At 50.4% G+C, this 57,671-nt stretch carries 58 protein-coding genes and 2 pseudogenes (2 of these 60 running past the window's edge); 7 read left to right on the top strand and 53 right to left on the bottom strand.

Annotated elements, in window-relative coordinates; all coding sequences use genetic code 11:
• The 3 genes from gltB to NYE54_RS28325 all read right to left on the bottom strand — a co-directional run.
• A protein-coding gene (gltB, locus tag NYE54_RS28315; RefSeq protein WP_339267835.1) for a glutamate synthase large subunit crosses the window boundary here: on the bottom strand, positions 1–3,334 show its 5' portion. Its footprint begins 1,262 nt before the window's first position; only the first 3,334 of its 4,596 coding nucleotides appear in the window; its start codon is at positions 3,332–3,334; the stop codon falls past the left edge of the window.
• Positions 3,335–3,845: 511 nt separating this feature from the next.
• On the bottom strand, positions 3,846–6,113 hold the full coding sequence (locus NYE54_RS28320) for a YhgE/Pip domain-containing protein (protein WP_339267837.1): 2,268 nt from the start codon (positions 6,111–6,113) through the stop codon (positions 3,846–3,848).
• 197 nt (positions 6,114–6,310) lie between these two features.
• Positions 6,311–6,892 (bottom strand): TetR/AcrR family transcriptional regulator, encoded by a 582-nt coding sequence (locus tag NYE54_RS28325; RefSeq protein ID WP_076324739.1) that lies wholly within the window; start codon positions 6,890–6,892, stop codon positions 6,311–6,313.
• A gap of 331 nt (positions 6,893–7,223) precedes the next feature.
• Between NYE54_RS28325 and NYE54_RS28330 the strand changes: the two genes are divergently transcribed.
• Positions 7,224–8,399: a glycosyltransferase gene (locus NYE54_RS28330; RefSeq protein WP_339267839.1), complete on the top strand. Its 1,176-nt coding sequence runs from the start codon at positions 7,224–7,226 to the stop codon at positions 8,397–8,399.
• A gap of 100 nt (positions 8,400–8,499) precedes the next feature.
• Here NYE54_RS28330 and NYE54_RS28335 read toward each other — a convergent pair.
• From NYE54_RS28335 to thpR, 3 genes and pseudogenes are all read right to left on the bottom strand, one after another.
• Positions 8,500–9,182, bottom strand: a pseudogene (locus NYE54_RS28335) (metal-dependent hydrolase).
• A 42-nt stretch (positions 9,183–9,224) separates the two neighbouring features.
• Positions 9,225–10,124 (bottom strand): cell wall hydrolase, encoded by a 900-nt coding sequence (locus tag NYE54_RS28340; RefSeq protein ID WP_339267840.1) that lies wholly within the window; start codon positions 10,122–10,124, stop codon positions 9,225–9,227.
• A 97-nt stretch (positions 10,125–10,221) separates the two neighbouring features.
• Positions 10,222–10,803, bottom strand: coding sequence for an RNA 2',3'-cyclic phosphodiesterase (gene thpR, locus NYE54_RS28345; protein WP_202619008.1), 582 nt, complete (start codon positions 10,801–10,803; stop codon positions 10,222–10,224).
• Between the two features lie 302 nt (positions 10,804–11,105).
• Here thpR and NYE54_RS28350 point away from each other — a divergent pair, with 302 nt between their 5' ends.
• Together NYE54_RS28350 and NYE54_RS28355 are read left to right on the top strand one after the other, a co-directional pair.
• Positions 11,106–12,059, top strand: coding sequence for a D-2-hydroxyacid dehydrogenase (locus tag NYE54_RS28350; RefSeq protein ID WP_339267843.1), 954 nt, complete (start codon positions 11,106–11,108; stop codon positions 12,057–12,059).
• Positions 12,060–12,240: 181 nt separating this feature from the next.
• A complete protein-coding gene (locus tag NYE54_RS28355; RefSeq protein ID WP_076324744.1) occupies positions 12,241–12,552 on the top strand; it encodes an MGMT family protein in 312 nt (103 codons plus the stop codon).
• 13 nt (positions 12,553–12,565) lie between these two features.
• Here NYE54_RS28355 and NYE54_RS28360 read toward each other — a convergent pair whose 3' ends face one another.
• The 3 genes from NYE54_RS28360 to dgt are packed head-to-tail and all read right to left on the bottom strand — an operon-like array spanning position 12,566 to position 15,969.
• Entirely contained in the window at positions 12,566–13,546 is a 981-nt protein-coding gene (locus tag NYE54_RS28360) for a methyltransferase domain-containing protein (protein WP_339267845.1), read from the bottom strand.
• Between the two features lie 41 nt (positions 13,547–13,587).
• Positions 13,588–14,529, bottom strand: coding sequence for an LLM class flavin-dependent oxidoreductase (locus NYE54_RS28365; RefSeq protein ID WP_339267846.1), 942 nt, complete (start codon positions 14,527–14,529; stop codon positions 13,588–13,590).
• A gap of 24 nt (positions 14,530–14,553) precedes the next feature.
• Complete coding sequence (gene dgt, locus NYE54_RS28370; protein ID WP_339267848.1) at positions 14,554–15,969, bottom strand: dGTP triphosphohydrolase; 1,416 nt, start codon at positions 15,967–15,969, stop codon at positions 14,554–14,556.
• A gap of 594 nt (positions 15,970–16,563) precedes the next feature.
• Here dgt and NYE54_RS28375 point away from each other — a divergent pair.
• On the top strand, positions 16,564–21,528 hold the full coding sequence (locus NYE54_RS28375; protein WP_339267849.1) for a right-handed parallel beta-helix repeat-containing protein: 4,965 nt from the start codon (positions 16,564–16,566) through the stop codon (positions 21,526–21,528).
• A gap of 297 nt (positions 21,529–21,825) precedes the next feature.
• Here the strand turns inward: NYE54_RS28375 and NYE54_RS28380 are convergent, their stop codons facing one another.
• The 34 genes from NYE54_RS28380 to NYE54_RS28545 all read right to left on the bottom strand — a co-directional run bounded on the left by NYE54_RS28380 (position 21,826) and on the right by NYE54_RS28545 (position 48,103).
• On the bottom strand, positions 21,826–22,611 hold the full coding sequence (locus NYE54_RS28380; RefSeq protein WP_339267851.1) for a glycoside hydrolase family 73 protein: 786 nt from the start codon (positions 22,609–22,611) through the stop codon (positions 21,826–21,828).
• Positions 22,598–23,050: a phage holin family protein gene (locus tag NYE54_RS28385; RefSeq protein ID WP_339267853.1), complete on the bottom strand. Its 453-nt coding sequence runs from the start codon at positions 23,048–23,050 to the stop codon at positions 22,598–22,600. The genes NYE54_RS28380 and NYE54_RS28385 overlap by 14 nt, the downstream gene beginning before the upstream one ends.
• A 279-nt stretch (positions 23,051–23,329) precedes the next feature.
• Positions 23,330–23,467 (bottom strand): XkdX family protein, encoded by a 138-nt coding sequence (locus tag NYE54_RS28390; protein ID WP_076324751.1) that lies wholly within the window; start codon positions 23,465–23,467, stop codon positions 23,330–23,332.
• A 19-nt stretch (positions 23,468–23,486) separates the two neighbouring features.
• Positions 23,487–24,071 carry a hypothetical protein gene (locus NYE54_RS28395; RefSeq protein WP_339267855.1) on the bottom strand — a complete coding sequence of 195 codons (585 nt, stop codon included), beginning with the start codon at positions 24,069–24,071 and terminating at the stop codon, positions 23,487–23,489.
• Between the two features lie 12 nt (positions 24,072–24,083).
• A complete protein-coding gene (locus NYE54_RS28400) occupies positions 24,084–26,735 on the bottom strand; it encodes a hypothetical protein (RefSeq protein WP_339267856.1) in 2,652 nt (883 codons plus the stop codon).
• Positions 26,736–27,281, bottom strand: a complete 546-nt coding sequence (locus NYE54_RS28405) for a YmfQ family protein (protein WP_339267858.1) — start codon at positions 27,279–27,281, stop codon at positions 26,736–26,738. It lies immediately after the preceding gene.
• Complete coding sequence (locus tag NYE54_RS28410; protein ID WP_339267859.1) at positions 27,274–28,335, bottom strand: baseplate J/gp47 family protein; 1,062 nt, start codon at positions 28,333–28,335, stop codon at positions 27,274–27,276. Before NYE54_RS28410 ends, NYE54_RS28405 begins: the two co-directional genes overlap by 8 nt.
• Positions 28,328–28,741 carry a DUF2634 domain-containing protein gene (locus NYE54_RS28415; RefSeq protein ID WP_339267861.1) on the bottom strand — a complete coding sequence of 138 codons (414 nt, stop codon included), beginning with the start codon at positions 28,739–28,741 and terminating at the stop codon, positions 28,328–28,330. The genes NYE54_RS28410 and NYE54_RS28415 overlap by 8 nt, the downstream gene beginning before the upstream one ends.
• Positions 28,741–29,034, bottom strand: a complete 294-nt coding sequence (locus tag NYE54_RS28420) for a DUF2577 domain-containing protein (protein ID WP_339267863.1) — start codon at positions 29,032–29,034, stop codon at positions 28,741–28,743. The genes NYE54_RS28415 and NYE54_RS28420 overlap by 1 nt, the downstream gene beginning before the upstream one ends.
• 6 nt (positions 29,035–29,040) lie before the next feature.
• On the bottom strand, positions 29,041–30,006 hold the full coding sequence (locus NYE54_RS28425) for a hypothetical protein (protein WP_339267864.1): 966 nt from the start codon (positions 30,004–30,006) through the stop codon (positions 29,041–29,043).
• Between the two features lie 12 nt (positions 30,007–30,018).
• The gene (locus NYE54_RS28430; RefSeq protein WP_339267866.1) at positions 30,019–30,738 is read right to left on the bottom strand and encodes a LysM peptidoglycan-binding domain-containing protein; all 720 of its coding nucleotides are present in this window, start codon (positions 30,736–30,738) and stop codon (positions 30,019–30,021) included.
• A gap of 1 nt (position 30,739) precedes the next feature.
• Positions 30,740–32,437, bottom strand: coding sequence for a hypothetical protein (locus NYE54_RS28435; RefSeq protein ID WP_339267868.1), 1,698 nt, complete (start codon positions 32,435–32,437; stop codon positions 30,740–30,742).
• Between the two features lie 193 nt (positions 32,438–32,630).
• On the bottom strand, positions 32,631–33,053 hold the full coding sequence (locus NYE54_RS28440; protein ID WP_076324761.1) for a phage portal protein: 423 nt from the start codon (positions 33,051–33,053) through the stop codon (positions 32,631–32,633).
• Between the two features lie 29 nt (positions 33,054–33,082).
• Positions 33,083–33,541 carry a phage tail tube protein gene (locus tag NYE54_RS28445; protein ID WP_006212529.1) on the bottom strand — a complete coding sequence of 153 codons (459 nt, stop codon included), beginning with the start codon at positions 33,539–33,541 and terminating at the stop codon, positions 33,083–33,085.
• 1 nt (position 33,542) lies between these two features.
• Positions 33,543–34,862, bottom strand: coding sequence for a phage tail sheath family protein (locus NYE54_RS28450; protein WP_339267870.1), 1,320 nt, complete (start codon positions 34,860–34,862; stop codon positions 33,543–33,545).
• A complete protein-coding gene (locus tag NYE54_RS28455; RefSeq protein WP_339267872.1) occupies positions 34,863–35,036 on the bottom strand; it encodes a hypothetical protein in 174 nt (57 codons plus the stop codon).
• Positions 35,033–35,470 (bottom strand): DUF6838 family protein, encoded by a 438-nt coding sequence (locus tag NYE54_RS28460; protein WP_339267873.1) that lies wholly within the window; start codon positions 35,468–35,470, stop codon positions 35,033–35,035. Before NYE54_RS28460 ends, NYE54_RS28455 begins: the two co-directional genes overlap by 4 nt.
• Positions 35,471–35,562: 92 nt before the next feature.
• The gene (locus NYE54_RS28465; protein WP_339267875.1) at positions 35,563–35,736 is read right to left on the bottom strand and encodes a hypothetical protein; all 174 of its coding nucleotides are present in this window, start codon (positions 35,734–35,736) and stop codon (positions 35,563–35,565) included.
• Positions 35,737–35,752: 16 nt separating this feature from the next.
• A complete protein-coding gene (locus NYE54_RS28470) occupies positions 35,753–36,148 on the bottom strand; it encodes a hypothetical protein (RefSeq protein ID WP_339267877.1) in 396 nt (131 codons plus the stop codon).
• Positions 36,148–37,443, bottom strand: coding sequence for a hypothetical protein (locus tag NYE54_RS28475; protein WP_339267879.1), 1,296 nt, complete (start codon positions 37,441–37,443; stop codon positions 36,148–36,150). The genes NYE54_RS28470 and NYE54_RS28475 overlap by 1 nt, the downstream gene beginning before the upstream one ends.
• A 1-nt stretch (position 37,444) precedes the next feature.
• Entirely contained in the window at positions 37,445–38,011 is a 567-nt protein-coding gene (locus NYE54_RS28480) for a YmfQ family protein (RefSeq protein ID WP_339267881.1), read from the bottom strand.
• Positions 38,004–39,158: a baseplate J/gp47 family protein gene (locus NYE54_RS28485; protein ID WP_339273687.1), complete on the bottom strand. Its 1,155-nt coding sequence runs from the start codon at positions 39,156–39,158 to the stop codon at positions 38,004–38,006. Before NYE54_RS28485 ends, NYE54_RS28480 begins: the two co-directional genes overlap by 8 nt.
• Positions 39,158–39,616, bottom strand: a complete 459-nt coding sequence (locus NYE54_RS28490) for a DUF2634 domain-containing protein (RefSeq protein ID WP_339267883.1) — start codon at positions 39,614–39,616, stop codon at positions 39,158–39,160. The genes NYE54_RS28485 and NYE54_RS28490 overlap by 1 nt, the downstream gene beginning before the upstream one ends.
• On the bottom strand, positions 39,609–39,998 hold the full coding sequence (locus NYE54_RS28495) for a hypothetical protein (RefSeq protein ID WP_194544499.1): 390 nt from the start codon (positions 39,996–39,998) through the stop codon (positions 39,609–39,611). The genes NYE54_RS28490 and NYE54_RS28495 overlap by 8 nt, the downstream gene beginning before the upstream one ends.
• A complete protein-coding gene (locus NYE54_RS28500; RefSeq protein WP_339267885.1) occupies positions 39,991–40,968 on the bottom strand; it encodes a phage portal protein in 978 nt (325 codons plus the stop codon). Before NYE54_RS28500 ends, NYE54_RS28495 begins: the two co-directional genes overlap by 8 nt.
• Complete coding sequence (locus tag NYE54_RS28505) at positions 40,965–41,609, bottom strand: LysM peptidoglycan-binding domain-containing protein (RefSeq protein WP_339267887.1); 645 nt, start codon at positions 41,607–41,609, stop codon at positions 40,965–40,967. Before NYE54_RS28505 ends, NYE54_RS28500 begins: the two co-directional genes overlap by 4 nt.
• Before the next feature lie 66 nt (positions 41,610–41,675).
• Entirely contained in the window at positions 41,676–43,418 is a 1,743-nt protein-coding gene (locus tag NYE54_RS28510; protein WP_339267889.1) for a hypothetical protein, read from the bottom strand.
• Positions 43,419–43,435: 17 nt separating this feature from the next.
• Positions 43,436–43,570 (bottom strand): hypothetical protein, encoded by a 135-nt coding sequence (locus tag NYE54_RS28515; RefSeq protein WP_015737373.1) that lies wholly within the window; start codon positions 43,568–43,570, stop codon positions 43,436–43,438.
• Positions 43,571–43,593: 23 nt separating this feature from the next.
• The gene (locus NYE54_RS28520; RefSeq protein ID WP_076324773.1) at positions 43,594–44,028 is read right to left on the bottom strand and encodes a hypothetical protein; all 435 of its coding nucleotides are present in this window, start codon (positions 44,026–44,028) and stop codon (positions 43,594–43,596) included.
• Positions 44,029–44,173: 145 nt separating this feature from the next.
• Entirely contained in the window at positions 44,174–44,581 is a 408-nt protein-coding gene (locus NYE54_RS28525) for a phage tail tube protein (RefSeq protein ID WP_098748814.1), read from the bottom strand.
• 60 nt (positions 44,582–44,641) lie between these two features.
• Positions 44,642–46,108, bottom strand: coding sequence for a phage tail sheath family protein (locus NYE54_RS28530; protein ID WP_339267891.1), 1,467 nt, complete (start codon positions 46,106–46,108; stop codon positions 44,642–44,644).
• A gap of 2 nt (positions 46,109–46,110) precedes the next feature.
• Positions 46,111–46,320, bottom strand: coding sequence for a hypothetical protein (locus NYE54_RS28535; RefSeq protein ID WP_076324776.1), 210 nt, complete (start codon positions 46,318–46,320; stop codon positions 46,111–46,113).
• 10 nt (positions 46,321–46,330) lie between these two features.
• A complete protein-coding gene (locus NYE54_RS28540; RefSeq protein WP_339267893.1) occupies positions 46,331–47,170 on the bottom strand; it encodes a hypothetical protein in 840 nt (279 codons plus the stop codon).
• A gap of 456 nt (positions 47,171–47,626) precedes the next feature.
• Positions 47,627–48,103, bottom strand: a complete 477-nt coding sequence (locus tag NYE54_RS28545; RefSeq protein WP_339267895.1) for an ArpU family phage packaging/lysis transcriptional regulator — start codon at positions 48,101–48,103, stop codon at positions 47,627–47,629.
• 297 nt (positions 48,104–48,400) lie between these two features.
• Here NYE54_RS28545 and NYE54_RS28550 point away from each other — a divergent pair, with 297 nt between their 5' ends.
• Together NYE54_RS28550 and NYE54_RS28555 are read left to right on the top strand one after the other, a co-directional pair.
• Positions 48,401–48,820: a helix-turn-helix domain-containing protein gene (locus NYE54_RS28550; protein WP_339267897.1), complete on the top strand. Its 420-nt coding sequence runs from the start codon at positions 48,401–48,403 to the stop codon at positions 48,818–48,820.
• A gap of 70 nt (positions 48,821–48,890) precedes the next feature.
• Complete coding sequence (locus NYE54_RS28555; protein ID WP_076324780.1) at positions 48,891–49,316, top strand: ImmA/IrrE family metallo-endopeptidase; 426 nt, start codon at positions 48,891–48,893, stop codon at positions 49,314–49,316.
• 193 nt (positions 49,317–49,509) lie between these two features.
• Here NYE54_RS28555 and NYE54_RS28560 read toward each other — a convergent pair whose 3' ends face one another.
• From NYE54_RS28560 to NYE54_RS28585, 6 genes are all read right to left on the bottom strand, one after another.
• Entirely contained in the window at positions 49,510–50,259 is a 750-nt protein-coding gene (locus tag NYE54_RS28560) for a hypothetical protein (RefSeq protein WP_339267899.1), read from the bottom strand.
• A gap of 100 nt (positions 50,260–50,359) precedes the next feature.
• Positions 50,360–51,139 (bottom strand): AraC family transcriptional regulator, encoded by a 780-nt coding sequence (locus NYE54_RS28565; protein ID WP_339267901.1) that lies wholly within the window; start codon positions 51,137–51,139, stop codon positions 50,360–50,362.
• Between the two features lie 6 nt (positions 51,140–51,145).
• Positions 51,146–51,742 (bottom strand): LysE family transporter, encoded by a 597-nt coding sequence (locus NYE54_RS28570; RefSeq protein ID WP_213643278.1) that lies wholly within the window; start codon positions 51,740–51,742, stop codon positions 51,146–51,148.
• Positions 51,743–52,075: 333 nt separating this feature from the next.
• Entirely contained in the window at positions 52,076–52,219 is a 144-nt protein-coding gene (locus NYE54_RS28575) for a hypothetical protein (protein WP_339267904.1), read from the bottom strand.
• A gap of 219 nt (positions 52,220–52,438) precedes the next feature.
• Positions 52,439–53,188 (bottom strand): polysaccharide deacetylase family protein, encoded by a 750-nt coding sequence (locus tag NYE54_RS28580; RefSeq protein WP_339267905.1) that lies wholly within the window; start codon positions 53,186–53,188, stop codon positions 52,439–52,441.
• Complete coding sequence (locus NYE54_RS28585) at positions 53,185–53,775, bottom strand: polysaccharide deacetylase (protein ID WP_213643276.1); 591 nt, start codon at positions 53,773–53,775, stop codon at positions 53,185–53,187. The genes NYE54_RS28580 and NYE54_RS28585 overlap by 4 nt, the downstream gene beginning before the upstream one ends.
• Before the next feature lie 642 nt (positions 53,776–54,417).
• Here NYE54_RS28585 and NYE54_RS28590 point away from each other — a divergent pair.
• Positions 54,418–54,822 carry a hypothetical protein gene (locus NYE54_RS28590; RefSeq protein WP_339267908.1) on the top strand — a complete coding sequence of 135 codons (405 nt, stop codon included), beginning with the start codon at positions 54,418–54,420 and terminating at the stop codon, positions 54,820–54,822.
• Between the two features lie 81 nt (positions 54,823–54,903).
• On the opposite strand, the gene NYE54_RS28595 is transcribed toward NYE54_RS28590, so the two are convergent.
• The 4 genes and pseudogenes from NYE54_RS28595 to NYE54_RS28610 all read right to left on the bottom strand — a co-directional run.
• A complete protein-coding gene (locus tag NYE54_RS28595; RefSeq protein ID WP_339267909.1) occupies positions 54,904–55,644 on the bottom strand; it encodes an ABC transporter permease in 741 nt (246 codons plus the stop codon).
• Positions 55,637–56,560 (bottom strand): ABC transporter ATP-binding protein, encoded by a 924-nt coding sequence (locus NYE54_RS28600; protein WP_339267911.1) that lies wholly within the window; start codon positions 56,558–56,560, stop codon positions 55,637–55,639. The genes NYE54_RS28595 and NYE54_RS28600 overlap by 8 nt, the downstream gene beginning before the upstream one ends.
• A gap of 486 nt (positions 56,561–57,046) precedes the next feature.
• Positions 57,047–57,328 (bottom strand): annotated as a pseudogene (locus NYE54_RS28605) (hypothetical protein); the annotation flags it as partial.
• Positions 57,329–57,358: 30 nt separating this feature from the next.
• Positions 57,359–57,671, bottom strand: the 3' portion of a protein-coding gene (locus NYE54_RS28610) for a S9 family peptidase (RefSeq protein WP_339267913.1). Its footprint extends 2,027 nt past the window's final position; 313 of the gene's 2,340 nt are visible here — the last part of the coding sequence; the start codon falls outside the window, past its right edge; it ends in the stop codon at positions 57,359–57,361.

Genomic DNA, 57,671 nt, shown 5'->3' on the forward strand with positions numbered 1-57,671 from the left:
CCGCTACCACCAAGTCGCGTCCGTTCAGCATTTTGCCATCCGTCTCAAGCACAACGCGGTCACGCAGATTGTTCATGATGAGTGTCTGATGGGTCTCGGCAAGGCCAAGCTCCCAAGGCATACCCGCATGTCGGATCGAGCCTTGCGGCGAAGCCCCCGTTCCACCATCGTAACCACTGACCAGAATAATGTCCGCGCGGCCCTTCGCAACACCTGCAGCGATCGTCCCCACACCCACCTCGGATACAAGCTTCACGTTGATATCCGCACGCGGGTTGGAGTTCTTCAGGTCGTAAATAAGCTCCGCCAAATCTTCAATGGAGTAGATATCATGATGCGGCGGCGGCGAAATCAGGCCAACACCTGGCGTCGAACCACGAACCTCGGCTACCCAAGGATACACTTTACGGCCCGGCAACTGTCCACCTTCACCCGGCTTCGCGCCCTGCGCCATCTTAATCTGGATTTCGTCCGCATTCACCAGGTAGTTGGAGGTTACGCCGAAACGTCCCGAGGCCACCTGCTTGATGGCGCTGCGGCGGGAGTCGCCATTGGCCTCCGGGATGAAACGTGCCGGATCCTCTCCGCCTTCACCCGTGTTGCTCTTGCCTCCGATGCGGTTCATCCCGATCGCAATACTCTCATGCGCTTCCTTGCTGATCGAGCCGAATGACATCGCGCCCGTTTTGAATCGGCGCATAATGGATTCTACGGATTCAACCTCATCCAGGGGTACCGGTTCGCCGGCTGGCTTGATTTCGAGCAGTGAGCGCAGCGTAAGATGCTGCTCATTCTCCCCTTTCACAAGCTCTGCATATTTTTTATAAGTTGCATAGTCATTGGTTCGGACAGCCTGCTGCAGCAAATGGATGGTTCTCGGGTTGAACAAATGCTCTTCCCCGTCAGCTCTCCATTGATATTCGCCGGCTGAATCCAGCGCTTTATCGTTCCCATCCTTATCGGTAAAGGCACGCTCGTGATGGGCCAGAGTTTCCTTGGCCACTTCTTCCAGCCCAATGCCCCCGATACGGGATGGCGTCCGCGTGAAATAGCTTTCTACGAAATCTTCTTTGAGGCCGACAGCCTCAAAGATTTGGGCCCCGCGATAAGATTGGATCGTGGAGATCCCCATTTTCGACAACACTTTGACAACGCTCTTGTTTGCCGCTTTAATGTAATTCTTCACGGCTTTCTCATGCGAGATCCCGCGAAGCATGCCTTCCGCAATCATGTCATCCAGTGTTTCGAACGCCAGATACGGATTGACCGCGCTAACGCCGTAACCCAGCAGCAGGGCATAATGATGCACTTCACGAGGCTCACCGGATTCAAGCAGGATCGCCACCTTGGTCCGGGTTCCCTGACGGATCAGGTGATGATGGAGAGATGAAACGGCAAGCAGCGATGGAATTGCAGCATTGTCTTTATCCACGCCGCGGTCCGACAAGATCAAGATGTTATGGCCCTTGACAATGACCCGGTCCGCTGCCTCGCAAAGGGTTTCGATTGCTTGGCGAAGCCCTTCTGCACCTTCCGCTGCCGGGAAGAAAATCGGAATGGTCATGGATTTGAAGCCGGGACGACGAATGTGGCGCAGCTTCGCAAAGTCTTCATTTGAGAGCACCGGCGAATCCAGACGGATGTGACGGCAGCTTTCGGGCTCAGGCTTCAGCAGGTTACGCTCCGGACCGATCGTTGTTGCGGTTGAAGTGACGAGTTCTTCACGAATCGCATCAATCGGCGGATTTGTCACCTGGGCGAACATCTGCTTGAAGTAGTTGAACAGCCGTTGCGGACGATCGGACAACACCGCGAGCGGTGCATCATATCCCATGGATGCAACAGCTTCCGCACCCGTGATCGCCATCGGCTCGATTACTTTGCGCAGCTCCTCATACGTATAACCGAAGGCTTGTTGCAGCTGACGTACATTTTCATGCTTTGGATCCGGCAGTTCCGGTGGTTCAGGAAGATCATGAAGCTCTACCAGATGCTCATCCAGCCATTCAGAGTACGGAAGTTCAGCGGCGATACTCGCTTTGACTTCTTCATCGGAGATGATCCGGCCTTCCTGCGTGTCAACGAGCAGCATCCGGCCAGGACGCAAGCGGTCCTTATACAGCACATTTTCCGGCGGAATATCCAGTACGCCCGCTTCGGAGGACAGAATGATCAGATCATCCTTCGTTACATAATAACGGGATGGACGCAGTCCGTTCCGGTCCAGGGTAGCCCCGATCTGAACACCGTCCGTGAACGCCATTGCGGCCGGGCCGTCCCATGGCTCCATCAGGGTGCTGTGGTATTCGTAGAATGCTTTTTTGGTCTTATCCATACTCTCATGGTTGCTCCACGGCTCAGGGACCATCATCATGGCCACATGCGGCAGGGAACGACCACTGAGATACAGGAATTCAAATGTATTATCGAACATACCGGTATCGGATCCGTCCGGATTGATGACAGGTTTAACCTTCTCCAGATCGCTTCCGAACAGTTCATGTTCAAACAGTGATTGACGGGCGTGCATCCAGTTGACATTCCCGCGCAGCGTGTTGATCTCGCCGTTGTGAATCATGAAGCGGTACGGATGCGCACGTTCCCAGCTTGGGAAAGTGTTCGTACTGAAACGGGAGTGAATCAGCGCGATAGCGGATTCCAATCCTTCTTCCTGCAGGTCCAAGTAAAATTCCCCCACCTGCTCCGTCGTTAACATGCCTTTGTATACGATTTTCCGACAGGAAAGGCTGGACACATAGAAGCTATCGCCTTCGGGCTTGCCGCTGTAACGGATAGCCAGCTCGGCCCGACGGCGGATGACATACAGCTTGCGCTCGAACGAGAGATCATCCTGAATGTCGGCGCTTCGTCCTATGAACACTTGGCGAACATACGGCTTTGCCGCTTTTGCTGATTTACCCAGCATTTCATCATGGGTTGGGACATCACGGAATCCAAGCAGGGTCTGACCTTCTTCAGCAATAATCGAAGCCAACTGGTCTTCATGGGCCAAACGGACAGCAGGATCATGGGATAGGAACAGCATGCCGGCACCATAATGCCCGGCTTCGGGAAGCTCAAAGCCCAGTTTCGCTGCTTCGAAGGAGAAGAAAGAGTGAGGAATTTGCAACATAATCCCAGCACCGTCACCGGAGTTCGGCTCGCTGCCCTGACCGCCGCGATGCTCCATATTAGCAAGCATGGTCAGCGCGCTGCTAACGATTTCATGGGATGGCTTACCCTTGATATGGGCAACAAAACCCATACCGCAAGCATCTTTTTCAAACTGCGGATCATAGAGGCCCTGTTTCTGGGGAAAATCAGTATGTTTCATAAGATGCAACCTTTCTTTGTATAGAATAAAATGCTGCTGATCAATAACAGAAAACATAAAGGTTGGACATCAATCCTCTCCTGCAGTGAACACACTGTCACGAGGCGATGCAGTATTGTGCAAAAGCGGCAAGGGGTAACATTTACCTAACACGTAAGATTTATTAGTTCTATATATTTTAGCACCGTCATACAGTGCAGGCAATTCAAAGTTTTTATGAATTTGATAAGAATTGTTTTTATGAGAGTTATCCCAATACACTGTTAAAACTTATGTATAATAGTGCAAAAAAACATGCAAATAAAACATTCCGAACAGGCGGTTTTGTTCACCTTCTCTCATTTCCACACAACCATCCGCTCAGATTTACACTTCACCTTCATATTCGAAAGGGGCCTTTTCTTCTTTTAAAACACCCTCCCGCTCCCAACATCTCTTCAAAAAAAAGACTTCCCCGAGATCTGATCGATCTTCGGGGAAGTCCTCTTCCTTCATATAATAGCTATCTTACTTATGCAGTCAACGCTGTATCGGTGTCTGCTGCTTTCTTGCTGTTTCGAGTAGCCAGGAAGTACACAGCGGTCAGTGCCAGGAATACGAGACCGAATCCGGCCAGTACACCAACATTGGCCCACATGCCGTCGAAGCTTCCTGTGGAAATGACGTCCTTGTATCCTTTTACGCTGTAAGTCATCGGCAGAAGCGGATTCAATGCTTTCATCCAGTTCGGAATCAGCTCTACCGGGAACGTGCCTGCGCTTGTTGTCAATTGGAGGATCAGGATAACGATGACGACGAAGCGTCCAGGCTGATCCAGCCATGTTACGAACATTTGCACCAGGAACATGAACGACAAGCTTGTAATGATAGAGAAGAGATAGAAGAGCGGAACGCTCTGTACCTCAAGCTTCAATCCGTACAGCATGACGACCGCTGCCAGCAGCGCTTGAATCAATCCCATACCGGCAAAGGAGAGCGTACGGCTGACAAACCTGTTCCAGCCCGATGCATTCGGTACCGATGCACTGCGGATTGGCATAATAATTGTACAGAGCAGGGCTCCGACAAACAAACCGAGCGACAGGAAGTATGGTGCGAATCCCGTACCGTAGTTCGGCACTTCGTTCACTTTGTGCTCTTCAACCTGTACCGGACCGGCAAACATGGTGACCGTTTCATCGGTTGTTTTGATATCGCCTGTCTTGTCGGCAGCCTCGTTCAGCTTGCCTGCAAGCTCTCCGCTGCCTTCCTTCAATTCATTCATTCCGTTTACCAGCTCACCAGCTCCGGAATCCAGCTTCTTCGAGCCGTCGGCAAGCGTTGTAACACCACTTCCGAGCTTGCCTGCTCCTCCAGCTAGCTGCTGCGTCCCTTGCGAAAGGGTCGCTGCGCCGCTTGCGAGCTGTTTACCGCCAGCTGCCGCTTCGCTCAGCTTCGTGCCGAACAGCTTCATGCCGTCAGCCAATTGCTTTTGGCCAGCGTTCAGCTGTTTGGCACCAGCCAGCAGCTCTTGACCGCCAGCTGCGAGCTGTTTGCCGCCTTCAGCCAGCTGGTTCGCTCCTGCGCTCAGCTTGCCAGCGCCTTCCTGCAGCTGCAGCGTGCCTTGATTCAGCTCGGATGCGCCTTGTGCCAACTGTTTCTGGCCGGCATTCAACCCGCTTGTGCCAGTGGCAACGGATTGGCTCACAGCCAGCAGCTGCTGAACCTCCGGACTTTGCGCCAGCTCCGGATTGCTCTCAGCCAGCTTCTTCAATCCGTCTGCAACGGCTTTGGCACCTTGCTCCAAGGAAGCCGTAGCCTCCAGCGATTGATTCAGTCCGGCTTTCAGACTGCTGCTGCCATCATGAGCGCTTTTCGCGCCTGCTGCAAGCTGCGAAGCCCCTGCCTGGTTGGCTTGCAAGCCGTTATTCAGAGTGGTACTGCCCGCTGCGGCAGATTCAATCCCCGCTTGCAGCTTCGCACCACCCTTGCTCGCTTCCTCAGCTCCTGCTTGCAGCTTGTTGTGACCCGCTTTGAGCTGATCTAAGCCGGAAGCGAGGGTGCCCGCTCCTGTATTCAACTTGCCTGCACCGTTATTCAGTTCCTGCACGCCTTTGGTCAAAGGTGCGATTCCATCCTGAAGCTCCTGTGTGCCACTGACAAGTTTAGCCAAGTTTTCCTTCAACTTCACGGCGCCATCATCGAGTTTTACGGCACCTTCGGATATCTTGGTCGCGCCGTCTCCCGCTTCGCTCAAGCCATCGGATACTTTGGCTACTTGATCGAACAGGGTTTCCGTATAGGCTTCCGTCACTTTCGCGGACACCTTGGCCTGAATCTGCTTCACCGCAGATCCACCGATCTGAGCTGCCAGGAAGTTGTACCCTTCATTCGGCTCAAACACGATTTGCGCAGGCTGCGGATGTTCATCCATTAAAGTTGTCGCCTGCTGTGAGAAATTCTCGGGAATGCTGATGGTCATGTAGTATTTGTTATCCTTCATGCCCTGCTCAGCTTCTTGCCGATCAACGAATTGCCAATTAAAATCTTTTCCCTTCTTCAGCTCGGCAACCAAATCCTCACCAGCGTGAAGCGTCTTTTCTTCAAAAACAGCGCCCTGGTCATTATTGACGACCGCAACGGGCAAATCCTCCATCTTTCCGTACGGGTCCCAAAAGGCCCCGAGAAACATACCGCTATACATGACCGGTATGAACAGCACCGCGATGATCGGAATCAGTATTTTTTTATTCCGAACGGCAGCGCCAAGATCTTTTCCAAATACAGATAATGACTTCATCCAGTCTCTCTCCTTTTTTTCTCTAGATAACCAGCCGACATGAATCTGCATTCTCGCAGATCACATTCCAGTACATAATGACCAATATCCTCATTTAGTCAATTCGGGCCAAAAAAAACGATCCCTGGCAAGGAAGACGATCCCTCAAGCCTAGAGAGTCCGCCTTCCTCATCACGAAGGAGGTTCTTGCATCCTTCTTATGAAGTGGCCTTCAACCCGTTAGCCAGGAACACCATCATATATTCCTTAATCTGTTCCTTGCTCAGCGGCTTGTGAAGCTGATTAAAGTCCGTCGTGAGCGCAACATACAGCTTCAGCATCACGAAGGATACCACTTGTGCATCCAGGGGCTTGAGCTCACCGATTGAGATGGCCTGCTCCACAATCCCCTCGAGATACCCGACGATTCCGTTCTCCACCTTCGTCAACCCTTCATGTGCCTTCGGCGTGCCGATATCCCGGACTTCTTGCGATAGCTTAATGAACAGCTCATGCTCGCTTCGGAATTCAAGCAGCGCATCCAGCACCCGATACAGATTGTCGAAGAAATCTCTGTCCTTCTGGATCTCGCGCTCGGCAATACGTTTCATCTCCATAATGGCCGACAGCAAAATCTCGTCAAACAGTTCATCCTTATTCGTGAAAAACGTGTAAATCGTACCTTTCCCTACATTCGCAATCTTCGCCACCTGTTCCATCGTCGTCGCTTTATATCCGAACAAAGCAAACGACTTGGAGGCAGCATCTAGCACCTGCTTCCGACGGTCCACAGCTGACATGCTTACCCCTCCTTCTTGATCTTTTAAATTTGGCCTTCATTCCAAAACTGACCAAAATACTTTTTCGGTCATTCGGTCAAAAATCACTTTACCAGATAATCGGATTCATTGCAATATCTTTTCGTTAAATTTTTTAATATTTTATATGCAGGGTTCAAATCTGATCATGACGTCTAAGGTAAGGGTACACTCTGACTCCTAGCCGTAAAATAATTGAAATGCTTTTCCCTTTCGCGCGTATACTTATGATGCATACTCTTTTTTTTCGCGCCGCTCTTCAAAAAATGATTCCTGTTTTGTAAGATAGAGGGAGAAAGAAGTAGGTGAAACCATGCGATATACAAGAGTGCTCCTCTTTTCCGAGGGTTTCGGCACAGGACATACGCAAGCAGCGTATGCGCTGGCTGAAGGTATACAACGGATGAATCCCGGCATCCACTGCCGTGTCATTGAGCTCGGCAATTTTTTAAATCCAACCGTGGGGCCGTTAATTTTATCCGCTTATCGAAAAACCGTCAGCACCCGCCCGCGCCTTGTCGGCATGCTGTACCGTTCGCAATATAAGAAATCGTTAAACCGATTGACGCGGCTCGCGCTGCACCGGATATTCTATGCGCAGGCCCAGCAGGTGATCGAGCAGCTGAAACCGGATCTCATCATATGTACCCACCCCTTTCCTAACGCTGTGGTCTCCCGCCTGAAGCGTCAGGGGCTTGAGGTTCCGCTCTATACGCTGATTACCGACTATGATGCCCATGGCACCTGGGTCAATCCGGAAGTGGATGAATATCTCGTATCAACACCTCATGTGAAACAGCTGCTGCTGCTGCGGGACATTCAGCCCGAATACATTCATGTGACCGGTATTCCGGTGCATCCCAAGTTCTGGGAAAGGGGTAATCGAGAAGCGCTTCAAGCCGAGCTTCAACTGAAGAACATGCCAACCGTGCTGATAATGGGGGGCGGTTGGGGTCTCGTATTCAACAAGGAGCTGCTCAGCAAACTAGCCAGCAGAGCCGACGATATCCAGCTGGTCTTCTGTATGGGACAGAACGAGAAGCTGGTTGCCAGCATGCGCGAAGACCCGATCTTTCAGCATCCCAACATTCATGTTCTCGGTTATCGTGACGATATACATAAACTTATGGAAGTATCCGATTTGCTCATTACGAAGCCAGGTGGGATGACGTGTACAGAGGGAGCTGCCAAGGGAATTCCTATGCTGTTCTATGAGCCTATTCCGGGACAGGAAGAAGTGAATTCCCATTTCTTTGTCAGCGAAGGCTATGCGGAAATTCTGGACTCTCCTGCCGTGATCGACAAATGGCTGAACCTGCTGTCCGATCATTATGATCAGGTAAGTAAGAAACGTAACGGAGCAGGCCGGCGTCGCATACCGCATCTGGAGCCCGACCACTGTGCCAGCCAAGTGATGGGATTGCTGACCGAAGGACATATGCCCGGTAATTGTGAAGATCTCGTCAAACTGTTTGCGGACCAGCCCTAATATCTATAGCATGATTCTATGATTCCCGCTTTTGAACTTTTACCCCAAAAAAAGCTTCCCTGTCTTCGCGACAGGGAAGCTTTTTCCATGAACAATCCATCTATATTTCCAACGTTTCTCCAGCCTTCAATGGATGACCCTGAATGCCTGTTTTGGCTAGTTCGCCGCAAAAGGCCCCAGCGTCCTGTTTAATGCCCGGGAACGTGTCATAATGGACTGGGATGACATGCTTCGCACGAATCCACTGTGCGGCCAACAGGGCGTCCTGTGGCCCCATCGTCAATAAATCCCCAATCGGCAGCGCAGCTGCATCAATTTGGTTCATCTCTCCGATTAAGCGCATATCGCCAAACAAACTCGTATCGCCTGCATGATAGAATGTTTTGCCGCCCATCGTCAGAATGACGCCACCAGGCTGCCCTGCATAGATCCAGGTGTCCCCTACCGAAATGATGAAGAATGAAAGGCTGGGGTAAACTTCACCTTAAAGCCATCGAATTGCGCGCTTCCGCCGATGTTCATCCCATGGGATTTGGCACCCAGGCTGCCGCAATACACGGCGAGTTCATAGACTGCGATAATCGGGCAATCATTCTGCTTCGCAATCTCGATGCAATCGCCAAAATGATCGGAGTGCCCATGCGTCAGGACAACCGCATCCACCTTTACGTCTTTGGGCTCGATCCCGGAGCCTGGATTCCCTGATAGCAGCGGGTCGATGATCACACGAACTCCGCCTTCTTCCACCAAAATGCTAGAATGGCCGTAATACGTAATATTCATGCTTAAACACACCTCCTACATACTAGTTTACCCATACGGGCACTACTTGTAAAAAGAGTGATTCCCTATTTTTTTAACGAACGTTCTTGAATGGTGTACCGTCAGATCCTGAGCCAGCTTCAAAGACAGGAAAAAGTACGTATCGTCCTTTACCTCTTTTTGGCCATGAAGTGCCGCATTCACGGATTTAATCGTCTCTTTGTTCGGCTTGACACGTTTAAGACGCCCGTTCGCTACAGGACTAAATTGGTGTTTTTGATAGATGACATCGGTAATGGTATCGGGAAAATTAGCTGACCGCAGCCGGTTTAAGACAACGTTAGCAACTGCTACTTTGCCTTCGTACGGTTCGCCTTCCGCCTCTGCCATGACAATCTTCTGGAGCAGAAGCAGTTCTTCAGCTGACAAATCATAGGTCCAGGTCGCTTTGGCTTTCTGATCCTGGGTTAACGTATTTGTTCTTGTGAAGAATAAAGTTGTGGGGGGTGATAAGCTTTCAGTCTGAGATTTGACGACATGCGTCCCCTTTTGTTTTGCCGGTTTCCCGTCCGCAGTCTGAGATTTCGATGGTTTCTTTTTCTCATCTGCAGTCTTCAATACTTGTCGCGAGTTCCAGTATCCGTTTTCAGCCAAAACTATGCCTTTTGCGCTTGAAAAAGCATGACTCTTGCTCCCCGGCTTATTCCACTCTTGGAAAACAATTGAAGACAAAATATTGACAGGTTCCCTATCCTGCCTGGTACTCGCGTCTTTTACGAAGAGATCAGGGTCGTTGACAGGAGCCGGGGCAGCCGTCACAAACTTCGGCATATCCAGCTGCTGTTCTTCCCCTTCCGTTGCTTCGGTCTGCATTCCAAGTAAACTTATAAGAGACAAACTCACAAAGAGCGCTCCGATGAGCAGCGCAACCCAGCGATTTTGCCGTATCACTTTCATAACCATATTTTTCCTCCTATGATGTCGGCACATTCCTACACTATGTAACCACATTTTTAGGCGTTGAAAACATGGTAATTTTATGAACATTCTATTTTCAATTTCAGAAAAATGTCGAAAGCCGCGCCACACCTACTGTTTCGTACATCGGACTTGCATGCAAATTGGTTCGAAAAAGAACGAGTTGCTGCACTTCCCACTGGATGGGTTTGGGTCCTGTTCCGATAACATCCAATGAAAATTTTTGATTCCCTTGAAATTTTCGGCCAATCGTAATATGCGGACGAAACGGTCGCTCCTCCGGCACAAATCCGAAAGCCTCCATCCTCGATACCACCGATTGCTGAAGCTGAGACAGAGCATTCAAATCCCCGCCGACTCCCGCCCATAAAATTCTTGGCGAGGCGCTTGCCCCGAACACGCCGGCATCATAAAGGCCAAGCCTGAAGGGCTTATGCTCCTTGGCGACTTCCTGCAGCGCCGCTGTAAGCTCCGCTATGCGATTTGACGGCGTATCGCCTAGAAACTGTAAGGTAATGTGGTAATCCTGCGGATGAACCCATTTTTTGAAATTCACTTGCTCCCTCAATGTTTCCGTCCAATCCTGAATCCGGGAAGACACCTCGGAAGGCAGATGTACGGCAACAAATAAACGATCCATAGCTCCCTCAGCCGAATGGCTCAACTAAGACACTTCCTTCCAATCCTCTTTTATCCTAAGCAGCCAACCGGCTGCTATAAGCACCATGTTTTCACGGTTCGTTTATAGTTTGAGCAATATTACCTGAAAATAGTATGAGGGTACATCAAATTCGCCTAAAAATATGATGAAGCTTCAATTTACCATAAAACGGACAATAATTCATGTACAAATTTACCAATCTCGATAGTTCGTCCATGCGCAAAGTTATGATTTCTGATAATATGTTCCCAAAGAGCGTTACGCTTTTATTCTGGTTTATATCACATTCCTTAGGAGGTAGCACCATGCCGAAAATCGTTGCCATACACGACTTAACCACCGAACAACAGCAAAAAATCAAGGATATCGCCCCCAACTACGAGCTGCTGGTCACAAAAGCGAAAGAGCTTACGCCAAGCATCGTTCAGGATGCCGAAATCATGATCGGCTGGTCACGCTCCATACAGGAGGATATATTGTTTGCCGACAGCAAACTGAAATGGATTCAAGCATGGTCAGCCGGTGTGGATAAAATGCCGCTCAAAGAGCTCGAAGAAAAGGACATTCAGCTTACCAATGCCAGCGGCGTACATAGCGTTCCAATCACGGAGCATGTTTTTGCGATGATGCTGGCCTACACGCGCAACCTTCATCTCGCCATTCGACAGCAATCGAACAACAAATGGGATACGTCCGGCACGTTCACGGAATTGGCAGGCAAAACCATCGTCATCGTCGGCGTCGGCCAGATCGGCAGTCATACGGCGCGCGTGGCCCAAGCGTTCGGTATGCGGACCGTCGGGGTCCGTCATTCCGGCAAGTCCGATCCTTATGTGGAAGCGATGTATAAGGTCGATCAGCTCGATGAAGCGCTGGCTGAAGGCGATTATATCGTGAACATCCTCCCGCTCACCGATGATACCCGTGGACTGTTCAATAAAGTAAGATTCTCGGCGATGAAGGACTCCGCCTTTTTCGTTAACGTAGGCCGGGGTCAAACCGTAGTAACCGAAGACATGATTCAGGCACTTCAATCCGGGTCATTGGCGGGTGCGGGACTGGATGTGTTCGAGGAAGAACCGCTTCCGTCAGACCATCCGCTGTGGACCATGGACAACGTCATCATGACCCCTCATATGGCGGGCGATACGGATCGCTACGGCGAGCGTGCCGTGGATATTTTCCTGGAAAATTTACAGAGCTATGTAAGCGGTAAGCCGCTGTCCCGAAATGTAATAGACTATAGCAAGTCATACTAAGACCAGGTAACAAATTCTTGAATACAGCTTTAATCCTGCTCTCAAAAGGAGCTAAAATCTTGCAACAAAGACCACAAGATCTATACTACAAAAGGAACGTCCCGAGGTTTTCATTTTCACACCTTCCGGGACGCCCCTTTTTATTTTTCACTACTTTTATCGGCAATGGGAGAGAGAATCGATGCAACCGTATACGGAACGTGTAATTGAAGTGATCCGAAGCATTCCGGAAGGATATGTCATGACGTATGGACAAGTGGCCAGACTGGCTGGCAGTCCAAGGGGCGCCCGTCAGGTCGTCAGAATACTTCACACCCTCAGTCACATTCACAAGCTGCCTTGGCACCGCGTCGTCAACGCTAAAGGAGAAATCGCCATCAAGGACGATGAATCCAGGCTCATGCAGGAGTTGTATCTCCAGGACGAAGGCGTTGTCGTCAATCCCAAAGGTATCATTGATTTGGAAAAGTATCGATTTGATCCTGCCGAATAAATCGGGTAGCCGTTTATTCGCACAACCAAATATCTCTTACAAAACTCCCCTTGCGGGTCGTGCAATGACCCAAGACCTTCCAGCCCGTATTCATCAGCTGCTCGCGTAATGGCTCTGTGCTGACGATGACAGCTCGATCTGACAACCGACGTAAGCTTTGCAGCATCTGCAACTTCTCTTCCTCCGGAAAAACGGAACACAGATTATACGGCAGGTCCAGGATCGCGGCATCATAATGCCCTTGCAATGTATTCATATCCTGAATGGCAACTTTGTTATCATCATAACCGTAGTGCCTCAGATTCACCCTCGCTCCCCGAATGGCAAGCGGATTGATGTCACGACCCTCGGCCGCGATGCCCATCGAGAACGCCTCGATCAATACATTCCCCATGCCGCAGCAGGGATCCAGGAGCGTGACTCCGCTTAATCGAGGAACTGCCAGGTTGACCAGTGCCCTCGCGATCCGCGAGCTGAGGCCTGTAGAGTAATTTTGCGGCTTCTGTTTATGATTCAGCCATGCGCGTTCAGGTTCATGAAGGATTCCCAATCTCCAGATGCCGCCTGTGGACACCATACCGAGCGCGACATCCGGAGCTTTCATCTGTGCGGTTCCTGTTATTTGGCGGCCTACCATCCGTTCATACCCGCGGGATTGTTCATAACTGAATCGATCCCCCGCCTTGAGACAGACAACTTTGAAGGTTGCATTATTAAGGTGAATGTTGCCTGCTTGCTCGGCGATTCGTTCGATGGATTCTCCAGTTATCCTGACATCGATGCAGGCCGATAAGAACGGGCTCCGATCCGGATCAACCCATAACTCGCTTTCCAGCCACTCCTCGCCGTCAGGCTCATGACCGAATAGCTCCGTCAGCTCCATCAAGCACAGCTCCCGCTCCGTTTCATGACAGGCATAAGTGTAAAAAAACGATGGCTCACCGCTTGTGGAAGACGGAGCAAAGGTAATGTCATACTCGTTCGTATTTATCATTTTTTTCGTCTCTCTTCTATTATATATGTGCAGCAGTTGAACTACTGCTCCATTAACAGCCGATAGGATTCCAGCCGTGCATTGTAATCACTTACCGGCGTGACGATCAGGAATTCGTCACACCCGTACTGCTCTGCCATATGCTGCAGTCTGTTTCGCACACTTGCTGGCGTACCGATGATAAGCCGCTGGGATGGGCCTGACGAATCGGAACCTGACGGTTCCGTGGGCATGGTGCGCTGCCCTGGTCGGGGAATTTGCATTGCAAGCTTCTTTGCCTGTTCCTCCGTTTCCGCGCAAACCACACTTACCGCCACCATCGTGCACGGTTCTTGCAGATGAGCGCTTGGCTCAAAAGCTTCCCTGTAAGAATGGAGAACTTCCGCCCCGTCCGTATCGCTCATAAACTGTCCGAATACATAACCCGTCCCGAATTCGGCCGCATACCCCGCACTCTTCGTGTTCGTGCCGAGCATCCACATCACGGGCGGAGTTGCGGAGACCGGTTTCGCTGCTACCGGCACGTCTTCATAGCGATACCGATCCTCCAGCAGTTCGGTCAAAGCCCGAATCCGCTGCGGCAAATCCGCCACATGACCCAGGAAATTTCCGCTAAGCGCCAAACTCGTATGAGCTGAACCTCCCGGCGCCCGCCCGATCCCGAGATCGATGCGTCCGGGATACAGCGCTGCCAGCATGCGGAAATTCTCCGCCACCTTTAGCGGGCTGTAGTGGGGCAGCAGCACGGCCCCGGAGCCGAGCCGGATGCGCGTTGTCCTGGCACCGATATGAGACAGCAAAATCTCGGGCGATGCACAGGACAGATGCTCCAGATCATGGTGCTCTGCCGCCCAGTAGCGCCCGTAGCCCCATGCTTCCACTTTTTGTGCCAGTATCACCGCTTGCTGCAACGCTTCTTCGAACGAGCTCTCTCCCAAACGCGGAACCAGGTCAAGCACGCTCAGTTTCAATTGGCTATTCATGCCATCCCCCTTTTTCCGCCGATCCTAATCCAAATCATAGATCGAACCTACCTTGAGTCCATATAACTCGTTATAGATTTTCTCGGCAAAAGCGTCCGTCATCCCTGCGATATAATCAATCACCATATGCTCCCACGTCCAGATCGGCTGGGCCCGCTTCTGATCCGCCTCATAACGCTGAAGCCAGTCGGACGGAATAATCGCCGTTGACGCAACAGGATCCAGAAAAGCATCCCACAAGCGCTTGATGATCCATTCGCTGCGCTTCTGCAGACGCTGAACCCGCAGGTCGCGAATCATAGTCACCCAGGCGAAACTCTTCAGGACGCTGACCGTACGCAGCATATCCTCGTCTTCCACGCCGTCTTTGACAAACGTCACCTTTTTCCAATCTCCGTTCGTAATCACGCCCAAGCTGCCTACAAACAGGCTGACCCAGTAGGCCTTGACCTCCCGCCGGGTACGGGAATAGTCATTCTCGCAGGTCGGCATTTTCTCGTTCCAGATTTTCAGAAACTCATCCAGCACCGTTTCCACCTTCGGATGAATCTGCTCTTTGGTCCATCCCTTCCATACCTCGTCTTCCAGCGTCATGATCTTCTGCACGATCAGTTTGTTCAGGTGACTATCTCGCAAAAAGTGTTCATGCACCTCGATCTTCCCGGCTTTGATGCCATCCTCCAGATCATGCGCGGAGTAGGCGATGTCATCGCAAAGATCCATCAGCTGCGCTTCGAGCGTTCGATGCGTGCCGGGAATTTGCCACTCCTTCCGAATCTGGGAGATGTATTCCCATTCATGCCGGTACATCCCTTTATGATTATCCAACCCGGAGAACGGATATTTATTGATGCCAAGCAGCACCGCATCGGACAGATTGAGTCCGTTGACATTCTCTCTTTTCTCCAAAAACATGATCAGCCGAAAATTGTGCGCATTCCCTTCAAAATGCTCATATTTACGTCGCATCGCCTGCTGTACCTCGGCAGCCTGCTCCGGCGTCGGCGTACCCGGCTGACGCGTCAACTCCTTCTCGGTTCTGCGGTCAATGAGCTTCTCCAGAATGCCCTGCAGCACCTCTTCGCCCTTATGGCCGAATGGAGGATGCCCAAAATCATGGGCGATCGCCGCGCATTCCACCACCTCGGGATCAATCATCAGCCCTGCGTTCTCCGCCTGGTCCGGCATCACTTCGGGATAATGGCGGCTCAAACTCCGTGCCGCTTCGCGCGCAATCTGCGCCACCTCGAGCGAATGCGTTAAGCGCGTCCGATAGTAATCGCCGGTGCCAGCACCGAATACCTGTGATTTTCCTTGCAGCCGGCGGAAAGTCGGCGAATGGATCAGGCGCGAATAATCCCGCTCGTATACCGCGCGTGAAGCATCCGACTTCGTTTGCTCCGGGTATTGGCGATGCTCTCTAAGCTCATTCAGTGTCATTTATCCCACTCCTGTTTTATCTGTATAGGGTCGATTCGGAACCGTTCGTTCTTTAGATTATATGCCATCCGGCAGCTGAAGAAAAATATGATTCCTAAGTAAAACCCGTTCCTCCTTGTATACCCGAATTGTGTCATCCGCTATCTGCTGAGCACGATATTCCCGCCAAGGCGATGGGTGGAGCAAATCATACAAAGATGGACTCCAGTCTCTACGGCCCTATTTTTACACCCTCGGGAGGGTATAAACGTCAATGAATCTTCCATTATGTCCATTATGCAAAAACGCCAAGCGCTTATAGGATTAACACAAGACCTATGCTTGCATTCTTGATACGTTGTTAGGTAAGCGCTGTCATTCACTTCTTGAAGCGCGCCACGGAAAGGAGGGAAATGATATTCCATAAGAGTCATAAAGCAAATCCGATACCACCCCGAATCAGTCCGACCATGTTAAAGCCATCTTCTTCTCCTATACCCACATGCACCTCTAACATTCATTAGGCTTCTTATGCCCGGGGGGCAGTCAAGCGCCTACTCCTCGGGTTTTCTTAAACACGCTTCAATCACAAATTGAAAAGCGAGGGATGGAACGTTGAAGAAGACACTTAACCGAATCTCATGCCTGATCCTCTGCCTGCTAATCACCATAAGCGTCATGGCATCCCCAGGGCAGCTTCCTGTTGTATCTGCACAATCGGTTTCAGAATTCGATCTTACGGATGAATCTGTTGCCTCGGATTCCGATCCCCTGCCGGAACCAGAAGGGCCAGATATTCTCTTCTTCTCCGATAACTTTGATTCGGACCGCTACGGAACCACGGGCGGCATCGTCATCCCGCTGCCTTGGGTTCAGACCGGGGATGGCGAGAGTAAAGCCAAAACCTCCGTATCCAGCAGCGCGCCGTCCACGCCGAACCTCATGAAAATCGACGTGACCGATTCCGTCTATCTGCGCGTCAATACGACGGGTTATGGCAACATTAAGCTGAGTTATTATACGAGAGCCTCATCCTATGTCAGCGGAAGCATTGTTGCCGAGTGGTCGGGCGACGACGGAGCGACCTGGAGCATACTGGAGGATTTCAAACTTGCCCCGGGAACGCCCGAAGCGCCTCGCAGCGAATCCAACACGATGAAAACCTGGACGCTGCCGCCGGAAGCCAGCAGCAATCCGAACGTGCGAATCCAGTTCCGGGTAGGTGATCCGATGAACGCCAATATGTATATCGACAGCGTCTCGCTGTCCGGTCAGGCCATACCGGGCATTCCGCCTGCGATCGATCCTGTGCCTGAACCCCCGCCGACCGAAACGGGCCCATACCCTGCGCCGGAAGGCGTAACCCTCTATGAGGACGTTTTGATCGGCAAAGCCGGCGACCGGGATCTTTTCACATCCATCGCCGTTCCGAGCACTCCGCCAGCCGAGCCTATGCCGGTCATGATCTACATTCACGGCGGAGGCTGGAATAAAGGCGACCGCAAAAACGCTCTCGGCAGCATCTGCAACTATGTCCTTAAACGCGGGTACATCGGCGTTTCCTTAAGCTACCGGCTAACCCCCGAAGCGCCTTACCCGGCCCAGATTCAAGACGTGAAGCTGGCCATTCGGTATCTGCGTGCCCATGCCGAGCAATACCACATCGATCCAAGCCGGATCGGCGTTTGGGGCACTTCGGCGGGAGGGCATCTCGCTTCCCTGCTTGGAACGACCGGAGACCTGACCATGGAGGATACGGTCACGCTAGATACTGGGGATACCGTTCATCTTCCCGATATCGAAGGCGCAGGAGGCTGGCCGGAATACTCCACCAAGGTTCAGGCGGTGGTGGACTGGTACGGACCGGCAGACTTCACGACCGATTTTGCCGACCGCTACAGCTCGGTCACAAAGCTGCTCGGTGGGCATAACGCCCTGTCCGTCCCGATTGAGGCTCGGCTTGCCATGCCGGGGACGTATGCCACTCCCGATGATCCGCCGTTCTGGATCCGGCATGGTGACGCGGACGCCACCATTCCTTACACCGACAGCGTGACATTCGCAGATCAATTGACAAGCGCCGGTGTTCCGGTCGTGGATTTTGAGATCGTGCCCGGCCAGGGTCATGGTTTTACCGGAGAAGCCAAGTCAACCGCAGATGCGGAAGCTTGGGCTTTCATGGATCAGCACGTGAAGAACCTGGAAGTAACAACGCCGATCCTCTACAAAGACGGCTACACGCCCCCTGATCCGACGGACCCCACCGACCCAACCGGTCCCTCTACGGGCATCCCCGTTGAGGTTGGCCGTTTGGTGCCCTCGGACGATGCCCTGATCGACAGTTCCAAACCCGACACCAATATCAATTCCGCTACAGGCACAAGCCTTGGCCTTTTTAGCGTATCGTCCGGTACAACCAACAAAAAGGTTGTCTATTTCAAATTCGATGCTTCCACCCTGAGCGATCCGGACTACCGCTACGAATTCCAGGTCGCCGCGAAAAAAGGCACCAGCAACACGGACCTGGAGCTCTCCCTCTACGGGATCGAGAATATAGCTTGGAACGAAAGCGAGCTGACCTGGAATAATGCGCCCACGAATAGCCTCGATCCGGCCGCTTATGTGGGATCGTTTACGGTAAAAGCCGAGAATAGCGGGCGCCCGGAGGTGTACAGCGTCGATGTGACGGACTATGTCCGCAGCTGTCTTGCGAATGGCAGCGTATCGTTTCTCCTTGCAGATGCGAACCATACCGGTGTCAGCGTCAATATCTATACCAAGGAAGCCAACGGCTCCAGCAATCCAAGACCTGCGCTGGTCGTAAGCGAGTTGGTGGATTCCAGTCAGGATAATACGCCACCGTCCTGGCCGGACGGAAGCCGTCTGTCCATTAGCAGCATTGGCGAAGATTATGTGCATTTGGAATGGCCGAGGGCGGAAGACAACAAGTTAGTCGCAAAGTATAACATTTATCAAAACGACGTCAAAGTAACGGAACTGGGCTCCGACATCACCCGCTATGAAATGGAAGGACTGTCTCCGCACACGGAGTACAGCTATAAGGTCGAGGCCGTGGATGCCGCCGGAAACGTCAGTCCGGTTCCGCTGACGTTATCAGTTACGACGCTTAGTGCTCCCTTAGCGCCTTGGCCTGTGGCCTCAGTCACGGCAAGCGGCAGCGACGGCAACATCGAGGATAATACCTTGGACCAAAATCTGTACACCCGCTGGTCAGCGGCCGGCGACGGTCCGTGGATCATGTTTGATCTGGGCGAGGCCCGGGACATCGGTTATCTGGGCATCGCCTTCTATAAAGGGGACGCTCGGGCGACGGAGATCGATATCGAAACCTCCGATGACGGAGTAACCTGGTCTCCCCTCTTCAACGGTTCGAGCAGCGGTACCACCACCGCGATGCAGCCTTTTGACGTTCCGGATACGAGCGCGCGTTACGTGAAGCTGATTGGGCGCGGAAATTCGGACGGCAGTGTCTACACGAGTCTGACGGAAGTCCATATCTATCCGCCTTTTGCTAACGGGGATACGCCTGTGGCGATAATACCGGATTTTGTACCGCAGCCGCCGCAGGGTACGGTTCCTTTTACCGCTCCCGGCATGAAAAATGCGGACGGCAGCGACCATCCGGTACATCAGGCTTTTGCCGCAACCGGAAGGACGCTGAACGTAGTCGATTACGGAGCCAATCCTGCGGACAACGGCTCGGACGATCGACCAGCGATTCAGCGAGCAATTGATGAGGCGCTCCCGGGAGACGAGGTGTTCTTCCCTAATGGCGTGTACAACTTAAACAGTGCTCCAGATGGTTTGACCAATCTGACACTGAAATCGGAGGTTAATTTACGGGGCGAGAGCCAGAACGGCGCGATCCTGAAAACCTCGCTGAACAAGGTTCGGAACAGTACGATGCTGAGATCCGCCAAGCAGCATGATCTAACCATCTCCAACCTGACGCTGACATCTGCTTGGGAGGGTCAATATACGACGGATCACAGAATCAACAATCCGGATGCCGGCGGTCCTGACATGATGATCATTGCCGCCAATTATGGCGAGTCGCCTTCGTACAACATCACGATCGACAGCGTGACGATCGAGAAATTCGGCCGCATGGGCGTCCGCATCGAGAACAGCCATGATATCGTCGTCCGCAACACCACGTTCCGAAATGCCACGGATCTTGGACCTGGCGGTGCTGGATACGGCGTATCCATTCAAGGCGTACCGAAGGTCGACCGCAACGGTTTTGCCAATGATACCAGGTGGAATCTGGTCGAGGACTCTTCCTTCGAGGGGCCTTATCTTCGTCACGGGGCACTCATTCAATATGTAGCCCATAACAATGTGGTCCGGCACAATGAATTCCACCGGGTCCGGCTGGATGCGATTGATCTGCATGGGGAGCTGGAGTATTTTAACGAGATCCACGATAACCTGATCACCGACATGCCGTATGGCGGCGGCATCGGCATCGGGAATACCGGGGGGACCGCACCGACCAATCATAGTAAATCCGGCCCGCAAAACTATATCCACGACAACACGATCCGCAACGCGCGGCAAGGCATCGTTGTATCCATGGGCTCACCGGATACCATCATTGAGAACAACCGAATCGAAAATACCGTCGACATTCCGGATGCTGCCGGCATCCATATTTTGAACGGACCGGGCACGATAATCAAGGGCAACACGATCCGTCAGAACACGGCCGAGCATTATTGGGGCATCCTGCTCGAGCATGACAACGGGGACACCAACGCGGACGGCATTGGAGCCGGAGACCCGGAGAATGTGCAGATTTTGAACAATACCATTACCGGGAACAGCAACGGGATTCAGCTCAAGGCGGGCCAGAATATCAAACTAAGCGGCAATACGCTGGACAATATCGGCGAGAACTTTACGGCAGCCCCTGGCGTCACGTATACCGATCTCACCGTGGGCCTGGAGTACAGCACGACGGCCCCGACGAATCGAGACGTTGTTGCAGTCTTGGTGTCGAATCGTCCGTTTACCGTTACCAATAACGGCGGATCTCCAACTTACAAATTTACCGAGAATGGTTCATTTACCTTCGAATATGCAGATGAGGATGGCAACGAGGGGACAATGACGGCCACCGTATCGAACATCGATAAAATCGCCCCGGTGCTGAAGGTTACACTCTCGCCTTCCGTATTGAAGGCGCCAAACCGCAAAATGATCGATATTTACGCTGACCTCGAATCTAGCGATGAAGGCTCTGGCGTTGCATCAATCACTCTAACCTCCATTACCGTGGAGAGTGCGGGCGGCAAGGGGCATGGCGGAGATGCATCGGAGAATGTGAACGGTAAAGATAAGGACACGGGTAACAGTGAAAGCAAAGACAATCGAGGCGATGGGGGCGACCGGGGACCGAATATACAAGATGCCGAGTTCGGTACCCATGATACCCATTTCCGGCTGCGGGCAGAGAAATCGGAGCGTGGACAGAGCCGAATCTACACGGTGACCTATACCGTTACGGACCATGCGGGTAATCAAGCGCAGGCGGTTGGGACGGTGAGGGTGAAGTGAGCTTACTTAGGTAGTGAATTTTTAATATGAATATGTATGCACAGACACAGAGTTCATGGAATAAGCGAACGTGACTTGCGCCGAGAAAGTAAAGACGGCTCAAACACACTATAAAAGCACATTCCGGGAATGAATAATCGAGCATGAAGACGCTAGCAAAACACTAACTGATATAAACAACAAAAGCTGCCCATACCGTCCTAAACGGTTGGGCAGCTTTATTGTTCAACACAGCTCAAAAAACGCCTCATTATATAGATGGAACTTGCGAGAGCAGCTGCCATGTTAATTTTTGTATCACTTGCTCGGACTATCGAAAGTCCCCAAACGATGCAGCACGGTCATGATTCGGTAAAAATCGTAGCTACCCTTAGGATCATGCAATACTTCTGCTTGCTGTGCAGCTTGTACTGCCGGTTCTGCCCAAGATGGAACTTTCGCCGGTTTCTCCGTCTCAACTGCCTTGAGCCTTACGTTCATCTGCTGAATGGTATTGCTTTGTTCCGTTAGCAGTTTCATCGCAGAAGCATATTGCTTGCTAATCTGCTGAATCTGCTCTTGTGTTTTTTGCAGCTCGGCCGTTAATTGTTCGATTTTCATACATTCCTCCTCCTCTGGACTAGGCACATCATATTGATAGAGCGAGTTCTGCTCCATAATGGAAATTAGCTTTTTCGGATAATTGGGGTCTGTGGCATAGCCCCCTCTCCAAATCTCGGTCGCCGCCGTTTTATAATCCGCCCACAATACGCCATGGTAGCGCTGCGGCTTGTCACGTGTGCCGTTCAAGATCAGCCGGGTATGATCGGCAACCGATTCATTCCAGCTGTTGTACTTACGAAACTGGGCATTGGTCGTATAGGGCGTCTGCCCCCGGTATTCGGTTGTCTGCATGGTGACGCTTCCCGCGGGACCCGTTCCTTTGATGCCAAACAGATTGTTCGCTTTTTGCGTTAGACCGCTCAATCCCCAATTGGATTCCAGGATTGCCTGAGCAAGCGTAAGCGAAGCAGGCACCCCGTACTGACGCATGTCCTGATTGGCTATAGGTGCCAGCTTGGCTATAAATTCAGAGGGTTTCATCCTTTTTCTCCTCCTTTCGTACGGTTTGCTTGTCCCCTTCTTCGGATTTGATCTGGAATACCTGTACCACATTACGCAGGGACTGGGGGATCGGTACCCCCATTCTCCCAACGTTCTCAATAATAGACAGCAGCTCATTCGCGAGATAGAAGAAGATCACGGTATTCTGAAAATAATTCATCTCCCCCAGCACCCGGTCCACCAGATGCATCAGGGCGATGATGAGAAAAATGGTCATTTTGCGTGCAATCCCAGTATAACCAATACGGCTGCGCAGCTCGCCGTTCATCCAGGCCGCGCCCCATCCGGTCAACCAATCGATCACCACGAACCACAACAACAGATGCATCGGCAGCGACCATCCGCCCCAGACGTAACCTGTCACGGCCCCCGTCCCCGCCGCCAGCATCTTAAACAGCTGACCGATGTGCTCATACATAATTGTTCCTCCTTTATATGGTTTTGAAGTTGTGAAAAAGCCCTCGGAGGAGCCGAGGGCTTGGAGTGAAGCTATTCATAGTTGCTTTAACAGAGATAAACCTTTTGGGCAGTACACCACTTCGCCTGCGGATCATGCTTCCGATCGCTGTTGCCCCCAGATTTTCTTGTAACTTTATAGATAGGGTTAAAATCCGTGGACAAAGGCGAACGCTTCGCTTCTACAGCATGATTCCGCCTTCTTCGTTGAAGTCTTCTGTAGAGTAATTCAAAGCAGCGTTTAGTAGGCCTCGCCAGTGATGACTTCATATTCTTCCGAAGTGATCACGCCAAACGCAACATATTGTCTCAATTGAGGCTTCTGCGCCCACTTCTTTTCATAGTAATACTTCAAGCGTTCAAAATCGTTCTCGAACATCGTCTTCCTCTCCTTTCGATCAGCTTTTCTCAAGTGATAACAACCGTAATTCAAGCCCCACAATTTGAGCGCCCTGCGCCTCATTTTGCTGACGTAGCTCCATGGCCTCGAGCTCCCGTGCAACCATCTCAGAACCTAAGCGATCCACTTCATTGGGTTCCTGTGGCTGAGATCTGGTTAGCTCCTCGATTTCTTCCGGGGTTAAGCCTTCGATCCAAAGTGTTGGCTGAGGTGGAGACTCCAAAACTGGCATGTCGCCGCGTTGCTCTTCCGGGAGTGCGTGCCATCCCGATAAAGCTTGTTGGAAAGAATCTTGAGCTGTGCTTACAGCAAATTCGTATGCATTCCAGGCTGCGAGATCAAAGCGCGGGCGGAATAAGCCGGGAGTTACAGGGATGCCGATGATGTAGCCGGAGATATTGGATTCTGGTTCGTTTGTTGGTTCATCTTCTGGTTGTGTACCGTCATCGAATGTTCGGGACTGAAAATCTAGTATCCCTTGTTCCATGTAGGAATAAAAAGGGACGACACCATTAAAGGTATCGTCCACGAGCGTGTCCTCTAAATAGAGGCCATCTATATTTATTTTAGGTACGGCTTTCATGTGATACCTCCTTTATTGTTCGGCTAGAAAGGAAGGTAGGCATATATCAAGATAAGCATTTCCTCCCACATTCCATATTTGTACATGCCCCAAAGTATTTATTGTAATTTCAAGGGGGAGTAACGCGCTGCCAGAAGACCATAGAGATCCGAAGACTATTACATCAGATGGTCGATATCCCTCTGGAAGTGTGAATAGCAAAACTCCGTTTCCTGTCGTACCTCCCTCTGGGCGTCCTATAATGTAAACATTTCCTAGCGAGTCCCTTCGATATCTCAATATACCCGTCCAAGAGTTTAGTAGCGTTGGTGAAATCCAATCCGGCTGCGAATACTTATCTGCCTTCTTATTCATCAATACAGATACAGCGGTGGCATTCTGTTGTACCTTGCCAGTCAGTTCTTGGAGCATCGACATTTCGTTAGCCGCATACGATCCGGTGAATGGAACGATAGGTGATTTATCTAGCATCAGGTATGTGACGGAGTACGCGGCGGAAGGGTCGAATTTCTCTTTATTAACACTAGCCCATGCAGGTCCATTTGAAACTTCCAAAGCTGTTCCTGGAGTCCGAAACCCGGAACTATCAGGCGTGATGCGCATTCCGTTTCTGTAAAATTCGATAAGTAAAGAGGCTTTGTTTTTCAGTGGGTATTTTGCACCGTTGAATGTTGCAACACCATTGCTTGCAACTGAAAGCTGGTTGCTTTCCCTTACCACAATTCCCGTCCCAACCTCGATTAAGTTATCGCCATCATTAAACGTTAACGTGCCTTCAGATATGATAGGTTCGACTGTTGGCATTGCGAGTCGGTAAACGAGTTGGTACGGCGTCCAATTTGGCGCTTGTGTAGTCGGAAGCGTAAACGTCCCATCAACCCAAATACGATTAACACCGTCTAACCTGCGAGCCCATAATTTTATGCCTGTACCGTTGTATAGGTTGTTCACGGGATTATCAGGCGTCTGCAAACCTTCGGATACGATTGCAGAGCCGTTATACATCGTCCAACCCATAAAGAATGCCTTAATCTCGTCAGGTGTCGGAGTGTAGTTGTCACCCCATCCGCTGTCTGCACTGGAAACACCTATTCCTAGACCTATAGCCCCACCACCCCAATCAGCTATACTGTATAAATCTACTGCGCTTGATGGTAGACCTCCTTTTAAATAAGTTCCATCATATTTTGTCACAACTGGTTGATTAGTTTTATTTCTATCAACAATATCTGTAAGTAGTCGTACACATTTTCCCCCTGAGTATGAATTAAAATACCCGTATTGATGGTTGAAGTCAAAGACTAGCTTCTTCCACTTCGCAAGCTTGGTATACTGCCCGCCCTTCTCGAACACTTCGTCAGCATTCACACCTGTCACCGGATCGGAGTATAAGTCCGTTTGCAGCGCAAATATACAGTCTTCACGAGCTTTATGTGTTTTGACCGTAGTTCCGAGATTAAGCGTAATATCTTCGATAACATAGTCACCAACAGCCGCATCTTGAGGTGCTACAATACGAACCTCCATAGTTTTGATGTTTGCCGGAGTAGCAAATATATCTGTTCCAGTACCTGTTCCGCTGACGGAGGTTCCAGGTGTGTCTAATACATACAACCCCGATTCATCGTAACCCAGTACATCAACGTACACTCCATCATATTTTTCTAGGCCATTTAGAGTGATTTTTGCACGAAGTGTATATTTAGTATTCGGTATAGCCGGAATGAGTTCAGACCGGTATTCCACGATCGTTGAACCTGTCGCTTTTACTATAGCTGAATATTCAGATAGCACTTTCGTTGAACTTTCCACCGAGCCTTCAAATAGTGTAGGAGCCAAATTATCTCCGTACCGAATCACATACGGATTTCGGACAGGCTGAATACTATCGACGTAGGGATATTTAATATCCATTTGTTCTGAGGAATATAATGTGATGCTGTTATACTCTGATTGTGAAATTTCATACAAACTTACGTTTTTAACATCAAAGTTGACGGCAGCATATACCCCACCCGCGTAACAAACTCCAACTATAATATCAAAAGCGGTGTCAGCCGATTTTGTAAACCCATAATAAATTCTTTGCCAAATCCCCAGTTTAGTCTTATCAACAGTATCTGCCCCAATTCCAACATTTGCGCCTACTTTAATTAACCCGCTACCAGAAATGCTGTTTACTTTCACTTCTGCCGATATTACGTAATATTTCCCAGCAAGAGCAAGAAAAGCTGAGCCCCCTACTTGTCTATATATGATGTAACCTTCGTCTGTATTTTTAACAGCTACATTTATAGCCTCAGTATTGTTACCAGTTGTGCCTGACCCAACACTTAAGGTAGTTGTCGCCGGATTTGATACGCTTCGATTAATCCTCCGTCCAGCCAAATTCACCAACGTCCGCCCTTTAATCCCGCTCAACTTAAATGGCGCACTCCGCTCCGCGTTCACGATCTGAAGCCCCGGCTGCAGTATGACTTCCCTGCGCTCTTCCGTGTCCAGACGCTTTTCCAATGCGCCGATGGCCTCACTGCTTTCACCCGCGAACCGATCTACGGCATCCGCGTTCTGATCAATATATTTCTCCAGATCGAAATACGTCGTGGACGGCGAGGTTCGATCGATTTTGTTCAACCCGATATTCGGCGTAACCGGATTCGTCATTTAGGCTCCTCCTCCCAACAATCTGTCTTGTGTCGTTGCTGATATTTCCTCAAAGGTCATGCCCTCCACTTCAGCTATGGTGAGATAACGTAGTGCGTAATCGACCGCAATATGTGCTGGTTTGATCTCCTCGATGGCCGATTTCAAATCACTTAAATTCGGCGGGATGCCCAGCGTATCTCGAAAATGAATCGTCACTTTATACTCCGCTGGCTGGACGGATACCTCGATGCTACCCCGCTCATAGGCTTGCGCCACATTTTTGAGCATGCTGGCAGACACCTTGCCGCTCCCCCGCATCTTCGAAATGATGACCGAACGACGCTGCTCGATCGGCTTGTAGAGGTTCACCGGAATGTTCAAGTCCTGCTCGAACCGGGACAGCGCCCACGTAGCGGTTTCGGGATAATACTGGTCCAACTGATCCTCCAGTTCCTGCGCCAGCTTGTCCAACTCAGCCCCTTCGGCTCCGGCAATAGCTTTCATTTCTCGAACATCGTGATAAAAGGACGGCAGGTAACCCAGCCAGGCTTCAGCTTTACTCATCTACTGTCACCGTCCCCAAGACAGCTACCGCTTCCGGCTCGATCAGAAGGCTGTCCGTTCCTCCGTTCACGGTCAATATCTCGTAGTCGATGACTGCCGGAATATCCAAGATCACATTGGCAATCCGGTTATACCGGACCAGCGGATCGGACATTGCCAGGTCTTTGAGATACTGACGAACCCCCTGCTCAATGGCTTCCTGCACGCCATCCATGCCGGCTCCATCGAGCAGCGTAACCTGTACTTCAATATGGACAGGCACTTCAGCCGCCCCAACAACAGTGACAACCGAACCGACAGGAGCTGCGCCTTCCCCCATGCCATCCATGGTCGGATCGATATACTGCTGCACTGATTCCACTACGGAAGGCGTAGGCGATCGCATCTCGTTATCCAGCAGCACCACCTTGACGGTGCCCGGACCATCCCATAACGGAAAAGCTTTGGCCTTGCCAACCCCGGCTTTCTCCCTCGCCCACAGTTCATACTGATTCCGGTTTGCACTGGTCACGGGACGGGAGATTTTTTCGCGGTATCGGTCATACAACGCTTCATCCGATTCGGTATCTTCGCCAGGTACCCAGAGCTCCATCAGCTCCGCCTTCACCAAGCCTTCGACGTATTCCAGCGGAAGCAGCGAGCCGAATCGGCGGTTGCCTTCCTTCCCGCTTGTCTCGCATTCCAGCACATATTGCCCTGCATCCAGACGGGTGATGACTTTGTAATTCAGCGGATCCAATGAAAAACGACTCCCTAGAGGCACATCTACCGCGGTACCGTTATTGCCTGAGAAGTGTCCCAGAAGCTGTGCTTTTGTAGCCTGCTTCCGGGTCAGACCCGACCATGCAATACTCCGATCCAAAAATTCGCCCGAGGCCGTAGCGGCAAATTTCAAGTTCATGGAGTACCCCAATTCCACATACATCTGGGCAAGCTCAGCTGCAGAAGGTGCCAACGCATCGTAGATGATGCTGCCTTCCCTTTTATCCATTCCATCCGGAATACGGTCCATCATCCGCTCCAGAATTGCTTCGTACGTCTGTTCCTCAACCATCCTCTCTCACCTCCTTGGTCATATTGAAAGCCCCATACACGCTTCGGACCGTAAATTCCGCCACGGCCTGATCGCCCACAAAGGTAATATTCATATCATCTACCGACAAAATGCGGTCATCCTGCAGCAGCGCTTCCTTGATATGCCGCTCGATTTCAGCATAGGCCCACAGTGGGTCGCGGCCAATGACGGAGTCCAGTTCCTGCCCATAGTTACTGCTGTAGATCAGATGTTCAAAGCGGCGCGTCTGAAGGATTTTTACGACAGCCTGTTTAACGGCCTCAAGACCGTCAATGTGACCGGATATCGTTCCTTCCTCCAGATTCAAGTCATATGTCAAGCTAGGCTGTGCCATTGTTTCCACGATCTCGCTACTCGGTTGCAGCGTTCCACCCTGCGGGATCATCACGGCTTCACCAACCGATCCAGCACGAGATACGTTTGTCCGCCCTGGTAACGAATGAGCAGGACCGTATCACCAATCTCCAGCCCTTTTCGAATTACATACTCCACGCCGCCAATGTTCAACTTGTACTCGGTCATCGATTCTCCGATAACTAAAAAATCCTCCGTCAGGCTGAAACGCTGATCCACGTTCACCTCGAGAGGATGTGTTGATGTGACTATGCCATACAGCACCGCCATCGGGTTTGTGCTTCCCACGGCGCTGAGACTGGCTTTTTTGATAATATCCAGCATCACTGCTTACACCACCTTCATATTCAGCGACATCGTATGCGTACCGTCCGAAAATTTATGCGTACATTCATCGATGAGATACGGCTTCAAGCCTTCTTCTGGAAGATTCACATAGATCGTGTTTCCGGCACGAACCCGCAAATCTCCAATAGCCTCGATCGACAACGTCTGCTGCTCCCTGTTCTTCAACTCCAGCAAGTTCTGCGCTAACTGCTTCAATTGAGCGGGGTTCATGTTCTCGTCAGAAACCTCATACAGCTGGAGCAGCCCCCACTGGGCAATGTTCTGCCCATGCTGGTAAACATACACGTCCCTCTTCCCGGTTTCCTTGTTGTCCCTCACGACTTTGACGCGGTTGTACGTCTCGTTGTCGATGCTTTTTTTATATGAAAAATCCGTCATGAGGCTGTCTTCTCCCACCGCGAGTTTAAGCAGCATGTCGTTAATGTTGGTCAACGTCAGTTCACCGTACTGATCGTAAAACATATAGTACTGCTTGGTCGCGATCAACGTGGCCTCCAGAGCCTTGCAGATCATATCGATCAGTTTTTTGTCCGCTTCCAGCATCGCAGGGATCGTATGGCCGGTATCGGCAAGCGTGCCTGTCTTCAGATTGAAATCCTTGGCAATCTTCCGAATGATATCCTCCACCTTGGCATTCGTGAACCGGTAGGTGTCGTTGCTGGACAGGTAACGCAGCTGGTCATACGCCATCACCTTGACCTCAGCATCCATACCCCACTCCTTGGAAAAAACATAGCCATAAAACAGATCCTTATTATCCTTCCGAAAGCGCACAATGTCGCCGTTTTCCACTTCGAATTCCTTGCTCTGTGCAAGACCATCGTTCACATAGTTGATATCCAGACTCGCCGGCTTCGCTTGACGGGTTGTTTTCCACGTAATGTCGGTGACAATCTGACCCAGATCCCACACGCTTCCGTTCTTGCGGTCAATCATCAGTTCAATCATGGCGCCACCTCTTTAGGGAATCTTGAGAACCCGGCCGATAGCCAGCTTCCGGACCTCATGGTCTTTAATTCCGTTCAGTTTTTGGATGTCAGTATGACGGGAACCGCTGCCGAGCAGCTTTTGGGCAATGCTCCACAGGGTGTCGCCTTTGGCGACCGTGTAGGAGGTTGGTTTTTTGCGGTCATCCGGCCGGTCTTTCTTTTTCACGGCTGCCGCTTTTTTGTCTTTTACCGGTACCACCTTCCGAGCCCCATAAAACACATATCGTTTGAGCGAAATCGAGAACTCGATATCTTCCGGCGATCCGGACATCGTATTCCAGTTGAAACTTTCGATGGAGGCCGCCATGTTGATGCCAAAAGACTTCATGGCCCGCACCACATTCTTACCGTCCGTACCGCTCAGCGGATCGGGAACGAGCCCCGTCATGACAAAACGCACAGGTCTCCGGCTCTCCATCCAGCCCTTAATGGTATTTACGTAATCGATCGGCAGCTTCAGCTCCTGGTCAGACCTTAGATGGACAAAGGGGTACATCCTACCCGGAAAAAAACTTTCAAACGAGATCTCCGTCAACTTGGGATGCAGAATCGCATTTACTTCACCAAGCCCCGCTACCGTATAGGATTTGCCTTCTCCGCTATCCTTCACATCAATCCGCTCGGGGTTCACAGGAAACCGAAAAACCTCCTCCTGGTTATTGAAGCTCAGAAAAAATCCATAATCGCTCATGCTACAGATACACCCCCTCGGCACTGGACACAAACTGCTCCTCCAGCGTTCGGTTAATTCTCGACATGATGGTATCCAGATCGGCCCCGGAGTTAATATCTCCTGTTGTCATCTGCACGGTAGGCGTCAGGGTAATCATATTGCTGATCGCATTCACTTCTGCCAGATCACGCATGATTTTCAGATCCTCGCTCGCCACGTCCACCGAGTTATCCACTTTACCAATGGAATCAATGCTTCCACCCGCAGGAGCTACCGGGATTGGGGCCGTTGCCATGGCAGGCATGGACGGAGTTAGGGCTGTTTTTGGAACGGGAACATCGTATCCGGTTTTCCCCATATTGTACTGTTCCAATAATTCCTCGTTGCTCTTGCCCGTGTCCTTAGCTGGCATGAATTGATTTTTGAACTTATCTATGGAGAAATCTTCAATATAGTCCTGCCCTTTATCCTTGAATTTCGTAAAATCTGCCTTATATTCAATCTCCGCAATTTGCTTGGTATCCACGCCAAGAACCTTGCCAAAAAAGCCCGCTACCGCGTTAACACCTTTAATGATTCCGTTAATAACTGAAATGACCGTGTTAACCGTGTTTTGCGCCAGATCGACAATGAAACCAAATACGTTGCTAAATATCTGCTTAAGGCCCATAGTCACCACTTGCCAAGCCCCGAATGCGGCCATAGCAGCGATAACTAATGAAATTAATAGCATAAGAGGATTAGCCTTAACCACCATATTAAATAATCTCATTGCACCTGCCGCTATATTCGTAACCGTAGCCATCACAGTTTGCGCCGCAGTAAACGCGTAAGCTGATATTCTTCCCATGATCATCCCTGCATTTAACATTGCAAAAAAAACACCCACTAAAGCGATAACAGGAAGCAACCCCATAAATATAGTGACCAGATTCCATATGGTGTTACCGACACCAGCAATCGTAGCTTTAATGAATTCCCAGGCTGGAGGGATCATTTGCGCTACCCACAAAAACCCCTCAGCAATTACGGTTAATCCTATGGATATAGCATCAATAAAAGGCTGGAAAGTCCCGTTTTCAAAAGCTGCATTCAACATATCCAGAATTGGCATGATGGCAGCTAATGCGCCACCCCCCATCTGAACAAAAGAATTGTTGACGGATCCCATTAGTTGCTTCCACTTATTAACAGGCGAATCCAGCATGGCATTCATAGCTTCCTGTGTCATGCCTGATTTTTGCAGCAGTTTGTCCATGGATGAAAGAAATGCAGTAAAATTACCTTTAGATGATACGATTTCTGCATTAAAGCTTTTAATCTGGGAATCAGGAATATTAAAATCTTTAGCTAGAGAGCTGGTATCGCCACGCATCGCACTCATAATCGCCCCTGTTGCATCTTTTGAACTCTTGCCGTCTGTTGATAGTGTGCTCATTCGATCAGCGAAGCCATTTAATTGCGCAATTTGATCTGAGTTTTTAGTCATTGACATGAACGTTAAAGCATTATTTAACGAATCGTTAATATCTAACCCGGTTTTCAATGCATTCTGTTTAATGTTTTCGAATATAGCTGAACCTACCTCAGCATCACCAGTCTTAACTTTAAAGAAGTCTTCCGTTACTTGTTCTTTTGCTACTGGAATAATCGTCATTTTCGCAACAAAGTCGGCCATATTATTTAAGCGCAGGAGTGCATCCTTTACACTCGCCATTCCTTCACCCCCTTTTCTACAACCTATCTCCGCTTCCGGACTCGCTCACGCTTCTCCTTCTCCACCCGCATCGAGATCATGGCATAGATGGCGGCCCGTTCCCGGACCGTCATCGCCATGAGCTGGTGAGGAAGGATGTGCAGTTCATGGAGGGCGTAGTACGAATAGTTCGCATCACCGTCACCCTCTTTAATTAGTTTTTTACGTCATCCACCAGTTCGTTCATATCCCGGTCAAAACCGTTTAGGGCTTGTACCCGCTCGCCAAGCGCGGCAAATTCGCCGGGCAGCAGCATTTTGCGGAGCAGGGACTCTGCACCGAGCACGCCGTAGGATTTTTGCAGCTCGCTGTTTTTTAAATCCGGGAAGATGACACTTGATACCATCAGCTTCGCCATATAGTCATTCGGGTCGATTTCCGGGGTGAATACGCCGTTCTTGCCTTTAACCTTACGGGTAGCGGCTTTGCGGCACTCCTGATTCTCTTCCTCCGTGATGCTGCGCAGCTTCCAAGGCACAGGGCTTCCTTCAGCATTCTTAAAACGAACAGAGACCACGAATTCCTCCGTGATCTCTGCAGACGACTGCCCAGCAAAAAACATACTAAAATCGCTCATATTCCTTCCTCCTCATTCAATGTTAAGTATTAGGCCAATGGGTTAAACGGCGTCTCAATCCGCACATTCTCAAACGTGAAAGCTACTTCTTCCTCCAGCGCCTCCGCTTCGGTGTCGAGAGAAGCCATAATCACGCTGTCCAGGTTGACCCCTTCCAAAATCACCGTCTGACGTCCCGTCGACGAACCTGGATCCTCGTTACGCACTTCGATCATGAAGTAGGCGTCTTTGCCGGTCTGGATATATTCCATCATCAGCTCGCGGAACAGTGAGGTCACATAATAAATGGTCATCGTGCCGCTGCCCTTCCAGCCAATGGCTTTATGCTGTACGGCGCGCTGGCCCATCGTTTTCAGCTCGGCTTTTTCCTTCTCCACCGTAGCTTCCAGTGTTTTAATGTAGAACATTTCCTCCATACGCTCGCCAATCTTGACGAATGCCTTGCCCTCTTGTCCGGAAATCGTGTCGTTTGCCCGCAAAAATGCCATCTTAGACCACCTTCACTTTCATGTATACTTTTTCAATTGCATCCACCGGCTGTACCTTAATATCCACAAACAGCACATCGCCTTCTGTCCCCGGCGTCACCACAATATCCTCGTTCGCATCGAAATTCTGAATAGCACCGATATTCTGCAGAGATGCAAAATACGCCGCACATTCCGCCCAGAACAGCGTCCGACCATCCACATTGTTATCTACCTTCCCGATATAGGACTTTTCAAAAATTAGCTTTAAATCATTCGCAATGCCATCCAGGACTCGAACCACACGGTTTTTGGAAAAATGGCGCGCTTTCGCTGGCTCAATCGATGTAAAACTGTTAATATCCTGCTCGACCACGGCCTTGCCGCCACTGTAGCTGAACAGGAACTCGCCTTTCGTCAGCGCTTCTTCAATCTCCGTATGGCTTAAACGAACATCGGTATCCACCGCTTCATCATAAGCCGCATACGTAAGGGATTCGTTAACAGCTGCCGCAGCCGTGGCGCCAGTAACCCAGGCAACTGCCTTCACCTTGTCCACGACAGTGCCGTCGGTGAGAACAACGCCGTTTTTCACGGAGATGACTCCTTCATAATCCGCAGCCGAATATTCAGACAGCACAGCTTGAACCTTCTTGCCTTCCTGCTCACGAAGACGTTTGACGAATGCGGTATACAGAGACTTAAGCGTTGGGTCACCCGACAACAGACCTACAGTCTGGAAGTCTTGGACCTCAAGCGCGGCAAGGAAATCTACATGCTCTTGGTTCGTTACGGTGCCGTTCGCGCCTCCTGTGAGAGCAAACCCAGCCGTTGCAGTTAGATCACCGGTATCCGGAGCAAAGGCCACGTACAAGTTAGGTTCTAGCTCGGCCGCACTGGCTACAAGCTGTTTGTCTACGATTTTGCCGGTCAACAGCGTGTTGACCACAAACTTACCGGGATCATCCACGGCGTTCTCAACGACGATCTGGAGATCATTACCGCGTTCGCCGCCATAAAGTGCGGTTACCTTGAGACCAGCAACAGAAGCTGCAGCCTGTACACCGCTGTTCAAGCGGTACAACAGAAGCGTGCCAGCACGCTTAAGTACTTCTTTTACCGAGAGCAACTGTGGTGATGTGATATCATAACCCAGAACTTCTACCAGATTCGTACCTGGTTGGATCGTCAGGATTTTATTAGGCTCTCCCCATGGAAGGGACAGGCCCAGCGCCGCAATCCCCCTTTCACCTACGCGCCCGATCGGCTGCTCCTGCGATGAGATTTGGGTGTATACGCCTGGTCTTACTTTGTTGGGTGTTGTCCATGTTCCTCCGGCCATTTAGATGACCTCCTTTTTCAAAAATGTGGTTAATTGGTCTTTCGCTTGTTGAATGGTGTACGTCTTGCCCTCTTCGAGAATGGCGCTCAGCACATCCTTCTCGCGATTACTGAATTGATTGGATTGTGCCAACTGTTGCTTGTTGAACGCTGGTGCTGTTTCTTTTTTACTCACTTCAATCCGCCTCCCTGTTTCAATGTTTGCATCTTCATGTCGGTCTCTTCCTGATCCGTTGTCATCTGAATGACATACTCTGCGCGAAAATATCCTTCTCCCGTTGCCCCATCCTTCCCCGTTGGGCGCTCCCATGCCACTGAGGAAGCACGACATGGTCGGCCTCCCACTTCAAGGGAGGTTAGACTCTCCAGCATTTCGTCCATGATCGTTGCCACCGGCTTTCCTTCCATCGGTACGTAAGAGATGCGGAAACGAAAACGAGCCGCATATCGATTGGTCGATATCGGCTCGAACTCGGCTAGGGTTTGTTCGGTTTGGAAGTATGGTGCTGGGGGTAATGGTGTGGCATCCTCTTTAGAGATGAGGGAGATGTCTTTAAATTTCGTTTGCAAGGCGCTTTTCAGAGAAGTTTGCATTTGCTGAACAATCATATCTATTGTTCCTCTCTTAAATGAATGTCTGCCTGTCCTTTATTCAATTTGATACAGAAAAAAACGGGACCACTCTAAGGCATGAGTTGATATTATTTTGTCGGTTCAAGATCCGGACGGATAACATATGCATAAGCCAGAACCTTTTCTCGATCATCTACTTGCATTGGGTAAGTAGATACGACTTGATCGATAGTACCTTCTCCATCATTAACACGAGTAATGCAGGCGTTAGCTACAACACGCACCTGAAAATCTTTAAGCATCAGCAATCACCTCCCCTCATGAAAATAGGATTTCGGTAATCGTCATCTCGACGTCCGAAACCCTATTTTTCAACGTTTCATTTTCTGTTTTCAATGCAGACATCTGTTCCGTAAGTGGCGGCTGTGGTTCCTGAGGCGTTTCTGGATTGGTCGGATCAGGATAAGTAAACAGCGGTTTAAGAGTCTCCAGGTCAACCCGTGTTATTCGTCCGCCTGCAGCGTAATCCTCCGTGTATGCTCCATACTCAAGTTGTATCATTCCGACCGTTTCCGGTACGCGCTTGGATAAAGATGTATATGCCTTGAAGTCTTGTTCGCGCGTCGTCTCTACGACCCATCCGGTGCGCTCACCAGTGTTTAATATTACGTCACCAGTACTCTTATCAAAATAAATTTTAGATCCTATATTCATTAACCATACGCCTCCCAATATATTGTTCTGCCGACATCGGCAGTATTTTTGGTTGACACCGGAATACTAAAGCTTGTACCTGTGAATTGCTGCGCAAACCAATTTCCGTAACTGACATTCCAAACATTTTTTATAACCCCAGACGTACGTGTTTGTGCGACATATACCGTAGAAACTTCTAAATAATAGTAGACAACAATTGTTTTCGGAACAAAGGCAAGTCCACTAACATCTATATACGCGGTATCTTGATTTCCACCGCCATCCAGAGTAAACCTACCAGGACCCTGCACAGTGGTGCTTCCTGACGCAAAAGGCTTGCCCTCGACTAACTCACCCAACAAGCCAGCAACATTAACGCCTTTCCGCAAGTTATTTGCAGTCAGCCCCGGCACCGCAGCTGTAACCCAAGTAGACCCGTTAAAATAACCGTGTGGCGGTCTGATAAAAAAGCGATCCCCCGGCCAAACCGTCGATTCAAGACCTGGCATGTGGTTGTTCTCGGCGCTTCGGTTCGGCATCTGACCAGCTTTTTTAACTCCGTCGTCATACCCTGAGTATCCCGCGACAAGCATGTGCGGATCGAGCACAGCGTCTGCTGTATCTACGACCGCGGATTTGCCTGGTACCCCAAAGATTGCAGTTCCGGCCTTGATGTTATCAGATTTAAGCTCCCCTTCAGCTGACTGTAACTGTGCAGGAGTCACCTTGATTTCGCCGTCACCTGGACCACCTTTTTGGTAACCCTTTTCTGGATATACTGCTAATGCTCCATCACCCCATTTTGCAATTCCAGTAGCATTTCTAATACCTGTGAGATGTGGCATAATGCCATTTATCAATCCGTCCTCACCTGGAAATGTTTTGCCCTGGAGTACGTCTGAAGCGGTCGCTGTTCCTACCTCCCCCCCTTCACCCTGTAAAATAAAAGCCTGACCATCATATACCAATGTGTAGACGCCATCCTGCTTAAAACTGGCAGAACTTCCGCTTGTTTTAAGCACTGGTTTGGCTCCCAAACCATTAACGTTGAGCATTGGGGCTCCGGTGCTTGCAACGTTGATCTTTACTGTAACTCGAATCCCAGCTGTAAGGCTCGCCGGGGCAGGATTTAGATTAACCTCATATTCGTTCGCTTTAGACTGAGTTGTTACCCCGTATCCTCCTGTTCTCCCCACAGCCTCATCAACCTTATCCCAATTCTCATTCAGCATCGTCTCGATGTTAAAGGTCTCATTGCCATCCACCATCGGGTCTTTCTTCAATAATCCTAAATTCGGTGTATTACTGGACAACTCAAACACCTCCTGCAAATTTGTTTAACGGCGTCTGCCCCAGCTCGCCCAAAGTCATCACGTCATGAATATCGCGTATCAGCAAGTAGTTGAACGCATACGACACCACCAGATGCGCCGGCTTGATCTCCTCGATCGCGGACTTCAAATCCTCCAGATTCGGGGGGATGCCGAGGGTATCGACGAATTTAACCGTGAAGCCCCATTCCTCGGGCTGAAAAGATACCTCAACCGTGCCGCCATCGTAAGCTTCCGCCACATTTTTCACGAGCGCCCCGGAGAAGGTTCCAGCTCCGCGCAGCTTGGACTCCAGCACCGCCCGTCGCTGTTCGATCGGCTTGTTCCGATCGGTGGGAATGCCAAGCTCCATTTCCCAGCGCTCCAGGCCCCAGGTCGCTGTACGGACAAAGAACTGATCTGCGGCTGAGTTCAGCGCTTGATAAAGCGCGTCCAACTCGCTTCCCTTAGCATCCATGTCGGATTGCATAACGCGGGAGGTCTCGTAATAGGCCGGAAGATAAGAAAACAGCTCGCGACCCCGCAAGCTGTTCATTCGGACATTATTCACTTACGCTCACCGTCCCCAGCACCGCTACCTGACCGGAGCCAATTTCGATATTTTGCTGCTCGGTGTGGCCGTTAATCGTCAACTCCGAGTAGTCGACGATAATTGGAATATCCAGCAATACGGCGGCAATTCGCGTATACCTTACCAAAGGATCCTTCCGGTTAAAAGCGATCTGCTGTAAATACGTCCGAACACCGTCCTCGATCAGCTTCCGGATTTCGTCCATCGTCGAAGGCTGCTCCTGCGTACGCTGCACTTTGACGGAGATATCAATCGCCACTTCCGCGGCAGGCATCACCGTGATAACCGGACCGGCCGGGGCAACGCCTTCGCCCTGTCCATCCTGGGACGGGTCAATGTACTGCTGAACGGCATTCACGATATCCTGGCTTGCCGCACGCTTGTCTGTATCTATGAGATACAGCCCGACGGTACCGGGTCCTTTCCACAACGGCGCCACTTCGACGCCGCCAACACCGGCAATCTCATTGGCCCACTGCATGTACTGTGCTTTGTTGCCGCTCGTTCCCTGACTTCGGACTTTGGCGTAAAAACGCTCCAGGAGCGACTGATCGCTTTCGGTATCCGTCCCGCTCCGCGTGGGCTCTGGGTTCGTAACCGATGTTACACCGCTGACTGACGTCATCATAAGCTGAATGACGCCTGCGGGAACATTGCCTATGCTGCCCGGCGAGACAGCTCGGATCGGCGCCGTGCCGGTACCCGAGTCACTCAGCATAACGCCTGATGTGGTGACATACTCCACGGAGGATTCCCCGGAGCCCTCATCGGCTGGCGTAGCGACATAGGTTCCGGCAGGCACGGTTGTCCCCGGCTTCCCCGTAAACAGAACGCTGCCGGACGAAGCGAACGCTTCCCGCCTAGTAATCCCATGCTCTGCCGTCCTCAGATCGAGTTCAGCGGACCGAATATCTGGACGATCGCTTGCCACCGTGCTTGCAAAGCCTCGACGCAGCAGCTCCTGTGCCCACAAGGCTGCCTCAGACAGCATAAATGCCACCGGCGCCTGCGCATCCCAAATAAAAGATCCTTCCGACTTGTCGATGTCCGAAGGCACTTTGTTCAACATGCGGTTCATAATGTTCTCTTCCGTCTGATCCAACAAATATAACGGCAAATCTGCCATCATATCACCACGCTTTCTATGATTTCCGTCTCATCCCGGACGCTCGTAATGCGGCAGCTGAAACGGCAAGCTTCTCCTTCCCATTCAAAAAGGAACTGATCCACACTCTCCGTCCGAGCGTCCGCCAGCAGCGTCTCGGTCACCATGCGCTGAATCTCGCTCTCTTGCAGAGATCGGTCATAGCCTTTGCCGACCAGTTCCTCCAGCTCGCTGCCATAATCGCGCGTATAGATCAGATGGCGGTAGCGCGGCGTGCGAATCGCTTTTTCGCACCAGATGACCCAGGCTTCCTTCTCGTCCGCAACCGGAATCTTCCGGGTCGGGGACATCACAAACTCGCTGACTTCAAAATCATACCGCCAGCTCCTTCCAAAAACAGCCCCTTCTCCTTCCAGTACCTCCGGATCGGTCGCATCCGTCCAGATCATGTCATCGCCTTCCGGGAATAAATTAGCCACCGCTGCTCACCACCTTACACACGACCACCACGTCATTGCCGCTGTTGACCCGAACGGCGAGCACTCGGTCCCCCGGTTTCAAACCTTTTCCCAATTCAAAAAGGGTATCTTCAACTTCGTTCTCTTCAGCATCAAACGTCATATCCTGCTGCTGGCCCCCCAAAGTCACGGTGCCCTTTGCCGTATAACGGGGCAAGGACAACATTCCCGGCAGCTCCGCTACCATATAGTCCTGCAGCTCATGCTTGAAATCATCCAGCTTAAGTCCCGTCGAGGTAATCGTGCCGAGTACGGCCCCTACGCCACCCATGGCTTGACGGGTTTGCTTATTCATTGAGGCGTATAAGGAGGACGCCAATTGTCCATAGGGGTCTTTATTCAAGGTAAAACCTCCTTTTTACATCGTCATAACTCCCCAGCTCCAGCATCATGCTCCCGGGATTCCCCAGCTCCCGGCTGACGGAAATCACGAGCAGCTTCATCGAGCCCAGCATGACCGCATCTCCGGCGCGGATCGTATTGACATCAGGTGCATTCAGGGAGATGGTCTCCCGAATCCCCCTTAGTTTGCTCCGGGCCAGCTGGCGGGCAGCCGCAGGCGACTTCACTTCATCGTCCTGAATAATAGCCTGGAGCTGGCCGTATTTCGCGATATCCTTCTCCTCAATGGCCATCACCTTGGAAGGAACCTCTTTTCCGGTCTCGCTTGCGGCTGTCGCCAACACTTTGACCTTGGTCGCCGCGCCCTCCAACGTCCGCGATTGCGTAGTATCCGTGATGGCCTCCAGGATGTAGACTTCTTTGTTCGTTCCCAACTCGTACAGCTCAAGCCCTGAGGAGATCATCCGTGGATGATACAGCTTGCCGCCGGCTTTAGCCGTCTCTCGCAGATCAGCGAACATGCTGGCATAAATCGACTGCGTCCGGTAAACGGAACGCCCCAGCTGCTTCTCGGTATCCGGCAGTACCGCAATTTTCAGGTTCCAGTCCGCCGCGTACTTTTTGAAACGCTGGGTAGCGGTCTGCTTCGCCGGAAACAGATATTCATCCTCCGATTTGTCCAGATATACCGTCCGATCGTACAGCGTGAGGGTCATCCGCTTCACCCCGTTATTCGAGGTTTCTACTTCCCACACGACAGCCGGGTGCAGCAGGGGGACATAATCCTTCTTACCGTAAGGAATTCCGCTGATCCGGATCGCCATTCCCGGCGAGATCGGCGGCATATCCGGCGTTACGACCAGATTGACAGTTCCCTGATAAGCGACTTGTTCAAGCGAATCCCGAAGACTGATAGCTTCCACCAAAGGGGATAAATCGTATTGATCCTGCAAAATCACCTTATAACTCATGACAGCACCAGCTTCTGGCCAGGTTTGATGGCATTCGGATCTTTACCGATTGTCTTCTGGTTCAGCTTGTAGATCTGGTTCCATTTCGAGCTGTCCCCAAGCTCCAGCTTGGCGATTTTGGAAAGTGAGTCCCCTGGCTTCACGGTGTACGTCTTGTTCTGTTCCTTCATGTCGGCCCGGGGCTTTTTATTCGTTCCAGATGCCCCGCTGCCGCCAGCCGTTTTGGCCACCTTCATTTCGCTCCATGTCCGGAGCGTGATGTCAAAATACACATCCCCGACCTCCCCGCCACGAAACGTGGACTGATGGGAAGCGACATACACCGGCACATTCACCGCCGTCTTGGTAATGACGAATTGCAACGGCGTTTTATATGCCAGAAACTCGTTAAGTTTATTCATCGCGGTTTGCGGTTTAATATGATCCTTCTTCTGTCCTTTGCAATAAGCTGCATCATACTCTTGTGGGAAAAATGAAGAGAACGATATCTCTTTAATCCGATTGCCTTGAGGAAAATCAAACTCCCCATAGTTGAGAATCGTAGCCGTTTCCAGTCCCTTTTGGCGTGAAATGGTCACCTCCTCGGGGTTGACCGGAAATAGGAACGTCATGCCTTTTCCGTTCTTCAAAAGAAACTCCACCTTGGCCCCCTCCTTTCTGTATGGATGCCTTCGGACCGACTTTATGCCTGCTGTTAACCATCATCTTCAATAGGCCATTGGAGTCGGCTTCCGGTTCTGCGCCGCTTTGCTGAATTCGGCTCTCAGCCGCTGCCCGATCTGAAGGATTAATCCTTCTACATCGATCGGATGCTCCTCATGCACCGTAACCTGCACCGCTCCTGGAGGTAGATTGTAGTTCACGGATGTCTCCGTTTTGAAGTCCGTCAGCAGACCGGATATCGAACTCATCTGCTCCGGACTGATCTGAACGAGCTGAGGCGACATCGTCTTCCCGGAAACCGCTTGATTTTGAGCTGCGCTCGCAGGTGGACCAAATGTACTCATGCTTGTATAGCTAGGTGGCACATATGAGCCGTATGTCGAAATCGATGATCGATCAGGTAAAAGCGGTGTACTGACATGAGTGGGAGCAGCATTTGGAATTATTGGTCCTTGAACAGCGACTGCCGTTGAATTAGAAGGTGGTGCCTTCGGAACATCCTTCGGTTGTGCAGCTTCTTTGTCTTTTTTCCCGAAGGAAAACGCGTTGGAGAACCACTTCGATACCTTCTCCTTACCTTCTTTCAACTTGTCACCAATACCGGTAAAGGCGCCGCCCACCTTCTCACCAATAAAGCTTCCTACGGTGCCGCCGAGCGTTGAACCGATCATCGTACCTGCAACCGGGATAACGGATCCGATGATCCCTCCGATCGTGCTTCCTATACCTCCACCGACGGCAGAGCCTATCGCTTGATTACGTTCTTTCCCAGGTTTGGCTGATGCAATTGCGGTCGCATCGGCTATAAAACTCAATGGACCGAGGGCACGTTTACCAAGACCTTTCATCAAGCCGGAGCCTAGGCCGCTTTTACCAACATTTTTTACCGCGCTTGCTCCTGTGCTGCCATTCGCAGCTCGCTTTGCTACATTCGAACCTGCACTACTCTTGGCAGCGCCCGACAAACCACCAGATACGATACCGCTTGCACCGCCTCCGCCGAACATACCCTTAGCGAAGTCAGAAGCTTTCTTGATTAAATCCAATGCTCCCTTACCAAGGTTGCCACCGGTTTCTATAACATCTCCCGTTTTTTCAGCTCTGCTAAAGGCCTTGCCCCACTTTGTTTGAGGCTTACCCGCTTGTTCTGTCTTAGGAGCAGCGGCCGTGCTTTGGTTGGCCGAGCGCCCTCTGTTTCTAGGACCAACCCTTCTGTTTTTGTCGACCACAGGACGCGTGTTAGTCGCAGATTTATCTTTACCCCAAGAATCAAACATCTTTTTGGTTTTATCCTTCATTTGGCCCCCTTTTCGAAGCGTGGAGCCAGCCAAAGAGATGATTCCAAGCGCAACTATCGCCTTATCCCAAAAAGATTTTTTACCGTTCCCGTCCCCTGACTGTTGCGTCTCAAGCGCACTTGTAAGCTTATCCACCGCAATCGTATTCGTCTCCAGCGCCTGTATCAACGGAGAAAAATCAAACCCTGATGCCTTCAAATCCACTTTAACACTCGACTCAACCTGTTTCTGCACATTCAGCTTCACATTTGCCGAGGCCTGGATGACTTGCGATTTCACCCGCTGCATTTTGGCGAGCAGGCTGTCCAGCCCCTTCGAGGCGCTGTCCTTCAGCACAATTTCAGGTGCCATGCGGGTACGTCCGATTCGCATGACGCGTCCCTGGATCCGCTCAAAATAACGCTCCATCGCCCGCAGCTCGCGGTTGGCCTTGATCACGTTTTTCGGATCGATGACCAGATTCATGCGGTAGTTCATGGCTTCAGCCATTTCATTTCACCTCCTGTTCACTTCAAACTCTGACCGGCCATGCCCTCGATCTCCTCCTGGGAGAAAGCGAGCAGCAGCAGGCGCTCGCCTCGCGGGAGCCGCCAAAAATCTCCGGGACGAAGGTGATGCCGGACCCACAGATGATACAGCATCGTCGTCATTCCCCCGGAGCCAATCAGTTTTTTAGGTCAGCAATCTCGACACCAAAGCCGGACAGCTCCAGCACTTTATCCCCTACGGCATCCAGCTCTCCGGCCAGCAGCATACGGCGGACCGCCTGCTCTCCGCCCGACAGCTTCAAGCGGCTTGTAATCCGCGGATCGCCCCAGCCGCTGAGCGTCAAACCCTTCACCGACAGACTGCTCGTGGCCTCGGAAATCAGCAATGCATTAAACGTTTCCGTATCCACCTTCTCATCCACTGCACCCTTTACCGTACGGCGAACGGTGCAGCGCTCGCGGATGCTGTCTACCTTGCTCGAAGTCAAACCCTGCAGCACCATCTTCATATCCAAGCGCTTAATGCGAACCGTTTCCTCCGGCAGCTTCTCGGCTGCCTCAAACAGGCTGTCCAAAATTTGCTCTTCGCTCATGTTCTCATGTAAGCTCATGCGTATATCTCCTTTGCTCATTAAATAATAGATTCCATTTCCTATTGCAGCGGGCGATGCTCGCCCGTATGAGGTACACCATCCCGGGCGAACCCCCGCTTTTTGACGTACTCAAGCAGCGCTTAAGCAGAAACCTCTAAACCTCTTAATCCCCCTGAATCGGATCCAACAGCTCGTACCCCTCGAAGGTAAATGAGGTTTCTTCCTGCACTTCTTCACCGGCTGTCCAGTTAGCCAGCTGGATTTTGTCCGGCATGCAGCGGATCAGGCGAACACGCTCATGACCATAGGACTCGGGATCATCCAGCTTGGAGATAATATCGAATTTGGTGAATCCGCGGGCGATCATATCGGAAGTGACCTTGTAACCGCTCATCGTGCCGGTTCCTTTTTTGCTGCCGTTTTTGTGCACCGTCCAGTCGTTGCCGACCAGCTTCAGCTCGCGCTTCTCCAATTCCACGCTGGCTTCCAGCTTGTTGATGTGCGTCTGCCATACCCCGTCAATATACGCCTGGCCGTATGTCCCCATAATGACTCTTGAAGCATCCAACATGTTAAGTTCCTCCTCGATTTCTTTAAGTTTTTATAAGAAAAATGTTGATCAGCGTTCTAGTTATTGCACGTAAAATGTACCGAACAGTTGCTCCATTACATCGGTCAGCTTCACGTTCCACTGCAGGAAGACCTGATCCGGCTCCGGCGTGTTCACGGCAGAATCGCCATAGTACGCCGGATCGAGAATGACGTCATAACCGTCCGGCTCGATGACATTGCTCAGCGATAACGAAGCTAGGTATTCCTTCACGGCGCCGATCAGCGCCAGACGGCCTTCCTCCGTGTTGTTCACCTTGCCGATGTAGGTCTGTTCCGCGGCCAGCTGCAAATCCGCATGAATCGCATCCATCACGCGGATGGAACGGATTTTTTTCCAGGCATTGTTTTGGCCTTCCGCCGGATTCACCAACGTGTTGATGCCGCGCAACACCTTCACCTGACGTCCGTCATAGAAAAGCACGAACACGCCGTTGCGTACAGCCTGCTCTTGCTCGGAGCGCGTCCAGCGGCGAGTCACATCTTCGAATGGCGTTACCGCATATGTAGCGGATTGGTTCAAACGTTGACCGGCAATAAGCCCGGCCACATAAGCAGCCGTCTGGGCAGAACTATAGTTCACGCCGGACAGACGCACGCCCGTACCTACATTGATAATCCCTTCATGGTTCAATGCAAGCGAGCGGGCTGCCGCCAGTTTGGCTGCATCCTTGGAGGTATCGTCCGCAGCGCTGCCGCCGAATACGGCCATCACGCCGCGTCCTTCTTGACGAAGACGCTTCACCCAGGCCGCAAAGCTCTGCAGCAGAGCCATATCCGCAGCATAATCCAGCGCAAGTACGTTGAATTCCTGGCCTTCTACCGCATCCTGCATCTCGATATAATCTGCATTCGTCAGGCCGCCGTTGCCGCTTTTGCCTCCGGACAGCACAGCTCCGTTCACATCAGCAGGAACGCCGGCCGCCTCCAGTGCGGTAGCCGTTACCCAGAGGTTCTCATCGTCTTCATTGATCTGCGCCGCAATCGACGCTGCTGTCCCGTCCAAGCTTGTATAAGTGCCAAGCAGCTTGGCACCTTCATAGAGGCGAAGCTCCCGTGCTGCCGGGTCGATCAGCGACGGCTGCACAGTTACGGAGAAGCCGTTGCCTCGACTGCCCGGATATTTGGCCTGCAGCTTCAACACGTCGGAAGGCGTGGCTTCCGCATTTTGCAGCGTTACGCTAGCCGCTGCCGCCGTATTGTCTGCCAGGCGATAAGCCAGCAGCTTCTTCGGACCGCCAAGCAAAGCCAGATAGAGCGTTTCGTAAGCTGTAGCCCCATCCTGGCTATCCGCAGAATACAGCTCGGAAATCGCGAACTCGCTGCCGATTTCTACGAACTCGCGTACCGGGCCCCAATTGGCTTTAACGGGCACGACGACCGTGCCGCGGGATCCGCCCTGAATAGCCGACGCGGCCGCCGCCTTGAAATTCATATACAAACCCGGAAGTACCGGTTTATTTGTGCTTTCCCATGTTCCACCTGCCATGATTAGACCACCTTCGCTTTCATAAATTGTTGGATTCTTTCTTTGACTTCGGTTACCGTGAACAGCTCTCCGTCTGTCCCATACATGGCACCTGCGAGAACTTCCGCCCGAACCTCGAACAGTTCCTTGGCGTGTGTTTCGAGTTCATCTAGCGCATATCGCGGAGCGTTGATACTGCGAGCTTCAGTCTTGATTGTTTTTTTCACAGCCATTGTGACCACCTCACTTTAAAATTGGATGAACGTTAATGCGCCTGATCAAGGCGGCTTCCTCCGGTGAACGCATCTTCCGCTGCGCTAAGGTTAGCTTCAGTTGCCCGTCCAGAATGGGATCGGCCTGCATATCTGAGGAAATCTCCGCAACGGATAAATAGCGGCGATTCTGCGAATCCAGCATCAGTTGGACCTGGGTGCCAAGCTCCTCCACCAGTCTTGCAGCCGTGAGCTGCTCGTCCGCGGAATCAAGAGCGGCAATATGCCCGGTAAAGGTTTTGCGAACCTCGAACATCGAAGCGCCCGCCATCTTGGTCTCGCAGCCCATCATCCGCCATAGTACGGCGTGATCTTCCCGTCCCGCCGGCCATGCCGTATGATAGATGCGCCAAGGATCACCCAGCACATCTTCTGTCCAGGCTGTCAGCGTATGCAGCCATTCGTCGGGTTGTCCGGTGGAACCGGCCCCGGATGCCTGCGGCATATAGACGCCGAATCGCATGATCCGGATCATTTTGCCTGAAACAGAATCGAACTTGTCGGCTTCCGGCACACCCAAATAATGCAGCTTGAATGCTTTCCCATCAGCTCCGATAACCCGCTTGCGATGAAGTCCCGGGATTAGAAGTTCCACCAAGCGATCCAACTGAAGCAATTCGGAACGATCCGCATACAGCTTCAACCGCACCACCTGCCGGTACCCTGCCCATGAAGATTTCCAGACGTCCTCGCCGAGCGTGATCACAGCATAAAAAGGCTCGCTTACCCCATCCGGCGGATGTACGTCATATATTTGGTCTTTAAGCTCCGGAACGATATCTAGAGCGGCCTGCTTAATCGCCCCTCTCATTCCGCAGATAGCCGAGTGGCTTCCGGTCGGTTATGGGTTAGCCAGCTTCTTACGACGGTCACATGCTTGCGCAACACGGCCCCCTCCTTTCTAATTCATATAGGGATCGGAAATGAAGAAATCAAAGCCTAAAGCCGCAGCAAAAAACCGGTCCTTCTTGAGGCCGGCTCACATCTACACTGTGTGTGTTCGGTATGCTCTGTTTAACTTCATTTCCGATAATACAATCTTACACCCCTAAATCGGATGCGCTGACGTCTTATAGGACGGATAATGCGGAACTTAAAGTGGAATGTTGGCGGAAAATAGTACGAACTCATGTTCGTGTTTCATAAGTCCTCTTGGTCTCTATCTCAGGCAACGTCGCCCTCGACTTGAAACAGAAAAAAACCGGAGGGCCTCCATTCTGAGGTCCTCCGGTTTTGGCTCGTTTTGATTATTCACGCTCGGCGCTTATCAGCTCATTTTGCTCTTTGCGACTTTCTCCAATTCCTGCAGCTTCAGCAGCCCCCTGTCAGCTAAAGCCAGTGCCAGTTTATAGAAGGCTCGGGTGCGGATCTTGGTATACGTATCCTTGCTGACCGGCGGTTCGAGGATATGGTTGTACACCTTGTAATCAAATACGTCGTCTTGTTTCATATACCGTTCCCGAATGAGGGTTTGTTCCCGGTCGCCAAGCCGTTCCACGATCGACTCGATGATCTCGCAATACTGCTTCCTGGCCGCAGGCATTTCTACATTATATATGGCAACCGCTGCCGTTTGATCCGAGGTGACGTTGGTCGGTCCGTGAAATCGTTCCGTGTAGGATGCCGTCACGCTTGTCTCCCTAACTTCGAATGTAATGGTTTTATAGATACGATATTTCTCGAATATCGCTTCAACAGCATTTTGGGTCTTTCTGCGATCCAATTCCGGTAAAAATGGATTCATTAGGAAACACTCCCCTTTGGATTGTCATTGTCGAGGTTTAATTTGCCATTTGGCAGAAGGTTGTCTCATCTCAAGTGTTCGCATCTTGTTCGTATTTTTCATTAATATACCACTATTTGGAGACCGGCGTAAACCTTCAAATAGGCGAACTATTCATGGGAATATGGATCATACCTTTCATATTCTTGCCTTTTGGCAATAATTCTCTCTTTTATTTTACCTGTTGGCAAAGGAGAGGGATATGTTTATACTATATGTAGATGTTTTAGATGGACTATGGTGAGGAGTGGCCGGAACGTGGATCACATATTTGGATCATACTTGAAAGAGATGAGGGAGAATAAAGGCTGGAGCATCAATCAGCTGGCCCAGGCCGCCGACATCAGCGGATCACAAATCTCCCGGATCGAGAATGGGCTGCGGGGCATACCCAAGCCGCAAACGCTTCGCAAAATGGCGGAGGCACTCGAGGTTCCATATGAAGAGTTGATGAATAAAGCAGGTTATCTGCAGCAGGATGTTGCCAAGCATGAAGACATCTCGGCTCCCGCTTGGGCAACCTCCAGGGATAAACGGGATTTCAAGAAAATGCTTGAGGATGACGGTGAGCTCATGTTTGACGGCGTCCCTCTAAACGAGGAGGACAAGCAGCGCATCAAGGACGTCCTGACCGGACTGTTCTGGGAAGCCAAGCAGATGAACAAGCGCAAGAAATAAATCTACATGATAAGGAGATACATACCGATTACAACGATTCAACCAAAACCAATATTGCAGGTGAACCGGCATGGATGATCATTTACAACCCTTAATCCGTCAGCTGATCAAAAAACATCATACCAACTGCCCTTTTGAAATCGCGACTTCCTTGGGCATACATATTCGATTTGCCGATTTAGGCCAAACGACCAAAGGGCTGTATTTCCGTAAGCTAAGGCGGAGATTCATCGTCATCCACAATCAGCTGCCACCGCCATGGCAGCGTTTCGTATGCGCGCATGAGCTCGGGCATGACCGTCTCCATAAGGGAATCAGCCGCTTTTTTCTGGAGGAGCATTCCTATTTCAGTCCGGGCAAACTGGAGCGGCAAGCGAACCGCTTTGCCATTGCCCTATTGACGGCGGGTCTGGCTCCCGGACCGGGTGAGTCCTTACACGAGTTCTATCTACGAGCTGGCATTCCACAAGAAATGCTATATTTTTTTAGATTTTAAACGAACATGTGTTCTTGATTTGTAGTAAAGGATTCCAGATGGCTAGCTCCCTCCTACGAGCAAAAAAACAACCCGCTCTTGACATGACGTCAAAAGCGGGTTTCTATGCAATCCTCTTTTAGAGAAGAGTTCATCCAAGAGGTTAGCAGCAGGGGCAGACGGCTGTTCTATTGTTAGGTCCACTATCCTCCGTTCAAAGCGGTTCAAAGATGGCTACCTGTCGTTTGCCCACCTTCACATGCTGAATCCGTTGAAACCGGTCATGCTTTAATTTTTGCCCTTTATCGGATATGACCGCAACCACTGAACGAGCAGGGTCCAGGATGGAATGAATGCCGTTAAAGAAATCCTCCACCGGCACCTCGCTTCCGCCACCCCAGCTAACCAGGTCACCATAAGGGAGATCGGTCATGACGATATGGATTCCCTCGCAGGATGCCAGACTCTCCTCCGATTGAGTTATATCAGCTTGAAAACAAACCGTCTCTTCCACACAGGACGACCTAAGCAGCTCCCTCAATCGGCCAGCGCTTTGCAGCGCATCCTGGTGGGACGGCTTATGATACAACGCCAACAATTCTTTCAATTGTTCGGTGCGTTGTTCCAGCCCCTCTTCACGGAGCAGCGACAGGTTCTTCCCGGCTATTCCGAGCACCTCCGCGTTAATGTCGGAGCCGATCACGCGATGAATGCGCTGCCCGTGCAGCAGCCCAACCACCGTTAACAGATACGCGCCGCCGCAGCAGGGATCGAATAAAGTATACGGCCCGTGTACCCCTTTTTTCTCCAATAGTTGAAAGCACCGCTGGGCAATCTCGCTGGCTAGTCTGACAGGAAACGAAGTTGTTCCCTGCGCATTATACAGAACCCGGCCGCTGGCGAAATCCTCATAGCTGCGCTGGGCTGATTCATAGATATATTCCATTCGAACGATTCCTTCCATCCGGCTAACGCCTGAGTAATATCAAATAATCCAAATACAGATTAACATCCCTAGGCCATATATCAAAATCCGCATGGTATATCTGCCCTGCTGCCCGCTTTTACTTATCCAGATGGGACATATAATCAAACGCCGTCGTGCCGTACACATTCTTGAAATGTCGATTCAAATGGGCAAGATCCGTGAATCCGCACTGGGTAACGGCCTGATATACATCCCGGCTTTCCTCGATCAACTGCTTGGCGTGCTCCACTTTGCAATTCAGATAATACTGATACGGAGACAGACCCGTATTCGCTTTAAAGGTACGGATGAACTGATACTTCGACATCCCGAACTCCCCGCTTAATTCGTCCAAACGGAGAACATGCTCCAGATGATCCTGCATCATATCTTTCGCCTTCCGCGTAAACATACTGTCCTTCCGGCTATCAGGATTCAGAATATCCTCATTAAAATGCCCCGCCAAACCCAGAAGCAGCTCGCTGCTTCTAGCCTCCGGCTCACCGGTGAAGATGGACCTCGTCACATCCAGGATGCTCTTCCGCAGCCCGGCATGATAGACAATCGGGGATTGGAACCGGACGATATCCTTTTTCTGAATCAATTCCAGGAATAGCTCTGGATGAATGTATATCATCACATAATCGATGCCCGATCGTTCCTGGGACCAGCCATCATGTTTCTGCTCCGGATGGAACAGCATAACCCCGCTTTGGTAAGAAGCCTGCTGACTTCCGTCCAGCGAGTACTTCTGAATGCCGCGCAGCGTGACGCCGAGGGCATACTCCTCGTGATAATGCTTTTTATATTTAAAATCCGTCAGGCTCGCGGACAGCGCCGTAATGCCCACCGCTTTTTTATAAATAAACTGCTCCATCTTCCATCACCCCTTTATGAGCTCCGGTATGCCGGATACGACGATTGCCGAGTACAGCAGAAACAAAGCCAGGATCGTGTTGGTCGTTCTCCGATATTTTTGCATAATTCCTTGAAAAAGGCTACCGCACACGGCCCAGGTCATATACGCGGACAGCCCGATAAACGATACCGCGACAACAAACACCGAGATGACAGGGCCTGCCGTATAATACGGCATGACGTAGCTGGGAATGACCGTCAGCGTGAACAATACCACCTTCGGATTGAGAAACTGCATCAGAAAGCCGGACGTGAAAGACGCCGTTTGATTAGTGCCGGACCGGGATACGTCCATGGTATACACTTGATACGTGAGATACAGCATGAACAGACAGCCGACGATCCGCAGGATCGGCAGTATGATCGGCATGCTGGTAGACAGCAGCTGGCCTAATACCACAGAAGCGGCGATTAATAAGAAAAAAGCGATGGAGGCACCGGCGATGTAGCGCAAGGTCTTCTTCATGCCGGAATTTTGGACTGAAGACAATATGACGATATTGGATGGCCCCGGCGAGAATGCCACGATAAAACAGTAAATAAAAAACGAAGATAGATTCATGATGATAGCTCCTAACAAAGGAATTTCCTTTGCCATTATAGAGCCGGAAGCGAAGCGGGGCATAGTACATTATTGCAGCGGAACAAGAGCCGCACGAGTACGGCTCTTCCGCAGATTCCGGTTCATTCTATCGCCCTTAGTGACCTGACTGGTGCGTCTTTGGTTGTTCCTGCGCATGTGCGCTGCCGGATAGATTAAGCAGAACGACCCCCGCGATGATCAGCAGGATCGAGAATACTGTCTTTCTTTCATATCCGATATATCAAATGATCCCGGCGTGTTTTCGATCGATTCGTCTCGTCATCCAATATTGAAATAACGTTGTTATAAGAATTACTGATTGGTATTTTGATTCTCAGTTGGGTAAACAAAAGAGCTCCGATCCAGTGCTCCAATATTTTTAATTCTCTGGGCGCTGCCCAGTAGTTTGGCCTGCTCCACGGAAATCTCGACGGATTGTGATTGTTCGTTTTTCATTCATATATCTCCCCGATCTAATTCATAGTTCATTCTATATAATTTATTTATTCTAATTTTATAGATCGATTTAAAACCATAATAATCCACACTTTTCCATTTGTAAACAGGCAAAATAAAAAAGCACAACCTCAAAATCCATAAGGCTGTACCTTTATGTTCGAACACGGCTTTATTAAAAGCTGGGGCCATGATCATTCTTTGTTAATATTACACGCATCATCCAACCCGGAAGCCTTTTGAAAGGTCGCTGCGCGAATCATGCGGCTTATGCAGCAGTTCATCGGCGCGGACGCATTCATACCCCTTAATATGGACCGTGTCAATCACTTCCTCAAGGCTTGCGATCATTCGGCTCGGCGCATCAGGCTCCGCTCCCCAAGTATCTCCGCTGTCATGCAGCAGAATAATCGAGCCTGGCTCAAGCTGATCCAAGATCCGTTCTTTGAGCGGTTTGTTCTTGCTCCCCTTGCCCCAATCCCATCCCATGATCGACCACAGCACGATCCGGTATTTTCGCAAAGCAAATAAATCGCCTAAATTCAAAATCCCCCATGGAGGACGGTAAAATGCCGGGCGCTCGCCCGTGATTCGTTCGATGATATCGGCAGACTTGTGTACATGCTTGTTCCGTATATGGCGCGGACTCATTAGCCAATTGGGAAGATGGGAATAGTTGTGAATCCCGATTTGATGCCCTTCCATGTGGATGCGTTTCATAAGCTCCGGGTATCGCTCCGCTTTGCTGCCCAGTACAAAAAAGGTCGCCTTGATCCTTTTTTTCTTGAGAAGATCCAGCAGTTTAGGGGTATGCAGCGGGTCTGGGCCATCATCAAAGGTAAAAGCAATCTGCCGTCCACGCCGGCCGCGCAGGGTTACCCCAAATCCCCAGATCCGTGTGATCACATATGGAATGATCATATAGATAAAGACAAACATCAGCAGCAGATTCAGCATCATCATACTCATGCCGTTTCCTTAGAATAACGCAAAAGCAATGATTTTCTGGTCAGCATCAGCATTTTGGGCACAAGCTTGGGAGCATTTTTCTTCATGCGTTCCCGGCCCACCGGATGCAGCACCTTGAGTAAAAGCCGCAAATAATAAGTAGAGAACACGCGAAACCCCTTGGATTCCAGCGGATGCAGCTCAAAACCGAGCCCGTGAATAATACCGCGGTGCAGCAGCGTTATTCCAGTCAAAGCTTTGACCTGCGCAAGCTCCGGTTCCGTCTCCATTGCCTCGCTAATTTGCTTGATCGATCTCCGCAGCATTCTTGCGGTCAAAAGCGCGGCCCGGTCAGCCCCCAGCTCTCTGGAAAGCTCCAATACCTGCCGGTTGTCCAAATGGAGTTCACCGACCCAATCCCCCGAATAAATCCACTCTCCGTCCTGGCACTTCAGATTTTTTCCATGATGCCGGCGGATGACCAGCTTGCAAATCCCGTATCTTTTTATTCCGGCGCTGCGCAGTTTCGTGATTTGATCAAAAACCGCTTCCCAAGCCATCCATACCGACTGAGCGCTTGCCTTCGTAATGGTAGCTAACATGTTCATTATTGGTCACATCTTTCTTTTTCATTTTTGAATCGGTCTTCTGCAGTTAGACCTCGCCTTTATTCCCTGCAGCAAAGGCATTTGTTTAGTTAGACGGCGGATAACCGGAAACCCATGCCATTATTTTAAAAAATGATTCTATCTTTTCCCTTTCTTGTTTCTTAATGTTTTCTTAAGTTTTAATACTGGGGATATGCACACTTTGTACGGCGGAATAGATGGTACCGATAATCCGGACTGGAATTACCAAAAACAAGAGACATCGAGTGATCGAAAAGAGTAATGTTACGCCTATCAGCGCGTGTTTGATCTTTACCTAATGATAGTCCAGCGGTCCGTTTTACGCGGTGGCAGTACCAGCGGGCTTTGCGTGGTGGCGCTTTTGCCGTGGTGGCAGTACCAGTGCTCCGATTTAGTGATTGCCCCTCCTACCTCTCTACAAAAAAAGAGGTTATTGGAATATTGATGCAAAAGTGCACTTCTCCCCGGACTAAATCGCGCTCTTTTAGGAAAAACCTACGAAAGTGCAAGCTTTTTCGACCCTATGAGCTCCAAACAAATTGATGATTTCGTCACGATCGAGCTCGTTGACAAAATAAATTAACTCGAATTAATTAAGTTAACGAATAGAGCATATCTTTTATGAACATCCGCGATATCCTCTTGGGGGAATTAAAAAAAGCCAAAACCAAAATCGCCCTCTATGAAGCTGGTATTTCATTCACTCATGACCGCATGTTTAAAGATGTGCTGCTCGATGACTTTTGCCGGATGGCAGGAACCTCGCGCGTCACCTTTTTCAAATTTTCCGGTAAAAAGGAGGATTTGCTTGTCTACTATATACGGGTCTGGCTGACCTACCGTATCATCCAAATCGGGCGGCAGCGCCTTCGGGGATTCGAAGCGATACGCTCAGTGCTCCGAAGTCTGGCGGAAAATACGCGCACAAACAAAGGCATCATGCCCAGCCTGATCGCTTTTTTATCCGAGATGGATATGCACTGCAAAATTGCCGGAGCTAAGCCGGGCCGAATTCCCCGGAGATGAACACCAAATTCATGTAGGTATCTCCGTAAAAAAGCACCCTTCTTTCAGGCGAAGCTGCCGTTAAGAAGAGTGCTTTTTTAGTTAAGCTACGTCCGTCTTATCTACGTTACGGAACGAGAGATAAGCAATCAGGAGACCGATAACTCCCAAGATCAACGGTATCGTTATATTTGTGCTAAGCGAAAGGCCCTGGCTGTTGTTGCTGACTAAGACCACGATAATGATCGAGGATACGATCGTTGTCGGTACGGATTTTTTTCGCATCCCGAAGAATAGGGGAATGAGGCTGAGGCACGCTGCTGACAATGTTTGGATCAACAATTGGATCCCCGTATGCAGTAGTACGCCGGCCTCCAGTTTTCCCGGAATAAACTGAAAATGGCTGTTCAGAGCCAGAATGGATATACAGATAATAAAAGTCGAGATGAGCATCGCTCCAAACGTAAGAGCCAGAGCCAGCAGCATTTTCGCCATGATCAGTTTTTTACGCTCGACCGGGTACGTAAACAATAAGCTGATCGTTTTATTTTTGTATTCCTCAATAATAAATCTGCTTAGCAAGACTGAAGCAAACACGATAAATACCGCACGGGAAAGTAGCCCCGCTATCGATAACGCATCGGCGAAACTCCCGAATGCAGGACCTCCGCCCCCCTCCGTGTAGGCTATATCGGCGAAACTCCCGAATGCAGGATCTCTGCTCCCCTCCGTGTAGGCTATAAGAAATATGAAACCGGCGCATAGGATCGTTGCAATAACCGCCCCTCTAAAAAACCAGGCTAACTTCTGCTTTTTCATCTCCATCCGGATCAGCTTAAGCATACTGCTCACCTCCGCTAATCTGATGCATAAAATACTCCTCGAGCGAAGTATGCTTATGGTTTATCGATTCAATCGCCACATCATTCAGTACCAGCGCCTTGGTCAATTCCTGCTGCGTAAATTTGGACTCGTAAATGCGTATGGTTGAATCACCGACGATTTTGAAATTGCTGACTTTCAGCTGATTTTCCAGTACAAATACAGCTTGTTTGCATTGTGGGGTCACAATTTCGATATAATCTGTGTTTTCGCTGCGCATCTCATCCATAGACACTTCGCGGATAAATCTGCCGCCCTGAAGAATGCCGATCGTATCTGCAACTTGTTCGATCTCACCCAGCAAATGACTGGAGACCAGCAACGTCATCCGGTACTCCTTGCTCAACATGCGCAGCAAACTTCTAAAATCCTTAATCCCGACCGGATCAAGTCCATTGATTGGTTCATCCAGAATGAGCAGCTCGGGTTTGGTTATAATGGCGCGGGCCATGCCCAGACGCTGCTTCATGCCAAGCGAAAATTCGGATACCGATTTGCCTTGGATCGAAGTCAGATTGACCATCTCAAGCGCTTCGTTGATTGCATATTTGTTATAATAACCCATATATTCCGCATGCATCTCCAGATTTTCGATCGCCGTCATTTTATCGTAAAAAATCGGATACTCGATAATGCTGCCTATGCGTTTAAACATTTCAACCGATGAAGGCGTAAGCTTCTCTCCAAATATTTCAATTTCGCCACTGGTCGGTTTAACAAGATTCAGCATCATCTTCATCAGGGTGGTTTTGCCGGCGCCGTTTGGGCCGAGCAGTCCGTAAATCTGCCCCTGCTTGATATTCATACTGACGTCAGAGACAACATCTTTGCCTTTATAGGTTTTGCTGACATGGCGGGTACTGATGACATAACTCATTTATATTTGCCCCTCTCACTTATCTCTTGATCATAGTATAACCGCCAACATTTTCATATTTCTTGCGCAATTCTTACGAATCTCTTAAGTGTAGAAAGCGACTCGATTATAAACAATCATATCACATGGAATAAAAAAGACCGGTTCACTCACAACCAGTCAGATTAATATGGTCCAAATTGGTGCTGCTATTCGAATCTCGCGAATCCGGAAATTGCCCTTTCAACGCTGGTTTATAAAAGCTCATTAAAGTTTGGAGTGCATGTTCGGAAGCGTAGTTATCTTAGCTTGTAGCTGCAGCTCCTACCTGTTGTACCGGTAAAACCGAAAAATTCGCTAAAGACGCACCAATTCCGACAACGCCTGCAACTGCAAAGGAAACCCAAATTTATGTTGTGACCTAACTTCATCAACCTCACTAAAAATGCTTGCAAACAAATACCAGACCTGATCATGATTATGGCAAGCCTGCTACGATGATGACACTTAATTTTTGAACAGAATTTCGCCCACCTGTGTGGAGATGTTGAGCGTTGCACTTTCGGATTGAGCCTTACCAACATATCCATGGAGTTCTTTGGAAACAACCTTTGTGGTAATTGTTGATTTTTCAAGAGCAACCTGATTATAGATAGTTCCTATTTTTGTTGATAGATTTACATATAGAGGTGCTGGTTGATCAGGTAGAGCGAATTCGACGTTACCAACGTTAGTAGATATGTTACTGCTTTCCATACCAATTACATCCGTTACAGTAATGTCGCCGGAAATTCCCTAGCAACTCTTACCTTATTTGCTCTACTGCTTCAGATTTTTATCCAAAAACTTGATCATTGTATTGAAGAAATCGATCAAGTTCTCTTCGTTGGTAAAGCCATGTCCTTCATTATCCTTGACCATATACTCCACTTGCACGCCGCGTTTTTTGAGTGCTTCGACAATTTGGTCGGATTCTGCTTTGTTCACCCGCGGATCATTCGCCCCTTGAGCCACGAATAATGGCGTTACGATCTTATCGACGTGGAACATCGGCGAAATTTGCTTCAGCATTTCTTTGTCCTTTTCGACATCACCGACACGTTCGTTTAAGAGATTTCTCATGGTCTCCCAA

This window comes from Paenibacillus sp. FSL K6-1330 (assembly GCF_037976825.1).
Lineage (GTDB): Bacteria > Bacillota > Bacilli > Paenibacillales > Paenibacillaceae > Paenibacillus_AQ.

Coding starts and splice junctions, on each gene's coding strand:
- NYE54_RS28320 (WP_339267837.1), bottom strand. CDS start 6,113: ATGAAGTCATTATCTGTATTTGGAAAAGATCTTGGCGCTGCCGTTCGG.
- NYE54_RS28325 (WP_076324739.1), bottom strand. CDS start 6,892: ATGTCAGCTGTGGACCGTCGGAAGCAGGTGCTAGATGCTGCCTCCAAG.
- NYE54_RS28330 (WP_339267839.1), top strand. CDS start 7,224: ATGCGATATACAAGAGTGCTCCTCTTTTCCGAGGGTTTCGGCACAGGA.
- NYE54_RS28340 (WP_339267840.1), bottom strand. CDS start 10,124: ATGGTTATGAAAGTGATACGGCAAAATCGCTGGGTTGCGCTGCTCATC.
- NYE54_RS28350 (WP_339267843.1), top strand. CDS start 11,106: ATGCCGAAAATCGTTGCCATACACGACTTAACCACCGAACAACAGCAA.
- NYE54_RS28355 (WP_076324744.1), top strand. CDS start 12,241: ATGCAACCGTATACGGAACGTGTAATTGAAGTGATCCGAAGCATTCCG.
- NYE54_RS28360 (WP_339267845.1), bottom strand. CDS start 13,546: ATGATAAATACGAACGAGTATGACATTACCTTTGCTCCGTCTTCCACA.
- NYE54_RS28365 (WP_339267846.1), bottom strand. CDS start 14,529: ATGAATAGCCAATTGAAACTGAGCGTGCTTGACCTGGTTCCGCGTTTG.
- dgt (WP_339267848.1), bottom strand. CDS start 15,969: ATGACACTGAATGAGCTTAGAGAGCATCGCCAATACCCGGAGCAAACG.
- NYE54_RS28380 (WP_339267851.1), bottom strand. CDS start 22,611: ATGAAACCCTCTGAATTTATAGCCAAGCTGGCACCTATAGCCAATCAG.
- NYE54_RS28385 (WP_339267853.1), bottom strand. CDS start 23,050: ATGTATGAGCACATCGGTCAGCTGTTTAAGATGCTGGCGGCGGGGACG.
- NYE54_RS28390 (WP_076324751.1), bottom strand. CDS start 23,467: ATGTTCGAGAACGATTTTGAACGCTTGAAGTATTACTATGAAAAGAAG.
- NYE54_RS28395 (WP_339267855.1), bottom strand. CDS start 24,071: ATGAAAGCCGTACCTAAAATAAATATAGATGGCCTCTATTTAGAGGAC.
- NYE54_RS28400 (WP_339267856.1), bottom strand. CDS start 26,735: ATGACGAATCCGGTTACGCCGAATATCGGGTTGAACAAAATCGATCGA.
- NYE54_RS28405 (WP_339267858.1), bottom strand. CDS start 27,281: ATGAGTAAAGCTGAAGCCTGGCTGGGTTACCTGCCGTCCTTTTATCAC.
- NYE54_RS28410 (WP_339267859.1), bottom strand. CDS start 28,335: ATGGTTGAGGAACAGACGTACGAAGCAATTCTGGAGCGGATGATGGAC.
- NYE54_RS28415 (WP_339267861.1), bottom strand. CDS start 28,741: ATGATCCCGCAGGGTGGAACGCTGCAACCGAGTAGCGAGATCGTGGAA.
- NYE54_RS28420 (WP_339267863.1), bottom strand. CDS start 29,034: ATGCTGGATATTATCAAAAAAGCCAGTCTCAGCGCCGTGGGAAGCACA.
- NYE54_RS28425 (WP_339267864.1), bottom strand. CDS start 30,006: ATGATTGAACTGATGATTGACCGCAAGAACGGAAGCGTGTGGGATCTG.
- NYE54_RS28430 (WP_339267866.1), bottom strand. CDS start 30,738: ATGAGCGATTATGGATTTTTTCTGAGCTTCAATAACCAGGAGGAGGTT.
- NYE54_RS28435 (WP_339267868.1), bottom strand. CDS start 32,437: ATGGCGAGTGTAAAGGATGCACTCCTGCGCTTAAATAATATGGCCGAC.
- NYE54_RS28440 (WP_076324761.1), bottom strand. CDS start 33,053: ATGAGCGATTTTAGTATGTTTTTTGCTGGGCAGTCGTCTGCAGAGATC.
- NYE54_RS28445 (WP_006212529.1), bottom strand. CDS start 33,541: ATGGCATTTTTGCGGGCAAACGACACGATTTCCGGACAAGAGGGCAAG.
- NYE54_RS28450 (WP_339267870.1), bottom strand. CDS start 34,862: ATGGCCGGAGGAACATGGACAACACCCAACAAAGTAAGACCAGGCGTA.
- NYE54_RS28460 (WP_339267873.1), bottom strand. CDS start 35,470: ATGATTGTTCAGCAAATGCAAACTTCTCTGAAAAGCGCCTTGCAAACG.
- NYE54_RS28465 (WP_339267875.1), bottom strand. CDS start 35,736: ATGCTTAAAGATTTTCAGGTGCGTGTTGTAGCTAACGCCTGCATTACT.
- NYE54_RS28470 (WP_339267877.1), bottom strand. CDS start 36,148: ATGAATATAGGATCTAAAATTTATTTTGATAAGAGTACTGGTGACGTA.
- NYE54_RS28485 (WP_339273687.1), bottom strand. CDS start 39,158: ATGGCAGATTTGCCGTTATATTTGTTGGATCAGACGGAAGAGAACATT.
- NYE54_RS28500 (WP_339267885.1), bottom strand. CDS start 40,968: ATGAGTTATAAGGTGATTTTGCAGGATCAATACGATTTATCCCCTTTG.
- NYE54_RS28510 (WP_339267889.1), bottom strand. CDS start 43,418: ATGGCTGAAGCCATGAACTACCGCATGAATCTGGTCATCGATCCGAAA.
- NYE54_RS28515 (WP_015737373.1), bottom strand. CDS start 43,570: ATGCTGTATCATCTGTGGGTCCGGCATCACCTTCGTCCCGGAGATTTT.
- NYE54_RS28520 (WP_076324773.1), bottom strand. CDS start 44,028: ATGAGCTTACATGAGAACATGAGCGAAGAGCAAATTTTGGACAGCCTG.
- NYE54_RS28525 (WP_098748814.1), bottom strand. CDS start 44,581: ATGTTGGATGCTTCAAGAGTCATTATGGGGACATACGGCCAGGCGTAT.
- NYE54_RS28530 (WP_339267891.1), bottom strand. CDS start 46,108: ATGGCAGGTGGAACATGGGAAAGCACAAATAAACCGGTACTTCCGGGT.
- NYE54_RS28535 (WP_076324776.1), bottom strand. CDS start 46,320: ATGGCTGTGAAAAAAACAATCAAGACTGAAGCTCGCAGTATCAACGCT.
- NYE54_RS28540 (WP_339267893.1), bottom strand. CDS start 47,170: ATGAGAGGGGCGATTAAGCAGGCCGCTCTAGATATCGTTCCGGAGCTT.
- NYE54_RS28545 (WP_339267895.1), bottom strand. CDS start 48,103: ATGAATCCATTTTTACCGGAATTGGATCGCAGAAAGACCCAAAATGCT.
- NYE54_RS28555 (WP_076324780.1), top strand. CDS start 48,891: ATGGATGATCATTTACAACCCTTAATCCGTCAGCTGATCAAAAAACAT.
- NYE54_RS28560 (WP_339267899.1), bottom strand. CDS start 50,259: ATGGAAGGAATCGTTCGAATGGAATATATCTATGAATCAGCCCAGCGC.
- NYE54_RS28565 (WP_339267901.1), bottom strand. CDS start 51,139: ATGGAGCAGTTTATTTATAAAAAAGCGGTGGGCATTACGGCGCTGTCC.
- NYE54_RS28570 (WP_213643278.1), bottom strand. CDS start 51,742: ATGAATCTATCTTCGTTTTTTATTTACTGTTTTATCGTGGCATTCTCG.
- NYE54_RS28575 (WP_339267904.1), bottom strand. CDS start 52,219: ATGAAAAACGAACAATCACAATCCGTCGAGATTTCCGTGGAGCAGGCC.
- NYE54_RS28580 (WP_339267905.1), bottom strand. CDS start 53,188: ATGAGTATGATGATGCTGAATCTGCTGCTGATGTTTGTCTTTATCTAT.
- NYE54_RS28585 (WP_213643276.1), bottom strand. CDS start 53,775: ATGAACATGTTAGCTACCATTACGAAGGCAAGCGCTCAGTCGGTATGG.
- NYE54_RS28590 (WP_339267908.1), top strand. CDS start 54,418: ATGAACATCCGCGATATCCTCTTGGGGGAATTAAAAAAAGCCAAAACC.
- NYE54_RS28595 (WP_339267909.1), bottom strand. CDS start 55,644: ATGCTTAAGCTGATCCGGATGGAGATGAAAAAGCAGAAGTTAGCCTGG.
- NYE54_RS28600 (WP_339267911.1), bottom strand. CDS start 56,560: ATGAGTTATGTCATCAGTACCCGCCATGTCAGCAAAACCTATAAAGGC.